Annotated in this window: 47 protein-coding genes and 1 pseudogene; 25 read left to right on the top strand and 23 right to left on the bottom strand. The window is 70.4% G+C overall.

Annotated elements, in window-relative coordinates:
• The first annotated feature begins 161 nt into the window (after positions 1–161).
• The 7 genes from ACIBEF_RS25575 to ACIBEF_RS25545 all read left to right on the top strand — a co-directional run bounded on the left by ACIBEF_RS25575 (position 162) and on the right by ACIBEF_RS25545 (position 8,406).
• Positions 162–1,400 carry a PspC domain-containing protein gene (locus ACIBEF_RS25575; protein ID WP_396795665.1) on the top strand — a complete coding sequence of 413 codons (1,239 nt, stop codon included), beginning with the start codon at positions 162–164 and terminating at the stop codon, positions 1,398–1,400.
• Between the two features lie 2 nt (positions 1,401–1,402).
• Positions 1,403–2,089, top strand: a complete 687-nt coding sequence (locus ACIBEF_RS25570) for a response regulator transcription factor (protein WP_030337843.1) — start codon at positions 1,403–1,405, stop codon at positions 2,087–2,089.
• Positions 2,090–2,669: 580 nt separating this feature from the next.
• Positions 2,670–4,310, top strand: a complete 1,641-nt coding sequence (locus tag ACIBEF_RS25565) for an ABC transporter substrate-binding protein (RefSeq protein WP_396795664.1) — start codon at positions 2,670–2,672, stop codon at positions 4,308–4,310.
• A 148-nt stretch (positions 4,311–4,458) separates the two neighbouring features.
• Complete coding sequence (locus tag ACIBEF_RS25560) at positions 4,459–5,385, top strand: ABC transporter permease (protein ID WP_112638660.1); 927 nt, start codon at positions 4,459–4,461, stop codon at positions 5,383–5,385.
• On the top strand, positions 5,378–6,346 hold the full coding sequence (locus ACIBEF_RS25555) for an ABC transporter permease (RefSeq protein ID WP_124860279.1): 969 nt from the start codon (positions 5,378–5,380) through the stop codon (positions 6,344–6,346). Before ACIBEF_RS25560 ends, ACIBEF_RS25555 begins: the two co-directional genes overlap by 8 nt.
• Before the next feature lie 25 nt (positions 6,347–6,371).
• Positions 6,372–7,400, top strand: coding sequence for an ABC transporter ATP-binding protein (locus ACIBEF_RS25550; RefSeq protein WP_396795679.1), 1,029 nt, complete (start codon positions 6,372–6,374; stop codon positions 7,398–7,400).
• Positions 7,393–8,406: an ABC transporter ATP-binding protein gene (locus tag ACIBEF_RS25545; RefSeq protein ID WP_396795663.1), complete on the top strand. Its 1,014-nt coding sequence runs from the start codon at positions 7,393–7,395 to the stop codon at positions 8,404–8,406. The genes ACIBEF_RS25550 and ACIBEF_RS25545 overlap by 8 nt, the downstream gene beginning before the upstream one ends.
• Before the next feature lie 166 nt (positions 8,407–8,572).
• Here ACIBEF_RS25545 and ACIBEF_RS25540 read toward each other — a convergent pair whose 3' ends face one another.
• Positions 8,573–8,962: a chorismate mutase gene (locus ACIBEF_RS25540; RefSeq protein ID WP_396795662.1), complete on the bottom strand. Its 390-nt coding sequence runs from the start codon at positions 8,960–8,962 to the stop codon at positions 8,573–8,575.
• Between the two features lie 551 nt (positions 8,963–9,513).
• Positions 9,514–9,861: a hypothetical protein gene (locus ACIBEF_RS25535; RefSeq protein ID WP_396795661.1), complete on the bottom strand. Its 348-nt coding sequence runs from the start codon at positions 9,859–9,861 to the stop codon at positions 9,514–9,516.
• Between the two features lie 311 nt (positions 9,862–10,172).
• Here ACIBEF_RS25535 and pcrA point away from each other — a divergent pair, with 311 nt between their 5' ends.
• Positions 10,173–12,578, top strand: a complete 2,406-nt coding sequence (gene pcrA / locus ACIBEF_RS25530; RefSeq protein WP_396795660.1) for a DNA helicase PcrA — start codon at positions 10,173–10,175, stop codon at positions 12,576–12,578.
• A gap of 99 nt (positions 12,579–12,677) precedes the next feature.
• On the opposite strand, the gene ACIBEF_RS25525 is transcribed toward pcrA, so the two are convergent.
• Both ACIBEF_RS25525 and ACIBEF_RS25520 read right to left on the bottom strand, forming a co-directional pair.
• Positions 12,678–13,460 carry a M23 family metallopeptidase gene (locus tag ACIBEF_RS25525; protein WP_396795659.1) on the bottom strand — a complete coding sequence of 261 codons (783 nt, stop codon included), beginning with the start codon at positions 13,458–13,460 and terminating at the stop codon, positions 12,678–12,680.
• Between the two features lie 273 nt (positions 13,461–13,733).
• On the bottom strand, positions 13,734–14,441 hold the full coding sequence (locus ACIBEF_RS25520; RefSeq protein WP_396795658.1) for a M23 family metallopeptidase: 708 nt from the start codon (positions 14,439–14,441) through the stop codon (positions 13,734–13,736).
• 484 nt (positions 14,442–14,925) lie between these two features.
• Here ACIBEF_RS25520 and ACIBEF_RS25515 point away from each other — a divergent pair, with 484 nt between their 5' ends.
• From ACIBEF_RS25515 to sucD, 3 genes are all read left to right on the top strand, one after another.
• Positions 14,926–15,330, top strand: a complete 405-nt coding sequence (locus ACIBEF_RS25515; RefSeq protein WP_088987674.1) for a cobalamin B12-binding domain-containing protein — start codon at positions 14,926–14,928, stop codon at positions 15,328–15,330.
• Between the two features lie 430 nt (positions 15,331–15,760).
• The gene (gene sucC / locus ACIBEF_RS25510; RefSeq protein WP_091406357.1) at positions 15,761–16,939 is read left to right on the top strand and encodes an ADP-forming succinate--CoA ligase subunit beta; all 1,179 of its coding nucleotides are present in this window, start codon (positions 15,761–15,763) and stop codon (positions 16,937–16,939) included.
• 2 nt (positions 16,940–16,941) lie between these two features.
• Positions 16,942–17,829, top strand: a complete 888-nt coding sequence (gene sucD / locus ACIBEF_RS25505) for a succinate--CoA ligase subunit alpha (RefSeq protein ID WP_396795657.1) — start codon at positions 16,942–16,944, stop codon at positions 17,827–17,829.
• Between the two features lie 60 nt (positions 17,830–17,889).
• Here the strand turns inward: sucD and ACIBEF_RS25500 are convergent, their stop codons facing one another.
• Positions 17,890–18,156 carry a DUF4190 domain-containing protein gene (locus tag ACIBEF_RS25500; RefSeq protein WP_124822700.1) on the bottom strand — a complete coding sequence of 89 codons (267 nt, stop codon included), beginning with the start codon at positions 18,154–18,156 and terminating at the stop codon, positions 17,890–17,892.
• A 200-nt stretch (positions 18,157–18,356) separates the two neighbouring features.
• Here ACIBEF_RS25500 and ACIBEF_RS25495 point away from each other — a divergent pair, with 200 nt between their 5' ends.
• The gene (locus ACIBEF_RS25495; RefSeq protein WP_396795656.1) at positions 18,357–19,646 is read left to right on the top strand and encodes a DUF6350 family protein; all 1,290 of its coding nucleotides are present in this window, start codon (positions 18,357–18,359) and stop codon (positions 19,644–19,646) included.
• A gap of 54 nt (positions 19,647–19,700) precedes the next feature.
• On the opposite strand, the gene ACIBEF_RS25490 is transcribed toward ACIBEF_RS25495, so the two are convergent.
• A complete protein-coding gene (locus tag ACIBEF_RS25490; RefSeq protein ID WP_396795655.1) occupies positions 19,701–20,249 on the bottom strand; it encodes a DUF4190 domain-containing protein in 549 nt (182 codons plus the stop codon).
• Positions 20,250–20,538: 289 nt separating this feature from the next.
• Here ACIBEF_RS25490 and purN point away from each other — a divergent pair, with 289 nt between their 5' ends.
• Together purN and purH are read left to right on the top strand one after the other, a co-directional pair.
• A complete protein-coding gene (gene purN, locus ACIBEF_RS25485) occupies positions 20,539–21,159 on the top strand; it encodes a phosphoribosylglycinamide formyltransferase (protein ID WP_091406347.1) in 621 nt (206 codons plus the stop codon).
• The gene (gene purH, locus ACIBEF_RS25480) at positions 21,156–22,727 is read left to right on the top strand and encodes a bifunctional phosphoribosylaminoimidazolecarboxamide formyltransferase/IMP cyclohydrolase (RefSeq protein WP_396795654.1); all 1,572 of its coding nucleotides are present in this window, start codon (positions 21,156–21,158) and stop codon (positions 22,725–22,727) included. Before purN ends, purH begins: the two co-directional genes overlap by 4 nt.
• A 98-nt stretch (positions 22,728–22,825) precedes the next feature.
• On the opposite strand, the gene ACIBEF_RS25475 is transcribed toward purH, so the two are convergent.
• The 5 genes and pseudogenes from ACIBEF_RS25475 to ACIBEF_RS25455 all read right to left on the bottom strand — a co-directional run bounded on the left by ACIBEF_RS25475 (position 22,826) and on the right by ACIBEF_RS25455 (position 28,578).
• Entirely contained in the window at positions 22,826–23,863 is a 1,038-nt protein-coding gene (locus tag ACIBEF_RS25475; protein WP_396795652.1) for an ABC transporter ATP-binding protein, read from the bottom strand.
• The gene (locus ACIBEF_RS25470) at positions 23,844–24,875 is read right to left on the bottom strand and encodes an ABC transporter ATP-binding protein (RefSeq protein ID WP_210783389.1); all 1,032 of its coding nucleotides are present in this window, start codon (positions 24,873–24,875) and stop codon (positions 23,844–23,846) included. Before ACIBEF_RS25470 ends, ACIBEF_RS25475 begins: the two co-directional genes overlap by 20 nt.
• Positions 24,876–24,882: 7 nt before the next feature.
• On the bottom strand, positions 24,883–25,839 hold the full coding sequence (locus tag ACIBEF_RS25465; protein WP_396795650.1) for an ABC transporter permease: 957 nt from the start codon (positions 25,837–25,839) through the stop codon (positions 24,883–24,885).
• A 6-nt stretch (positions 25,840–25,845) separates the two neighbouring features.
• On the bottom strand, positions 25,846–26,784 hold the full coding sequence (locus ACIBEF_RS25460; RefSeq protein ID WP_396795649.1) for an ABC transporter permease: 939 nt from the start codon (positions 26,782–26,784) through the stop codon (positions 25,846–25,848).
• A gap of 197 nt (positions 26,785–26,981) precedes the next feature.
• A pseudogene (locus ACIBEF_RS25455) lies at positions 26,982–28,578 on the bottom strand (ABC transporter substrate-binding protein).
• Between the two features lie 462 nt (positions 28,579–29,040).
• On the opposite strand from ACIBEF_RS25455, the gene ACIBEF_RS25450 reads away from it, so the two are divergent.
• Positions 29,041–29,901: a bifunctional methylenetetrahydrofolate dehydrogenase/methenyltetrahydrofolate cyclohydrolase gene (locus ACIBEF_RS25450; RefSeq protein WP_088950132.1), complete on the top strand. Its 861-nt coding sequence runs from the start codon at positions 29,041–29,043 to the stop codon at positions 29,899–29,901.
• 126 nt (positions 29,902–30,027) lie between these two features.
• Positions 30,028–30,978: a malate dehydrogenase gene (locus tag ACIBEF_RS25445; protein ID WP_112583765.1), complete on the top strand. Its 951-nt coding sequence runs from the start codon at positions 30,028–30,030 to the stop codon at positions 30,976–30,978.
• A gap of 137 nt (positions 30,979–31,115) precedes the next feature.
• Here ACIBEF_RS25445 and ACIBEF_RS25440 read toward each other — a convergent pair whose 3' ends face one another.
• Positions 31,116–31,961 (bottom strand): MBL fold metallo-hydrolase, encoded by an 846-nt coding sequence (locus ACIBEF_RS25440; RefSeq protein WP_396795648.1) that lies wholly within the window; start codon positions 31,959–31,961, stop codon positions 31,116–31,118.
• A 137-nt stretch (positions 31,962–32,098) separates the two neighbouring features.
• Here ACIBEF_RS25440 and ACIBEF_RS25435 point away from each other — a divergent pair, with 137 nt between their 5' ends.
• A complete protein-coding gene (locus tag ACIBEF_RS25435; protein ID WP_124822264.1) occupies positions 32,099–33,316 on the top strand; it encodes an NADP-dependent isocitrate dehydrogenase in 1,218 nt (405 codons plus the stop codon).
• Between the two features lie 622 nt (positions 33,317–33,938).
• Here the strand turns inward: ACIBEF_RS25435 and galT are convergent.
• The 4 genes from galT to ACIBEF_RS25415 all read right to left on the bottom strand — a co-directional run bounded on the left by galT (position 33,939) and on the right by ACIBEF_RS25415 (position 39,079).
• Positions 33,939–35,015 carry a galactose-1-phosphate uridylyltransferase gene (galT, locus tag ACIBEF_RS25430; protein ID WP_396795647.1) on the bottom strand — a complete coding sequence of 359 codons (1,077 nt, stop codon included), beginning with the start codon at positions 35,013–35,015 and terminating at the stop codon, positions 33,939–33,941.
• Entirely contained in the window at positions 35,012–35,836 is an 825-nt protein-coding gene (locus ACIBEF_RS25425) for a DeoR/GlpR family DNA-binding transcription regulator (protein WP_396795678.1), read from the bottom strand. Before ACIBEF_RS25425 ends, galT begins: the two co-directional genes overlap by 4 nt.
• A gap of 110 nt (positions 35,837–35,946) precedes the next feature.
• Positions 35,947–37,476 (bottom strand): adenylyl-sulfate kinase, encoded by a 1,530-nt coding sequence (gene cysC / locus ACIBEF_RS25420; RefSeq protein ID WP_396795646.1) that lies wholly within the window; start codon positions 37,474–37,476, stop codon positions 35,947–35,949.
• Positions 37,477–37,564: 88 nt separating this feature from the next.
• Positions 37,565–39,079 carry a glycosyltransferase family 2 protein gene (locus tag ACIBEF_RS25415; protein ID WP_396795645.1) on the bottom strand — a complete coding sequence of 505 codons (1,515 nt, stop codon included), beginning with the start codon at positions 39,077–39,079 and terminating at the stop codon, positions 37,565–37,567.
• A 238-nt stretch (positions 39,080–39,317) separates the two neighbouring features.
• Here ACIBEF_RS25415 and ACIBEF_RS25410 point away from each other — a divergent pair, with 238 nt between their 5' ends.
• The 5 genes from ACIBEF_RS25410 (at position 39,318) to ACIBEF_RS25390 (ending at position 43,491) form a co-directional block, all read left to right on the top strand.
• Positions 39,318–40,232, top strand: coding sequence for an ABC transporter ATP-binding protein (locus ACIBEF_RS25410; protein WP_238681676.1), 915 nt, complete (start codon positions 39,318–39,320; stop codon positions 40,230–40,232).
• Positions 40,225–41,130, top strand: coding sequence for an ABC transporter permease (locus ACIBEF_RS25405; protein WP_396795644.1), 906 nt, complete (start codon positions 40,225–40,227; stop codon positions 41,128–41,130). Before ACIBEF_RS25410 ends, ACIBEF_RS25405 begins: the two co-directional genes overlap by 8 nt.
• A complete protein-coding gene (locus ACIBEF_RS25400) occupies positions 41,130–42,041 on the top strand; it encodes an ABC transporter ATP-binding protein (RefSeq protein WP_355010178.1) in 912 nt (303 codons plus the stop codon). Before ACIBEF_RS25405 ends, ACIBEF_RS25400 begins: the two co-directional genes overlap by 1 nt.
• A gap of 1 nt (position 42,042) precedes the next feature.
• Positions 42,043–42,753: an ABC transporter permease subunit gene (locus tag ACIBEF_RS25395; protein WP_396795643.1), complete on the top strand. Its 711-nt coding sequence runs from the start codon at positions 42,043–42,045 to the stop codon at positions 42,751–42,753.
• A 93-nt stretch (positions 42,754–42,846) separates the two neighbouring features.
• Complete coding sequence (locus tag ACIBEF_RS25390; protein WP_396795642.1) at positions 42,847–43,491, top strand: hypothetical protein; 645 nt, start codon at positions 42,847–42,849, stop codon at positions 43,489–43,491.
• A 46-nt stretch (positions 43,492–43,537) separates the two neighbouring features.
• Here ACIBEF_RS25390 and valS read toward each other — a convergent pair whose 3' ends face one another.
• The 6 genes from valS to ACIBEF_RS25360 all read right to left on the bottom strand — a co-directional run bounded on the left by valS (position 43,538) and on the right by ACIBEF_RS25360 (position 53,512).
• Entirely contained in the window at positions 43,538–46,102 is a 2,565-nt protein-coding gene (gene valS, locus ACIBEF_RS25385) for a valine--tRNA ligase (protein ID WP_396795641.1), read from the bottom strand.
• A gap of 91 nt (positions 46,103–46,193) precedes the next feature.
• A complete protein-coding gene (locus tag ACIBEF_RS25380; RefSeq protein WP_396795639.1) occupies positions 46,194–48,074 on the bottom strand; it encodes an ABC transporter ATP-binding protein in 1,881 nt (626 codons plus the stop codon).
• Positions 48,071–49,927, bottom strand: coding sequence for an ABC transporter ATP-binding protein (locus tag ACIBEF_RS25375; protein ID WP_396795638.1), 1,857 nt, complete (start codon positions 49,925–49,927; stop codon positions 48,071–48,073). The genes ACIBEF_RS25380 and ACIBEF_RS25375 overlap by 4 nt, the downstream gene beginning before the upstream one ends.
• Positions 49,928–49,964: 37 nt before the next feature.
• Entirely contained in the window at positions 49,965–50,474 is a 510-nt protein-coding gene (locus tag ACIBEF_RS25370; protein ID WP_355010172.1) for a methylated-DNA--[protein]-cysteine S-methyltransferase, read from the bottom strand.
• Positions 50,471–51,955: a DNA-3-methyladenine glycosylase 2 family protein gene (locus ACIBEF_RS25365; RefSeq protein WP_396795637.1), complete on the bottom strand. Its 1,485-nt coding sequence runs from the start codon at positions 51,953–51,955 to the stop codon at positions 50,471–50,473. The genes ACIBEF_RS25370 and ACIBEF_RS25365 overlap by 4 nt, the downstream gene beginning before the upstream one ends.
• Positions 51,956–52,033: 78 nt before the next feature.
• Positions 52,034–53,512: an FAD-binding protein gene (locus tag ACIBEF_RS25360; protein ID WP_396795635.1), complete on the bottom strand. Its 1,479-nt coding sequence runs from the start codon at positions 53,510–53,512 to the stop codon at positions 52,034–52,036.
• Positions 53,513–53,806: 294 nt separating this feature from the next.
• Here ACIBEF_RS25360 and ACIBEF_RS25355 point away from each other — a divergent pair, with 294 nt between their 5' ends.
• Positions 53,807–54,310, top strand: a complete 504-nt coding sequence (locus ACIBEF_RS25355; RefSeq protein WP_396795634.1) for a hypothetical protein — start codon at positions 53,807–53,809, stop codon at positions 54,308–54,310.
• Positions 54,311–54,415: 105 nt separating this feature from the next.
• Entirely contained in the window at positions 54,416–55,150 is a 735-nt protein-coding gene (locus ACIBEF_RS25350) for a Type 1 glutamine amidotransferase-like domain-containing protein (protein WP_396795633.1), read from the top strand.
• 3 nt (positions 55,151–55,153) lie between these two features.
• On the opposite strand, the gene ACIBEF_RS25345 is transcribed toward ACIBEF_RS25350, so the two are convergent.
• Positions 55,154–55,723 (bottom strand): exonuclease, encoded by a 570-nt coding sequence (locus ACIBEF_RS25345; protein WP_396795632.1) that lies wholly within the window; start codon positions 55,721–55,723, stop codon positions 55,154–55,156.
• Between the two features lie 143 nt (positions 55,724–55,866).
• Between ACIBEF_RS25345 and ychF the strand changes: the two genes are divergently transcribed.
• Positions 55,867–56,952: a redox-regulated ATPase YchF gene (ychF, locus tag ACIBEF_RS25340; RefSeq protein WP_355010165.1), complete on the top strand. Its 1,086-nt coding sequence runs from the start codon at positions 55,867–55,869 to the stop codon at positions 56,950–56,952.
• Positions 56,953–57,088: the final 136 nt, after the last annotated feature.

Below are 57,088 nucleotides of genomic sequence, written 5' to 3'. Positions count from 1 at the left end.
CCACCCGAACGACCTCAGGACCCGACCCTGACCCCACCCTGAGATCCGGCGGCCGGAATGTCGGGGGCGTCCCCGTGGTCGCGGACGCCGCAGCGTGTGACGATCGAGTCACCGACCTCGACCTGTCCGCCACCGTGACCAGGGAGCCTCCGATCAGCACCATGACCTCGCCCCCGCGCCTGTACCGCGCCCCGGAGCACCGGATGGCCGCCGGCGTCGCCGCCGGTATCGCCGACCATCTCGGCATCTCGGTGCTGCGGGTGCGCGTCGCGTTCATGGTCCTGCTCGGGCTGAGCGGGCTCGGTCTGCTGCTCTACGCGGCCTTCTGGGCGGTGGTGCCGCTGCGTCCCGGTGACACCGCGGTGCCGCCCCGGCGGGACGTCGCCCAACTCCTGCCGTTCGTGGGGATCGGGCTCGGTGTCCTGTTGATCCAGGTGATGGTCTTCGACTCGGTCGGCGCGGCGGGCACCGCCGGTTGGTTGGTGGCCATCATCGCGGTCGGCGCCGGGGTCATCTGGCACCAGTCCGCGCCCGAGCGGCGGCGACAGTGGGGCGACGCGATGCCGGTGCCCTGGCTCGGCGCGGTCGTCGAGGAGAGCGACCGGCGGGCCTTCGTGCTGCGGTTCATCGGCGGCGGTGTCCTGGTCGCGGTCGGCATCATCGGCGTCGCGGCCGTCTACTCCCCGGCACAGAACTTCGACGCGGTGATCAATGGCGTCATCTTCGCGTTGGTCGGGTTGGCGGGCGTCGGCGTGGTCGCCGCGCCGGTGCTCTGGCGGACGTACAGCCAGCTCCGCTCGGAGCGCGAGGGGCGCATCCGCGAGCAGGAGCGGGCCGAGTTGGCCGCGATGGTGCACGACCAGGTGCTGCACACGTTGGCCCTGATCCAGCGCAACGCCGGCGACGTCAAGACGGTGCAGCGGCTGGCCCGAGGGCAGGAGCGTTCGCTGCGCAACTGGCTCTACAAGCCGACCGCTTCGCCGAGCGAGCGCTTCGCCGCCGCACTGGAGCAGGCCGCGGCCGAGGTGGAGGACACCTTCGCGATCAGCGTGGAGACGGTGGTGGTGGGGGACCGGGAGACCGACGAGAAGGTCGGGGCGCTGGTCGCGGCTGCGCGGGAGGCGTTGGTGAACGCCGCCCGGCACGCCGGTGTGCAGACCGTGTCGCTCTACGCGGAGGTGGAGCCGGATCAGGTAAGCGTCTTCGTCCGGGACCGTGGCAAGGGCTTCGACCCCGATACGGTGGAGGACCACCGGCACGGTGTCAGCGGCTCGATCATCGGGCGAATGAAGCGGCACGCCGGACGGGCCGAGATCCGGTCCGGCCCGGGGGAGGGGACCGAGGTCCGGTTGATCCTGCCGATCTCCCGGGACTCGTCCGCAGCGGAGAGGAACAGATGACCATGGCCGAGCAGTCGACCGAGCACCTCGACCCGGCGGATGCCCGCCCTGAGCGGCTGCGGGTGTTCCTGGTGGACGACCACGCCATGTTCCGTGCCGGGGTGCGCGCGGAGTTGGGCGCCCACGTCGAGGTGGTGGGCGAGGCGAGCACGGTGGCCGAGGCGGTCACCCGGATCGCCGCCGTCGGCCCGGACGTGGTGCTGCTCGACGTGCACATGCCCGACGGCGGCGGTCGCGCGGTGCTGGAGGCGATGCGGCGTACGCACCCGCAGGTCAAGTTCCTCGCGTTGAGCGTCTCCGACGCGGCGGAGGACGTGATCGGGCTGATCCGTGCCGGTGCCCGCGGGTACGTCACCAAGACCATCTCCCCGGACGAGCTGGCTGCCGCGATCCGGCGTGTGGCCGACGGGGATGCGGTGTTCAGCCCACGGCTGGCCGGGTTCGTGCTGGACGCCTTCGCGGCACGCCCGGACGCGCCGGTGGCCGACCCGGAGCTGGACCAGCTCACCAACCGTGAGCGGGAGGTGCTGCGGCTGCTGGCCCGGGGGTACGCGTACAAGGAGATCGCCAAGGAGCTGTTCATCTCCATCAAGACCGTGGAGACGCACGTGTCGAACGTGTTGCGCAAGCTTCAGATGTCGAATCGCTACGAGCTCTCCCGCTGGGCGGCGGACCGCCGGCTCGTGTGACGGCGCGTCGACACCGGCGAAGATCAGAGAAACCGCCGGCGCGCCCTCGTACGCCCAGCCGGTGATCGTGTCCGGGTAGCCCTACCGGCCCTCATCCGGACGGGTCGAAACATGAGTGGTGACGCACGTCCCATCGGGCTGGCTGGCCCTGCGCCGCGCGCACGGGCTGAGGCCGGGTTGCCGGGTGGGCGCAACGTATTTCCTGCTCAGTGCCGCCTGCGTCGACCGTTTTATGATCATTTTTCAAGTATCGGCAACGTGGCGGGCAACTAACGGCTTGATAACGGCACCTTCACGGAAGAGGCCAGTGGGTGTCACAGTGGCAGCACCTCACCATCGGTGTGTGGCACTCCGTACGCCCCACGACCACGATCTCGCCGATCTCGGCGGCCCGTGGCTGTGTCGATTGCGTCGTGTCACGCCTCGTTGGCGGGGGAGCCCGGCGGATCGGAACATCAGGGGTGTCCCCAACTTCCCTGTGGTCCCGGCGACCCGCGCCCCGGGGTGGTCGGGCGGTGTCACCCCCAAACGTGCGTGAAACCCACGACGGAACCTGGTTAGAAAGAGGAGGCCCCTCGGAATGAGAGTCTCGAAGCGGGCGACGAGCGCCATCGCGCTCAGCGCGGCTGCCGCGCTTGTCGCGAGCGGTTGCTCGAGCGGCGGCAGCGACGAAACTGCCGCCAGCGCGGATGGCTCGATCGTTGTTCACGGCGTCCAGCCGGAGAACCCGCTGGTCCCGTCGAACACCACGGAGACCGGTGGCGGCAAGATCATCGACTGGATGTGGACCGGCCTGGTCGAGTACCCGAACGACGGTGGGGCCCCGCGTAACGCGCTGGCGGAGTCCATCAACACCACGGACTCCAAGGTCTTCACGATCAAGATCAAGGCCGGTACCAAGTTCCACGACGGTACCGAGGTCAAGGCGAAGAACTTCGTCGACGCCTGGAACTGGGCCGCCTACTCGCCGAACGGCGCGCAGAACGGCACCTTCTTCGCGGACATCGCGGGCTTCGACCAGACCTACACCACGGACCCGGACGGTGCGGACGGCCCGAAGAAGGCCCCGACCCCGACGACCGACAAGCTGTCCGGCCTGAAGGTCATCGACGACCAGACCTTCGAGGTCACCCTGGCGGCGCCGACCGCGGTCTTCCCGACCAAGCTCGGCTACAGCGCCTTCATGCCGCTGCCGGACGTGTTCTTCACCATGAAGCCGGAAGAGTTCGGCAAGACCAAGCCGATCGGCAACGGCCCGGTGAAGTTCGTGTCCTGGGAGGACAACTCCCTCATCAAGCTGACGCGCTTCGACGACTACAACCTTCGCGACAAGATGAAGGTCAAGGACGTCGACGTCAAGCTGTACCAGGACGACAACGCCGCCTACGCCGATCTGCTGGCCAACAACCTCGACTTCATGGAGGTTGTCCCCACCTCGGCGCTCGCCGGTGACAAGTGGAAGACCGACCTCGGTGACCGGGGCCGCTCGACCGTCACGCCGTCGACCGCGTTCATCGCGTTCCCGATCTACGACAAGCGCTTCGCGAACCCGAAGCTGCGTCGTGCGGTGTCCCTCGCCGTCAACCGGCAGGAGATCTCGGACAAGATCTTCTTCGGCACCCGCAAGCCGGCCGACAGCTGGGCGAACCCGCTGACCCCGGGCGCCAAGCCGGGTAACTGCACCGCCTGCAAGTTCGACCCGGAGACGGCCAAGACGCTGCTCGCCGAGGCCGGTGGCTTCACCGGTGAGATGGTCTTCTACTACAACGCGGACTCCGCCCACAAGGACTGGATGGACGCCGTCGCGCAGCAGATCAAGACCAACCTCAACATCAACGCTCGGGCCGAGGGTGTGCCGACCTTCGCGGTGTTCCGCCAGAACATCAACGCCCACAAGATGACGGGCCCGTACCGCGCTGCCTGGCAGCAGGACTACCCGGACGTCGAGAACTGGGTCAACCCGCTCTTCGTCACCAACGGCTCCTCGAACGACGGCCTCTACAGCAACCCCGAGGTCGACGCCCTTGCCAAGCAGGCCAGCGGCGCTCCGAGCCTGGAGGCCTCGCACGAGGCGTTCGCCAAGGCGGTCGAGAAGGTCGACCAGGACGTTCCGAGCATCCCGGTCTACTTCTACGGTCAGCAGTCCGGCCACTCGGAGAAGATCAAGAAGCTCGAGCTGAACAACGTCGGCGAGATCGACATCACCTCGGTCGAGCTCTGATCCGAACGGTCTGACCCCGGGTCGGGCTCGCCACATCCGGTGAGCCCGACCCGGGGCCGTTCCGCGACTGGGTGTTACAACACTCCACTCGCACGTTGTCACCACCGTGTCGGCCGTCCGACGCGCCCCCTGTCTGGAGGACCACCCCATGGGCCGTTATCTGTTGAGACGGCTGCTCCAACTCGTGCCGGTCTTCATCGGTACGACGTTCCTGATCTACTGGCTCGTCTGGGCCGTTCCGGGCGATCCGTTCGCCGGTAAGTGCGGCGAGCGTCGCTGCCCGGACCAGTACATCGCCTTCATGACCGAGAAGTACCACCTCGACCAGAACGTCTTCGTGCAGTACGCGAACTACATGAAGAACCTGCTCCAGGGCGACTTCGGTCAGACGTTCTCGCAGCGCGAGATCAGCGACATCATCATGACTTCGTACCCGAACACCCTGAAGCTGGCCGTGGTGGCGCTCGCCATCGAGGCGATCATCGGCCTCGGTGCCGGCGTGCTGAGCGGTCTGCGGCGTAACGGCTTCCTGGACAACCTGGTCCTGGTCTCCACCCTGTTCCTGATCGCGCTGCCGGTCTTCGTGGTCGGCTTCGTGCTGCAGTGGCTGCTGGGTGTGCAGTGGGGCATCATCAAGCCGACCGTCTCCTCCGAGATGCGGTGGTCCGAGTTGATCGTGCCGGGCTTCGTGCTGGGCAGCGCGTCAGTGGCGTACATCGCCCGGGTCGCGAGAACGAGCATCGCGGAGAACCGTCGCGCGGACTACGTGCGTACCGCCATCGCCAAGGGCCTGCCCATGCGCCGGGTGGTCGGTGTGCACCTGCTGCGCAACTCGCTCATCCCGGTGGTGACCCTGCTCGGCACCGACCTCGGTGCCCTGATGGGTGGCGCGATCGTCACCGAGGGAATCTTCGGCATCAACGGAATCGGCCGTCAGGTCTTCCGAGCGATCATCACCAAGGAAAGCGCCACGGTGGTAGGCATCGTGGTCGTCCTGGTGCTGGTCTATCTCGTGATGAACCTGCTGGTTGACCTGCTCTACGCCGCCCTGGACCCGAGGATCCGTTATGAGTGACCCGAGTACCGCATCGATCGTCAGTACCCCTGGCGCACACCCCACCGACTCCGCCGCACCCGCCACCGCGGGCCAGCCGCAGAGCAACGAGAAGCCGCGTGGCCTGCTCGGCGACGCCTGGCGGGATCTGCGGCGCAAGCCGCTGTTCTGGATCTCGGCCACGCTGATCGTGATCTTCCTGTTGATGGCGGCCTTCCCGGCGCTGTTCGCACCGGGCGACGCGGTCAACGGCTCGCTGTCGCGCAGCCTCGACAAGCCGTCCGCCAATGGCTGGTTCGGCTACGACGTGCAGGGTCGCGACGTCTACGCCCGGGTCATCTACGGCGCACGGGCCTCCATCGTGGTCGCCGTGCTCTCCGTGCTGGGCACCCTGCTCATCGGCGGAACCATGGGCATCATTTCCGGTTACCGCGGTGGCTGGGTGGACGCGCTGCTCAGCCGGATCGCCGACGTCTTCTTCGGTCTGCCGTTCGTGCTCGGCGCGATCGTCATCCTGACCACCTTCAACGGATCGGGCGCCGGCAACAGCAAGGCCCAGATCATGGGCCTGGTGACCGCGTCACTGATCGTGCTGAGCTGGCCGGTCGTGATGCGGCTGATGCGTTCCTCGGTGCTCGCCACCAAGGAGGCCGACTACATCGTGGCGGCCCGCGCGCTGGGTGCCGGCACCGGCCGGATCATCCTCAAGCACCTGCTGCCGAACTGCCTGGCCCCGCTGCTGGTCTACGGCACGATCATGGTCGGCTCGTTCATCGGCGCCGAGGCCACCCTGTCGTTCCTGGGCGTCGGTCTGAAGTCGCCGGTGGTGTCCTGGGGCATCATGATCAGTGATGGGCAGAATTTTGTCCGGGTCGCGCCAGGGCTGGTGTTCTTCCCCGCCGCGTTCCTCGTCACCGCAGTGCTGAGCTTCGTGATGCTCGGTGAGTCGGTCCGCGAGGCCCTCGATCCGAAACTCCGCTAGGGGAGATCCAGTGTCCGACATTCTCGTGTCCGAGCAGTCAGCGCCGGGACCCGGCGGGTCCGGGCGTCCCTCCGGCCGGCTGCTCGAGGTCGACGACCTGCGGGTGGAATTCCGTACCCGGGACGGCGTCGCAAAGGTCATCAACGGAGTCACGTACCACGTCGACGCGGGGGAGACCCTCGCCGTGCTCGGCGAGTCCGGCTCCGGTAAGAGCGTCACCGCGCAGACCGTCATGGGCATTCTTGACACGCCGCCCGGCTTCGTCACCGGTGGGCAGGTCCGCTTCCACGGCAAGGACATGCTCCGCATGTCCGACGAGGAGCGCCGCCGCATCCGCGGCGAGGGCATCGCGATGATCTTCCAGGACGCGCTCTCCGCTCTGAACCCCGTCTTCACCGTCGGGTTCCAGATCGCCGAGCAGTTCCGGGTCCGGCGGGGCATGGGCCGCGCGGAGGCCAAGAAGCGCGCGATCGACATGCTCGACCAGGTCAAGATCCCGAACGCCAAGGGCCGGTTCAACAACTACCCGCACCAGTTCTCCGGTGGTATGCGGCAGCGCGCGATGATCGCGATGTCGCTGGCGCTCGACCCCGAGGTGCTGATCGCGGACGAGCCGACCACCGCCCTCGACGTGACAGTGCAGGCCCAGATCATGGACCTGCTGGCCGAGCTCCAGCGCGAGCGGCAGATGGGCATGATCCTGATCACCCACGACCTCGGCGTGGTCGCCGACGTCGCGGACCGGATCGCGGTCATGTACGCGGGCCGGATCGTCGAGGAAGCCGACGTGTACGAGCTGTACGCCAAGCCGGCGCACCCGTACACGCTGGGTCTGATCGACTCGATCCCGCGCCTCGACGAGAAGGGGCAGCAGCTCCGGACGATCAAGGGCCTCCCGCCGAACCTGATGAACATCCCGCCGGGCTGCCCGTTCAACCCGCGGTGCCCGATGGCTCAGCCGGTGTGTCGGGAGAAGGTCCCGCCGCTGCTGCAGGTCGGCCCCGCCCGGGCCAGCGCCTGCCACTTCGCCGAGGAGCTGGTGAACCGTGTCTGAGAACATCCTCGAGGTCAATGACCTGGTCAAGCACTACCCCGTCACGCAGGGTGTGGTGTTCAAGAAGACCGTCGGTCAGGTCAAGGCGGTCGACGGGGTCTCGTTCGGTCTGCGCGCCGGAGAGACGCTCGGTGTGGTCGGCGAGTCGGGCTGCGGCAAGTCGACGCTCGCCCGGGTGCTGATGAACCTGGAGAAGCCGACCGCGGGCAACGTGGTCTACAAGGGCCAGGACATCTCCAAGCTGTCCGGTGGGGCGCTGCGGCGTCTGCGCCGGCAGATCCAGCTGGTGATGCAGGACCCGTACACCTCGCTGAACCCGCGGATGACCGTCGGTGACCTGCTCGGTGAGCCGTTCGAGATCCACCCCGAGGTGGCGCCGAAGGGCAGCCGCCGGGCCAAGGTCCGCGAGCTGCTCGACCTGGTCGGGCTCAACCCGGAGCACATCAACCGGTACCCGCACCAGTTCTCCGGCGGTCAGCGTCAGCGCATCGGCATCGCCCGCGCGCTCGCGCTGCGGCCCGAGATCATCGTCTGTGACGAGCCGGTGTCGGCGCTGGACGTCTCCATTCAGGCCCAGGTCATGAACCTGCTGGAGCAGTTGCAGGGCGAGTTCGGCCTCTCGTACGTCTTCATCGCGCACGACCTGTCGGTGGTCCGCCACCTGTCGGACCGGGTCGCGGTGATGTACCTCGGCAAGATCGTCGAGATCGGCACCGAGGACGAGATCTACGAGCGACCGACCCACCCGTACACCCAGGCTCTGCTCTCCGCGGTGCCGGTGCCGGACCCGACCCAGCGGCACAACAAGACGATCATCCGGCTGTCGGGTGACGTGCCGTCGCCGATCAGCCCGCCCTCGGGCTGCCGGTTCCGGACCCGCTGCTGGAAGGCGCAGGACGTCTGCGCCGAGCAGGTCCCGCTGCTGGAGATCCGCCAGGGCTCGGACCACCCGAGCGCCTGCCACTTCGCGGAGAAGCGCGAGATCGTCGCCACCCACGAGGTGTGAGTCACCTAAACCGCCTGCCGCCGTCGCCACGACGACGGCAGGCGGTTTCGTCTGTTCATGACCGGGATCGGCCGCGCGGCGCTCGACAGCCCACGCGAGCGTCAGCGGCCCGTGCGTGGCTCATGGAGGGGTCCGACGGGGCCGCCTCAGCGCAGGTCGCGACGGCTCACAGAGGGCCGCGGCCCGCGCGCAGCAGCAGCAGAGCCAACTGGGTGCCGTCGGCACCGAGCGCGACCCGGAACCGCTCCAGGATCTCCCGTTCCCGGGAGAGCACCAGGCGGGTGCCACCGGACGCCATCCGGGTCACGCCGACCTCCTGGGACAACGCGGCCCGCTCCTGCCAGAGCGTGATCAACGCGTGGTCGATCTCGTCGATGCGTTCCCTGATCTGCACGATCCGCGCCGAGGCGGACGGCTCCTCGGTGCCGGTCTGCTGCTCGGCCGGCTCGGCGTCCGCACCTGCCGGTGGTGTGGCCACCGCCTGCTCGGCCTCCTGCGCGACGGGCTGCCCCGGTCGGATCGGGCTGCCGCTCTGCTCCATCACGTCTGCCATCATCGGGTACCTCTCGCACTGTGGTGCCCGGTGCCCGGAACCTGGGACGGAAAAAGCCCCGGACTCCAGGAGCCGGGGCTTTAGCAGGTCTGAATCGATCAGGCGCGACCTACGGCAGCCGGACTCCCGGTGCCATAGTAAAAGTAGAAGCGCGCAGCGATCACGCCGTCGAGTATGCCCGTGTGATCAGCCGCGGCGCAAGGATTCGCCGGTGACAAGCGCCCCTCCTGGGCCGGACACGTCACGAACCGGCTCTCCGCGCCTCAGCCGAGCGGGTATGCGGTCGGCGGGGTCGAGGGCCACCGGAGCGCAGGTACGCGAGCAGGGCGTCGAAGCCGGGCCGGCTCAGTGACCAGAGCGCCAGCGGTGACATGCGTCAGTGTCGACGGCGACGCATGGCGAGACTTCGCAGAGACAGCATTCAGCATTCACCGCCAGTCGAAGCGTGTGATCAGGTGGGAAATAGCCGCCTGAACGCTCGCACGTATTACTCCCCCAGCCGGACGATCAGGTCGGGCTGAGGGAGTAATTGTCGAACCGTGTATGCGTGCTCGCTACATATAGACTCTTGCGCCGTAGGAACCGCCGTTTTCCTTCAGGACAAAGCTCGCGATCTTTACGTCGGGAAAGCTTCGGCAGCCACCGCCATAATTCCAGTCGGTAACGCTGACGTCCTGGCCGTCCGTCCGCCGGAACAGGCCGATCACCGTCCGGCCATCGTCCTCGTTGTCGCAGACCTCGATGGTGGAGGAGTTGTTGTCGTTGTTGGTGGCGCACGCCCGGTCGTAGCCATCATAGGCACACTTGGTTGTAGCCGCCTGTGCCACGCCTGGCACCGCAGCGAGCACAAAGGCAATGCCAAGCACGGAAGCCCCGGCGGCGCGGCCCATCATTCTCTTCATTTGTCTCCCCGTGTGGTTGGAACGTGTCGAGATGACGAAATCATACGTACCTCAGTTCCGTCGGTCAATGTCTTGACAACTGCCTGCACCACTGATGCGCGGGCAATTGAAAGGCCTGCCTGAAATCAAATCTTCGGTCCTTGACGAACGGGTCCCAAGCGCCCGCAACCCACACGCATCGACCGCGGCTCACGGCCTGCCGGCCATCTGCCCGACGCCATCCACCGCCATGGTCGGCACCACCGCGCGCCGCCCTGGCCGGGTGTGCTTCCTCGGGAGGTGTCGGGCCGGAGGCATAGACTTGTCGGGCGATGCATCCTCTCTTCGACATCCCCGCGTCCCCGCCTGCGCCGGAGTCCGCGCCGGCCCGCCCGCACCGACCCGGGGCGGCCGCCGCGCGTCTCGATCCGCAGCAGCTGCTCGCCGGGCTGAACGGGCCGCAGCGCGACGCCGTCAGCCACGCCGGCTCGCCGCTGCTGATCGTGGCCGGCGCCGGGTCCGGCAAGACCCGGGTGCTCGCGCACCGGATCGCCTATCTGCTCGCCGCTCGGGACGTGCACCCCGGTGAGATCATCGCGATCACCTTCACCAACAAGGCCGCCGGCGAGATGAAGGAGCGCGTCGCCGCGCTGGTGGGCCCCCGGGCCCGCCTGATGTGGGTGTCGACGTTCCACTCGGCCTGCGTGCGGATCCTGCGCGCCGAGCACGAGCACGCCGGCCTCAAGTCGACGTTCTCGATCTACGACGCGGACGACTCCCGCCGGTTGATGCAGCTGGTCACCCGTGAGCTGGATCTCGACCCGAAGCGCTACCCGGCGCGTGGTCTGGCCGCCCAGGTCTCCAACCTGAAGAACGAGCTGGTCGACCCGGAGCAGTTCGCGGCGCGGGCCACCGGCCCCAACGAGCGGGCGCTGGCCGAGGCGTACACGCTCTACCAGCGGCGGCTGCGTGAGGCACACGCACTGGACTTCGACGACCTGATCATGACCACGGTGCACCTGCTCCAGTCCCACCCGCACGTCGCGGAGAGCTACCGCCGGCGGTTCCGGCACGTGCTGGTGGACGAGTACCAGGACACCAACCACGCCCAGTACGTCCTGATCAAGGAGCTGGTCTCCGGCACCGACGGGCTGGAGCCCGCCGAGCTGTGCGTGGTCGGCGACGCCGACCAGTCGATCTACGCGTTCCGGGGCGCGACGATCCGCAACATCCTGGAGTTCGAACGGGACTTCACCGACGCGCGGACGATCCTGCTGGAGCAGAATTACCGCTCCACCCAGACCATCCTCAACGCGGCCAACGCGGTGATCGACCGCAACACCTCCCGCAAACCCAAGCGACTCTGGAGCGAGGCCGGCGCCGGCGAGCAGATCGTCGGCTACGTCGCCGACACCGAGCACGCCGAGGCCGACTGGGTGGCCCGGGAGATCGACCGGCTGGTCGACGCCGACGAGACCCGCCCCGGCGATGTCGCCGTCTTCTACCGCACCAACGCGCAGTCCCGCGTCTTCGAGGAGGTGTTCATCCGGGTCGGCCTGCCCTACAAGGTGGTCGGCGGGGTGCGCTTCTACGAGCGCAAGGAGGTCCGCGACGCCCTGGCGTACCTGCGTTCGGTGGTCAACGACGACGACACGGTGAGCCTGCGGCGAGTGCTGAACACCCCCCGCCGGGGCATCGGCGACCGTGCCGAGGCGTGTGTCGAGGCGCTCTCCGGCCGCGACCGGATCTCCTTCGGCGCGGCGCTGCGCCGGGCCCGGGAGGCGCCGGGCATCTCCAGCCGGGCGGCCAACGGCATCGCGGACTTCGTGGCGCTACTCGACGACGCCCGCGAGCTGGCCGAGACCGGCACCACGGAGGAGGTGCTGGAGGCGCTGCTGACCCGTTCCGGCTACCTCACCGAGCTGGAGGAGAGCCTGGACCCGCAGGACGCCGGCCGGGTGGACAACCTCCAGGAGCTGGTGAGCGTCGCCCGCGAGTACACCGAGCGGATCGAGGCGCTGGGCGAGGAGGGGGAGCGGGCCACCCTGGCCGGCTTCCTGGAGCAGGTGGCGCTGGTCGCCGACGCTGACCAGATCCCCTCCGACGACCCCGACCACCAGGGCGTGGTCACCCTGATGACGCTGCACACCGCCAAGGGGTTGGAATTCCCGGTGGTCTTCCTGACCGGGCTGGAGGACGGCGTCTTCCCGCACCTGCGTTCGCTGGGCGACACCCGCGAGTTGGAGGAGGAGCGCCGACTGGCGTACGTCGGCATCACCCGTGCCCGACAGCGGCTCTACCTGTCCCGGGCGGTGACCCGCTCGGCCTGGGGGCAGCCGTCCTACAACCCGCCGTCGCGCTTCCTGGAGGAGCTGCCCACCGAGTTGGTGCACTGGGAGCGCACCGAGGGGTCGTACACCTCGTGGGCTGGCGGGGGCGGCGGCGTCGGTGGCCGCGCGGACCGCGCGCCCGGCGCGCGTGGCAACTTCACGGGGGGTACGCCGAAGGCGGCGCAGCTGGCCCAGCGGCTCGGCGTGGACGCCAGCCGGCTGACCACTGCCAGCGAGCTGCCACAGGGGCCGAAGGTGTCCGCGGGCGACCGGGTCAACCATCAGCGGTACGGGTTGGGGCGGGTGCTCGCCGTCGAGGGGCACGGCCCGGGTGCCCGCGCGCAGATCGACTTCGGCGACCAGACCATGTGGCTGGTGCTCCGGCACGCACCGGTCGACAAGCTCTGACCCCGTAGCGCCCCCAAGGATCGTGCTGGATCAAGGAAAGAGTGGCCTCACGTACCGCTGAGGCCACTCTTTCCCTTTGTCCCGCGCAGGGGGGTCGTATCAGCAGCCCAGGTCGACGCCGTGCGCCCGCATGAAGGGAGCTGGGTCGATCTGGTTCCACATGCCCTGGTGCACTTCGAAATGCAGGTGCGGGCCGGTGGCGTCGCCGGTTGCGCCCTCGTAGCCGATGACCTGGCCGGCTTTGACCGCCTGGCCGACGGTGACCGCGATGCGGCTCTGGTGGGCGTAGTGGGTCAGGTAGCCGTTGCCGTGGTCGATGAAGACGGAGTTGCCGTACCCGTCGGAGGCGTCGCCGGCCTGGGTCACGGTGCCGGCGGCCGCTGCGTGGATCGGCGTACCGGAGGGCAGCGCCAGGTCGATACCGGCGTGCAGGGTGCCCCAGCGCTGCCCGTAGCAGGACGTGACGGCTGCGCCCGGCATCGGGTCGACCCAGGCGGGGGTGGGCCTGGTGGTCTTCTTCGGCTTCGGCTTCGGCTTCGGCGTGGCCTTCGCTGCGGCCGTCTTCGTGGGGGTCGGGCTGGCGCTGACCGTCGACGGGCTGGGCGTCGGGCTGAGCGAGGGGTCGACCGGGGTGCTCGATTCACGGACCGAGCGGTCGGCCCGGCTCGCGGCCTCGGCCCGGGCCTGGGCGTCGAGGGAGACGGCGGCGGGTGCCGGGTGGTCGGTGCCGCTGGTGGCGACGGCGACACCTCCGAGGCCGAGGGCTACCAGGGCGGCGGCCGCGAGCACGATGAGGCGGTTGCGTCGGCCGGTGCGCTGGGACGGCGCGGTCTGGCTGGTGTCGGGGGTGTTCTCGTTCTGGACGGGGCTGTCTTCCTGCACGGCGGACCTTCACAGTCGAGGGGCACTTGACCTCGAAATACTGGTGTCGGGCCGAGGTGGGGCAGGCGGGGGGACCGGACCGTCGGACGGGGAGCGGATGGTCGGCTGCCCGGATATGACCCGCTGTGCGGCGCTACATCCGGAAAAGTGATCATGCGGGAGGGTGCCGTCGGTCACATCCAGCAGTGTGACCCGGGATACATCCGCCAGCATCGCGTGACAAAAAACCGCCCGGATCGACAGATCCGGGCGGTCAACGGTCGTTACGCGCCGTCAGGAGCCGGCTACCTCGCTGTAGATTGCCTCGATTTGCAGCTTGATGTCCACTCCGCGCGCCTGGAGGAACGGCACCGGGTCTTCCGGCTGCCCCTTGACATGGATCTCCAGGTGCAGGTGCGTGCCGTACGCGTGGCCGGTCTGGCCCACCAGGCCGAGCTGGTCGCCCGCCTTGACCTGCTGGCCTTCCTTGACGCTGACCGCGGAGGAGTGGCCGTAGATGGCCTCGCTGCCGTCGGCGTGCTGGACGATCACGGCGTTGCCGTAGCCACCGAACCAGCCGGCCTTGGTGACCAGCCCGTCATGGATCGCCACGTAGGGCGTGCCCTCAGGGGCGACCAGGTCCACGCCGGTGTGCATCTTGCCCCAGCGGACGCCGTACGGGGAGTTGAAGTCGTAGCCCTGCAGCGGCAGCAGCCAGACCTCTTTCTCGGCGCTGTCCTCGCTGCGGCTGTCCCGGGAGGCGCGCTCGGCGTTGTCCGCACGGGCCGCGGCGTCCTGGCTGGTGACCGACGCCTGCTTGAGCTCGTCGAGGACCGTCGGGCTGACGTCCTTGGCGTCCGGCAGGGCGCTCGCGCCGAGGGCCACGATGCCGGCACCGACGAACGCGGTGGTGACGACAGCGGCGTAACGGCTGCGGGGTGGGGTGGGTACGCGGCGGCGACCGCGATATCGATCGGGCTCAGACGACAGGCGCTGGCGCACGCACACCCTCCGTTGTCGGGGTTCCGAAGCGGCCGGTGGCGTCCCCTGAGACTCCAGTGGGACCTCCGCTGACCGCGTCGTCACCCGTCCATGGACCTGATGACAACCGTGGACACGTTAGCCAACCGCCAGGCGAGTCACAAGCTAGACCGAAAAATTGGCGTGTCGATCTGTCCGTTTGCGTCCGTGATTGTCATGCATCGCGCCGCTGAACGGTGCCCCTGTCGCTGCCCGTTCGTCGCCGAGCGTGACCGTTCCGGCGGAGTCGTCCGGCTTGACTCCGGACGGTGCCGGGATGGTGTCCCGGCCCTGCCAGCGGCGTGGCTCCGGCAAAGCCGGGACGGCGCCGGGCCGGACACCTCCGGGTTGCGCGGTGGATGCGTCGGGTAACGGCCGGTGACGGAGCCCGGATTTCCCGGGCCGGGCCCGCCGGGTTACCGTTCGTTAAGGTGAAGGCGGTCAAGCCGGTGAAAGGTGTGCGCTGATGAGCTCTCGGATTCGGGTCGTCGTCGCGAAGCCTGGCCTGGACGGCCATGATCGGGGCGCGAAGGTCGTCGCGCGCGCCCTGCGGGACGCCGGGATGGAGGTCGTCTACACCGGCCTGCACCAGACTCCCGAGCAGATCGTGGAGACCGCCATCCAGGAGGACGCCGACGCGGTCGGCCTGTCCGTGCTCTCCGGCGCGCACATGACGCTCTTCCGACGGGTGCTGGAACTGCTCGGTGAGCGGGACGCACGCGACATCGTCGTGTTCGGTGGCGGCATCATTCCAAACGGCGACATTCCCGAGTTGGAGAAGCTGGGCGTCGCGAAGATCTTCACACCGGGCGCCACCACCCAGGCGATTGTCGAGTGGGTCCGAGAGAACGTGGCCCAGCCCGTTTCCTGAGCACCGCCGAACTGCTGCCCGACCGATTTTGGGCACGGGGGAGGGGCCGGACGCACCCCTCACACGTCCGGCCCCTCTATGCACGATGCCCCGCCGCCACCCCTCGACCGACAGGGCATCGGCCGTATCCCGTCTTTGCGCTGTTCAGCGCTCCGACATCTGACTCAACGACGCCCCCACGGCAGGGTTACGCAAGCCGGACAACATCGCCCGGACGGTGGATGCCACCGGAGTCTTGGCCGGAACCGGCCACAACTGATGTCCGGTTGTGCATTACCGCACACCGTGCACCCGCTCGGTTGCCGGTGGTGCCGACCTCGCTAGGCTGCGGCCAATGGCCTGTTTCAACTGATGACAGGCGTCAAACTGTTTTCTGAACGCTGGTGGCGGCGCGACGGCGCGCCGCGGAGACGGGACGGGACGCGCAATCGTGGACCTGTACGAGTACCAGGGGCGGGACCTGTTCGAGCGGCACGGCTTGCCCGTGCTGGCTGGCGGCGTCGCCACTACCCCGGAAGAGGCCCGCGCGATCGCCGAACGCCTTGGCGGCCGTGTGGTCGTCAAGGCGCAGGTAAAGGTCGGCGGCCGAGGTAAGGCCGGCGGCGTCAAGCTGGCCGAGGGCCCGGATGAGGCGGTGGCCCGGGCCACCGACATCCTCGGCATGGACATCAAGGGTCACACCGTCCACAAGGTCATGATCACGGTGACCGCGGACGTGGCCGAGGAGTACTACTTCTCGTACCTGCTCGACCGGGCGAACCGCACCTTCCTCTGCATCGCCAGCGTCGCCGGCGGCATGGACATCGAGCAGGTCGCCGCCGAGACCCCCGACAAGGTCGTGAAGGCCCCGATCGACGCCGTCAAGGGCGTGGACGAGGCCAAGGCCCGTGAGATCGTGACCGCCGCCGGCTTCCCGGCCGAGGTCGCCGACCAGGTGGTCGAGATCGCCGTCGGCCTGTGGCAGGCGTTCGTCGCCGAGGACGCCACCCTGGTCGAGGTCAACCCGCTCGCCAAGAACGGCGACGGCCGGATGCTGCTGCTCGACGCCAAGATCAGCCTGGACGAGAACGCGGCGTTCCGGCACCCGGACCACGAGGCGCTCGTCGACCAGGCCGCTGTGGACCCGCTGGAGCAGGCCGCCAAGGCCAAGGACCTCAACTACGTCAAGCTCGACGGCGAGGTCGGCATCATCGGCAACGGCGCGGGTCTGGTCATGTCGACCCTCGACGTGGTCGCGTACGCCGGTGAGCGGCACGGCAACGTCAAGCCCGCCAACTTCCTCGACATCGGCGGCGGCGCGAGCGCCGCGGTGATGGCGAACGGGCTGGAGATCGTGCTCTCCGACCCGGCCGTGAAGAGCGTCTTCGTCAACGTCTTCGGCGGCATCACCGCCTGCGACGAGGTCGCCAACGGCATCATCCAGGCGCTGGCCCTGCTGGAGCAGCGCGGCGAGCAGGTCACCAAGCCGCTCGTCGTCCGTCTCGACGGCAACAACGCCGAGGCTGGCCGGGCGATCCTGGACAGCGCGAACAACCCGCTCGTGCAGCGGGTGGACACCATGGACGGTGCGGCCGAGCGGGCCGCCGAGCTGGCAGCTGCGGGGGTCTGATCATGGCTATCTGGCTGACCAAGGACTCGAAGGTCATCGTCCAGGGGATGACCGGTTCCGAGGGTTCCAAGCACACCCGGCGGATGCTGGCCGCCGGCACCAACGTCGTCGGTGGCGTCAACCCGCGCAAGGCGGGCCAGACTGTCGACTTCGACGGCACCGAGCTGCCGGTCTTCGCGTCCGTCGCGGACGCGATGGCGCAGACCGGGGCCGACGTCACTGTCATCTTCGTGCCGCCGCAGTTCACCAAGGCCGCCGTGGTCGAGGCGATCGACGCCGCGATCGAGCTGGCCGTGGTGATCACCGAGGGCGTCCCGGTGCACGACACCGCGTCGTTCTGGGCGTACAACGTCTCGCAGGGCGAGCGGACCCGGATCATCGGGCCGAACTGCCCGGGCATCGCCTCGCCGGGCGCGTCCAACGCCGGCATCATCCCGGCCGACATCACCGGCTCCGGCCGGATCGGCCTGGTCAGCAAGAGCGGCACGCTGACCTACCAGATGATGTACGAGCTGCGCGACATCGGGTTCTCCACCTGCGTCGGCATCGGCGGTGACCCGATCATCGGGACCACCCACATCGACGCCCTCGCGGCGTTCGAGGCCGACCCGGAGACCGACGCGATCGTCATGATCGGTGAGATCGGTGGCGACGCGGAGGAGCGGGCCGCCGAGTTCATCAAGGCGAACGTCACCAAGCCGGTGGTCGGCTACATTGCCGGCTTCACCGCTCCGCCCGGCAAGACCATGGGTCACGCCGGGGCGATCATCTCTGGCTCCGCCGGCACCGCCGAGGCCAAGCAGGCGGCGCTGGAGGCCGTCGGCGTCAAGGTCGGCAAGACGCCGACCGAGACCGCGAAGCTGATGCGGGAGATCATGTCCGGCAACTGAGCCGGTCAGGCAGCATGGAGGGGGTCGACCGGTCACGGTCGACCCCCTCCGTCGTACGCGTCAGTCGTTGTTCCAGAACGGGTAGTTGCCCGTCGCGCGCAGGATCGCCCCGCCGATGATGTTGATCACGCCGAACGCGATGGCGAGGTAACCGAGCAGCGGCGACTGCCCGTACCGCCGGGCGTCGCGGATGGACAGGTAGCCGAAGACGATGCCGAAGATGCCGCAGCAGATCAGCCCCAGCACGATGCCCAGCACGCCCCAGAGGGTGGTTCGGTCGCGTCCCTGGGCCGGTGGTGGTGGGGGAGGCGGGTATGGCGTCGTCACAGCGTCCTCCGAGCGGTCATGGGCGACGTGCCGGCCCGGACCGCGGCCGGTGGGCCCGTCCCGGGTGGCGGCAACTCGCGCCCCCTCAAGGCCGAGGCTAGACCGGCTCGGGTGGGCAGGACGTCGGTTCGGTGAACTCGCCGACCTTAGGAGGGGTTAACGGACTGCCACCGCCCGCGCGACGTGCCAGAGTAGAGCGGATGTCCCCCGTCACCCCTGACCGTCCCAGCCGTCCCGGCGGTGTGAGCGCCGACGACCGGCCGGTCGACCGTGCCGCACCGGCCCGGCGGGTGCCCGCGCCTCGCGCGGGTGGGTCGCCGCGCGGGCGGGCGCCACTGCCCGTCGCCGCCGGGGTGGCCGCCTGCTGGGCCGCCGTCACCTCGTACCTGCCGGTCGCCATCGTGCTCGGCCTGGTGCAGCTCGGCGCGGATGGCACCACAGTGACCGGCACCCTGCGCACCGCGCTGGCCGGCTGGCTGCTCGGGCACGGCGTGCCGTTGCACACCGAGACCGGGCCGCTCGGGCTCGCCCCGCTGGCGCTGACAGTGCTCGCGCTCTGGCGGCTGAGCCGCGCCGGCGTGCACGTCAGCCGCGCGATCGGTGCTCGCGACACCCGCTCACCGCGCCGGGCACTGCTCGCCGCGGTCGCGGTCGGTATTGCGTACGCGCTGCTCGGCGCGCTCGCGGCGGTGCTAGTCGGCACCGGCGGGCCGAGTGTGTCGCTGATCCGGGCGGGCGCCACGTTCGCGGCGGTCGGCACACTCGCCGCGCTGGTCGGCGCGGTCCGGATCACCGCCGTGACCCGGCTGCTCGTCTCCCGGCTCCCGAGCCCGGTGCGCGACGGCGTTCGCACCGGCCTGGTGGCCGGGCTGCTGCTGCTCGGCGCGGGCGCGGGAGCGGCCGGCCTGGCGGTGGCCACCGGTGGCGGCGATGCGGCCGACATGATCGGGGCGTACCGGACCGGAGTCGCCGGGCAGGCCGGCATCACCCTGGTCAGCGTCGCGTACGCACCCAACGCGGCGGTCTGGTCGACCAGTTACCTGCTCGGGCCGGGGTTCGCGGTCGGCGCTGACACCGCGGTCCGTACCAGCGAGGTGTCGGTCGGCGCGCTGCCGGCCGTGCCGCTGCTCGCCGGCCTGCCGCGCGGCCCGGTGGACGGCTTCGGTGCCCTGCTGCTCGCGGTGCCGGTGCTGGCCGGGATGGTCGCCGGTTGGCTGCTCGCCCGGCGGGTGGCTCGACTCGCCGGGCCGGAGCGGGCTGCGCAGCGCTGGGCCGTGTTGCTGGCGCCGGCGGTGCTGGCCGGGCCGGTGGCTGGTGTGGTGCTCGGTGCGGCCGCGGCGGTCTCCGGTGGGCCGCTCGGCGCCGGCCGGCTGTCCCAGGTCGGCCCGGTGGGTTGGCAGGTCGGGGCGGTGGCGGCCGGTGTCATAGCGGTCGGCGCGCTGGTCGGTGCCGCCGCCACCCGGGCGCTGACCCGCGGGCCCGCGCGGTAGACGAGCGCGGGGCGCCCCGAGTGAACCCGGAGCGCCCCGTCGAATCCGAACCCGTCAGGGCTGGGTGGGCAGGTTGACCTGCGCCACCACGCTCAGGATGAGCAGCAGGATGCCCAGCCCGACGCCGACCGCGCCGCAGATCAGACCGGCCTTGGCCTGGCCGGCGTTGTTGGCCTGACCCTGGGCCACCTTCTGCTTGGCGAGGTAGCCGGTCACGACGCCCGCGATGCCGACCGGGATGCCCAGGTACAGGCAGCAGACCAGCGGGATCGACGCGATACCGAGGATCATCGACACCAGGCCGAGGGTGTTGTTCTGCCCCTGCGCCTGCGGGTACCCGGCGTTCGGGTAGGTCGGGCCGGCGCCGTACGGGGGCTGCTGCTGCGCGTACGGGTCGTTCGGCTGCTGACCGTACGGCTGGCCCGAGGTGGGCTGCTGGCCGTACGGGGCCTGCGGCGCGGCGTACGGGTCGTTCGGCTGCTGGCCGTACGGCTGGCCGGAGGTGGGCTGCTGGCCGTACGGGGCGGCCGGCGGCTGGGGAGCGGTCGGGTCCTGGTTGGGCTGCTGGCCGTACGGGTCCTGACCGGGGTTACCGGGCTGCATTCGAGAAGCTCCTTGGACTGGTTCCGTCAGTTGGTGCTCTTATTTCCATCCATGATCGCGGTCAGTCCTCCCAAAGCCCAGTGCAGCAGCAGGACGACATGTCTCCCAAAGCAGGCAAAATTCTCCTAGTCGACCGCTTCGCGTGCCGGATCAGGGGCGGTGTGTGGGCCGGTGCGGCGTTCGGCCCGAGCGAGCGGCAGCGTACCGGGTCGACGCACGTCGGCACTGTCGAAGATCGGCGTGCCGCCCAGTCGAAGGGCGTCCCTGACCTGCCCGATAGGGTGGCCCGGTGACCGAGCCCGCGCCTGTCGCCCGCATCGTCGTCCTCATCTCCGGCTCCGGGAGCAACCTTCAGTCGCTGCTGGATGCCGCCGCCGACCCCGCGTACGGCGCACAGGTTGTCGCGGTCGGCGCGGACCGCGACGGCATCGCGGGCCTGGACCGGGCCGACGCGGCGGGGGTGCCCACCTTCGTCGAGCGGGTCCGCGACCACGACACCCGGGAGGACTGGGACCGCGCGCTCACCGCGCACGTCGCGAAGCACCAACCCGACCTGGTCATCTCCGCCGGTTTCCTCAAGCTGGTCGGCCCGCACTTCCTCGCCGCCTTCGGCGACCGCTACCTGAACACCCACAACACGCTGCTGCCGGCGTTTCCCGGCATCCACGGCCCGCGTGACGCTCTCGCCTACGGCGTGAAGCTCACCGGAGCCACCCTCTTCTTCGTCGACGCCGGCATGGACACCGGGCCGATCGTCGCGCAGGTCGCGGTGCCGGTGCTGGACGACGACGACGTCGACACGCTCACCGAGCGCATCAAGGAAGCCGAGCGACGCCAGCTCGTCGAGCAGGTCGGTCGGCTGGTCCGCGAAGGCTGGACCATCACCGGAAGGAAGGTCACGGTTCCGTGAGTCCCACTCAGGACGGGCGCCGCCCGATCAGGCGGGCGCTGGTCAGCGTCTACGACAAGACCGGGCTGGCCGAGCTGGCTCAGGCCCTGCACGCGGCCGGTGTGGAGATCGTGTCCACCGGCAGCACGGCGGGCACCATCGCCGCCGCCGGGGTGCCGGTGACGCCGGTGGAGACGGTGACCGGGTTCCCCGAGGTGCTCGACGGCCGGGTGAAGACCCTGCACCCGAAGGTGCACGCGGGTCTCCTCGCGGACCTGCGGAAGGACACCCACGTGGCGCAGCTCGACGAGCTGGGCGTGGCGGCGTTCGACCTGCTGGTCTCCAACCTGTACCCGTTCCAGGCGACCGTCGCCTCCGGCGCCGACGTCGAGGAGTGCGTGGAGCAGATCGACATCGGCGGTCCGGCCATGGTGCGCGCCGCCGCCAAGAACCACGCCTCAATCGCCGTGCTCACCGACCCGGCCGCCTACCCGGCGCTGCTCGGCGCGCTCGCCGAGGGTGGCTTCACAGTGGCCCAGCGCCGCGCGCTGGCCGCCCGGGCGTTCGCCGACATCGCCGAGTACGACGTGGCGGTGGCCCAATGGTTCGCGCAGGAGCTGGCACCCGCCGACGACTCGTGGCCGCAGTTCGCGGGGCTGGCGCTGCGCAAGTCGACAGCGCTGCGCTACGGCGAGAACCCGCACCAGCCCGCCGCGCTCTACACCGACCCGGACGCCCCGGCCGGGCTGGCCCAGGCCGAGCAGCTGCACGGCAAGGAGATGTCGTACAACAACTACGTCGACGCCGACGCCGCCTGGCGGGCCGCGAACGACTTCGCCGAACAGCCGGCGGTGGCGATCATCAAGCACGCGAACCCGTGCGGCATCGCGATCGGCGCGGACGTCGCCGAGGCGCACCGCAGGGCGCACGCCTGCGACCCGGTGTCGGCGTTCGGTGGTGTCATCGCGGTCAACCGGCCGGTCTCGGTCGAGATGGCCCGGCAGGTCGCCGAGATCTTCACCGAGGTGGTGGTCGCCCCCGGCTTCGACGAGGGCGCGGTCGAGGTGCTGCAGGGCAAGAAGAACATCCGGCTGCTGCGGGCACCGGCCTGGACGCCGGCGCGGGTGGAGTTGCGGCCGGTGACCGGCGGCGTGCTGGCCCAGGTCGCCGACCGGGTGGACGCCCCCGGCGACGACCCGGCCAACTGGCAGTTGGCGACCGGCGAGGCCGCCGACGAGGAGCTGCTGCGGGACCTCGCGTTCGCCTGGCGGGCGGTCCGCGCGGTGAAGAGCAACGCGATCCTGCTCGCCAGGGACGGCGCCACCGTCGGCGTCGGCATGGGTCAGGTCAACCGGGTCGACTCGGCGCAGCTCGCTGTCACCCGCGCCGGCGCCGACCGGGCCCGCGGCTCGGTCGCCGCCTCGGACGCGTTCTTCCCGTTCGCCGACGGCCCGCAGATCCTCATCGACGCCGGCATCCGCGCCATCTTGCAGCCCGGCGGCTCCATCCGCGACGAGGAAGTCATCGAAGCGGCCAAGAAGGCAAACGTCACGATGTACCTGACCGGAACCCGCCACTTCTTCCACTGACGCTTCGACCCGCCGCAGAGGCGGGTTGATCATGGGGTTGACGGGCGACAACCCGGACGAAATGGCCCGTCAACCCCATGATCACCGTGGTCAGCGGGTCAGGCTGTGGTGGTGGGGCGCAGTTCGGCGAAGTGGCAGGCGGACGGGTGGGGGTCCGCTGCCCTCGGCACCGTCGCCGGGTCCTGGGTGGCGCAGATGTCCTGGGCCTTCCAGCAGCGCGTCCGGAAGTGGCACCCGCTGGGCGGGTCGGCCGGGCTGGGCACGTCGCCGACCAGCCGGATCATGTTGCGCTGGTCGCGGGCCTCCGGGTCCGGCACCGGCACCGCGGAGAGCAGAGCCTGGGTGTACGGATGGGTGGCCCGCTCGTAGATCTCGTCCTCGGTGCCGATCTCGACGATCCGACCGAGGTACATCACCGCGACGCGGTCGGCGATGTGCCGCACCACCGACAGGTCGTGCGCGATGAAGATGTACGAGAGCCCCAGCTCGCCCTGCAACTGCTTGAGCAGGTTGATCACCTGGGCCTGGATGGAGACGTCGAGCGCCGACACCGGTTCGTCGCAGACGATCACCTCGGGCTTCAGCGCGAGGGCGCGGGCGATGCCGATGCGCTGACGCTGACCGCCGGAGAACTGGTGCGGGTACCTGTTGATGTGCTCCGGGTTGAGCCCGACCAGGTCCAGCAGTTCCTGGACCCGCTTGGCCTTGCTGCCCTTCGGCGCGGCATCCGGGTGGATCTCGAACGGCTCGCCGATGATGTCACCGACGGTCATCCGCGGGTTCAGCGAGGTGTACGGGTCCTGCATCACCATCTGCATGTTGCGGCGCAGCCGGCGCAGCTCACCCCCGGAAGCCTTGAACAGGTCCTTGCCCTCCAGGGTCGCGCGCCCGGAGGTGGGCGTCTCCAAGCGCATCAGCAGCCGGGCGAGGGTGGACTTGCCGCAGCCGGACTCGCCGACGACGCCGAGCGTCTCGCCCCGACGCAGCTCGAAGCTCACCCCGTCGACGGCCTTCACCGCCCCGATCTGCCGCTGGAACAGCACGCCCTGGGTGATCGGGAAGTGCTTCACCAGGTTGTCGACGGAGAGAATGGTCTCGCCGCGGACCTTTGCGGGGCTAGCGGGCGACGCTGTCATCACGGACCTCCTGCGCGAAGTGGCAAGCGCTGGTCCTGCCGTCGCCGAGGACCAGGTCGTGCGGCACCTCGTCCACGCAGACCTGCTGGACGTACGGGCACCGGGGGTGGAACGGGCAGCCGGACGGGATGCGCATCAGGTTCGGGGGCAACCCCTTGATCGTCGACAGTTCCTGGCCGCGAACGTCCAGGCGCGGGATCGACTCCAACAAACCCTTTGTGTACGGGTGGGCGGGCGCCTTGTAGAGCGAGCGGACGTCGGCGTGTTCGACGATCCGGCCGGCGTACATGACCGCGATCCGGTCCGCGACACCGGCGACCACACCCAGGTCGTGGGTGATCAGGATCATCGCCATGTTGAGTTCCCGGCGCAGGTCGGCCAGCAGGTCCATGATCTGGGCCTGCACTGTCACGTCGAGGGCCGTGGTGGGCTCGTCGGCGATCAGCACCTTCGGGTCCAGCGCCAACGCCATGGCGATCATGACGCGCTGCCGCATACCGCCGGAGAACTGGTGCGGGTAGTCGCCGATCCGCTTGGCGGCGCCCGGGATCTTGACCAGATCCATCAGCTCGACGGCACGCCGTCGAGCGTCGGCTCGGGACATGCCGGCGCGCTGGCGCAGCGTCTCACCGATCTGCCAGCCGACCGGGAAGACCGGGTTGAGGGCGGAGAGCGCGTCCTGGAAGATCATCGCGATCTCCTTGCCGCGTACCTGCCGGCGCTGCTCCTCGGAGCGGGTGAGCAGGTCCTCACCCCGGTAGAGGATCTGGCCGGAGCGGACGAACGCGGGCGGGGTGTCCAGGATGCCCATGATCGCCTGGGCGGTGACCGACTTGCCCGAGCCGGATTCGCCGAGCACGGCAAGGGTCTCGCCGGCGTCCAGGTGGTACGACACCCCGTTGATCACCCGGGCGACACCTTCGTTGGTGCGGAACTCGACGTGCAGGTCCCGCAACTCCAGCAGGTGACCGCCCTCGGGAGTGGCGGAGGCGGGAGTTGGATTGACGGTCATGATGTTCTCACCGCAGCTTCGGGTCGAAGGCGTCACGGATCGCGTCGCCGAGCATGATGAACGCCAGCACGGTCAGTGCCAGGAAGGCAGACGGGACGATCAACGGGGTGGCCGCCTCCCGCATGTGGATCCGGCCGGTGTCGATGTCCTGCCCCCACGAGATGGTGGGCGCCTTCAGGCCGATGCCGAGAAAGGAGAGCGTCGCCTCGGCCGCGATGAACGAGCCGAGCGCGATGGTCAGCACGACGATCGCCGGGGCCAGCGAGTTCGGCAGGATGTGCCGCCACATGATCCGGCTGTTGCCGGCACCGAGCATCCGGGCCGCCGCGACGTAGTCCTGCTCCTTCGCGGTGATCACCGAGGATCGGACCACGCGGGCGGCGGTGGTCCAGCCGAGGAGGGCCAGCACGAAGACGACAGCGCCGATCCGGGCCGTCTGGCTGTCACTGGAGACCCGCTTGAGCAGCACGATCGCGGCCAGCAGCAGCGGGATGCCGAGCACCACGTCGATCACCCGGGAGAGCACAGCGTCGACCCAGCGGCCGAAGTAACCGGCCAGCATGCCGACCACCAGCGCGATGATGCCGGTGCCGAGTGCGGCGAGCGCGCCGACCAGCAGCGACGCCCGGGTGCCGTAGACCGCCCGGGAGTACGTGTCGCAGCCCTGGAAGTCGTACCCGAAGATGGCCCCGCCGGACGGCCCGGCGTGCTGCCGGGACAGCAGGCAGTCGTTCGGGTTGTTGGCCGTGAAGACCCCGGGGAGCAGCGCCATCAGGGTGAAGATGACAACCAACGCCAGCGAGATCCAGAAGATCGGGTTGCGGCGCAGGTCGCGCCAGGCGTCCCCGGCCAGGCTGCGGGGCTTGTTCGCGGCGCCGACCTGGTTGGGCGTGCCCGGCTCCCCCGAGGGGCCACGTCGCGCGGCCTGGTTCTCGGTGGCCGCCACAGTTTCGAAGTCACTCATGCCAGCTCACTCATAGCGGATCCTCGGGTCGAGTACGGCGTACAGGACGTCCACCACCAGGTTCGAGACCAGGTAGACCACGACGAGCACGCTGACGATGCCCACCACCAGGGGGCCGTCCTCGGTGCGGATGCCGCGGAAGAGGTTGAAGCCCACGCCGGGGATGTTGAAGACGCCCTCGGTGATGATCGCGCCGCTCATCAGGTTGCCCAGTTCCACACCGAGGAAGGTGACCACCGGGATCAGCGAGTTGCGCAGCACGTGGACGACGACGATGCGCCGCTTGACCAGGCCCTTGGACCGGGCGGTCCGGACGTAGTCGGCGCGCAGGTTCTCCGCCACCGAGGCCCGCGTGAGTCGTAGGGCGGTGGCCAGCGACAGCGAGCCGAGCACGATGCCCGGCAGCAGCAGCGCGTAGAACGTCGGGTCGGAGCCGGCAGTCGGTGGGAAGAGTTGCCACTTGACACCCAGGAAGTACTGCGCCAGCGGCGCCAGCACGATCGTCGGGATGCCCAGCACCAGCAGGGTCAGCACCAGGGTCGAGTTGTCGAAGATGCTGGCCCGGCGGATGCCGGCGAGGACCCCGGCGGTGACGCCGAAGATGATCGCCACAGCGAGCGCGATGAGGGCGAGCCGCACGGTGACCGGCCAGGCCTGCTGGAGGATGTCACCGATGTTCCGACCGGTGAGCGATTCGCCCAGGTCGCCCTGGAGCAGGTTCTTCACGTAGTCGAAGTAGCGGTAGAAGAAGCCGCCGACGCCGGTGGCGTCCAGGTGGTACTTCTCGGTCAGGTAGGCCCGTTGGGCTGGCGTCACCGGCCGTTCGCCGGCGAGCGCCTGGATCGGGTCGCCCTGCCCGGCGAATGTCAGCGCGTAGACGATCAGGGTGGTCCCGAAGAACGCCAGGACCATCTGCAGTAGGCGCCGCAGGATGTAGCGGAACATGCTTAGCAGTCTCTCCGGAAATGTGCGAAAGGGTCGCAGGACGGCATCTCTGGTCGTACCCGAAATATCCGAGACGCGCCGTCCGGCCCGGGGGAGCCGGCACCGCCGACGCCGGGTCCGCTGCTGCGGCCCGGCCCCGGTGGTGCGGTAGGGGCCACCCGGGCTTCGTCGCCCGGGTGGCCCGCACCATGCTCAGCTCAGCTGGCTGCTTCGATCTTGACGAGGTCGACCCGCTGGAACAGGTCCATCTCGACGTTCTTGACCTTGGACGAGTGGCCGAACACGTTCTCGCCGAAGCGGAGCGGGATCACCGGCATGTCCTTGGCCAGGATGTCCTCCGCCTGCTGGTACTTGGCGATCGCCTCGTCCTGCGTCTTGGCGGCGGAACCCTCCTTGACCAGCTTGTCGAACTCCGGGTTGCTGTAGCCGTAGTAGTTCGACGAGCCGTTCGTGCTGTACAGCGGGCCGAGGTAGTCCTCCATGGTCGGGTAGTCCATGACCCAACCCATCCGGAACGCACCCACCGGCGTCTTCTTCTCGACCTTGGTGAGCAGGTCGGCGAACTTCGGCTCGGCCGAACCGACGGCGTCGACACCCAGGTTGGTCTTGAGCTGGTTGACAGTGGCGTCGACCCAGTCCTTGTGACCGCCGTCGCCGTTGTACGAGATGACGATCTTCGCGGGACCACCGGCGGCCTGGTAGAGCTTCTTGGCCTCGGTCGGGTTGAACTCGCCGGCCTTGCCCGCGGTGTCCTCCCGGTAGCCCGGCAGTACCGGCGAGACGAAGGAGCGAGCCGGCGTCTGCGAGCCCTTGAAGACCGACTTGGTCGTCACGGTCGATCGCCATCGAGATGGCCTTGCGCACGTCCGGGTTGCTGTAGTCCTTGTCGAACGTCGGGAACGCGAGGAACTGGAACGACGACATCGGGCTGGTCTTGTACCGGTCGCCCAGGTCACTCGGCGCGGTGCTCAGGCTCTCGGTCGGGATCGTGGGCAGCACGTCCAGGTTGTCCGCGAGGACGTCCGCGTAGGCCGCGGTGAGCTGCTGGTAGATCCGGAACTCGATGTCCTTGACCTTGGGCTTCTCGCCCGGGTACGCGTCGTAGCGCTCGATGTCGATCTTGCTGTCGTGCTGCCAGGTGCCCTTCATCTTGAAGGGGCCCTGCCCGATCGGCGCCTGCTCGTAGGAGTCCTTGAGCACGCCCGGAGCCGAGAACGCGGCGTCCGGCATCGGGTAGAACGCGTTGTAGCCGAGCGTTGTCCTGAAGTCGATGTACGGCTCGGACAGCGTCGCGGTGAAGGTGAGGTCGTCGACCTTCTTCAGACCCGACATCTCCTTGGCCTTCGGCGCCTTGCCCTGGAGGTCGTCGTAGCCAGCGATCTTCTCGAAGAAGTAGTTGCTGTCCTGACCATTCGGGGCGTACGCGCCGTAGTTCCAGGCGTTGATGTAGTTCTGGGACGTGACCTTCTCACCGTTGTGGAAGGTGAAGCCGTCCTTGAGCTTGATCGTCCAGACCTTGTTGTCGGACGAGGTGATCGACTGGGCGGCGACCTCGTACGGCTTGTTCTGGGCGTCGTAGTCGACGAGCGGGCTGAACAGGCCGGCGATCACCTGCGAGCCGGACGTCTCGGTGGTGTTTGTGGGAACCAGGTGCTTCGGCTCACCGATCTGAATGCTGACCGGCGAACTGTCGCTGCCACCGGATCCACCGTCTCCGCCGCTGCCGCAGGCCGCGAGGCCCAGCGTCACCGCGAGCGGGAGGGCGGTCCAGGCGGCGAGTCTACGAACTCGCATTGAGCCTCCTCATCTCCTCACGCTGCGCAGTCAGGCCCGACGCTGGGTTTACGCTGCGCAACAAGCGGTAACGGTAGGTCGGTGACGGGCCTTCGACAACGACGCGGTTGCGGGTGGGTAACGGTCCGGGGTTGATTCAGTTGTCGAAGGCGGGTGAATCTGCTACCCCAAACCGGACTCATCGACGTTGGCCTGCTGAAATCCCGACGTTTCACGTTGCGTTCGAACCCTTCTGGTCATGTCGACGCCGCCTGGGGTGGCCGTCCCTTCTCCGTGGGCCAGGCCCGGCCTGTCTGGTTCGACAGTGACCGAATCCATAGACAGTCACTGAAAGTGACTAGCAACACCTCACGCAGGGTTACTCCAGTGGCCCGTCCGATGGCCGCCCCACCGCAGTGGCCGGCGGACGGCCCGGAGCGAGGTCGTCTGATCCGCGGGCGGTGGCCGTGAGACGATCTGGTCGTGACGGCGACGCTTCTGGACGGCAAGGCAACCGCAGCGGAGATCAAGGACGAGCTGCGCATCCGGGTGAAGGCACTGGCGGAACGCGGCATCACCCCCGGGCTGGGCACGGTCCTGGTCGGGGCGGATCCGGGCAGCCAGGCGTACGTCAACGGCAAGCACCGCGACTGCGCCGAGGTGGGCATCGCCTCGATCCGCCGCGAACTGCCAGCCGACGCCACCCAACAGCAGGTCGACGACGTACTGGCCGAGCTGAACGCCGACCCGGCGTGCCACGGCTACATCGTCCAGCTGCCGCTGCCGGCCCACCTCGACACCCAGCGGGTGCTGGAGCTGATCGACCCGGACAAGGACGCCGACGGGCTGCACCCGGTCAACCTGGGTCGGCTCGTGCTCGGCTACGACGGTCCGCTGCCGTGCACGCCGCGCGGCATCGTCGAGCTGCTCCGCCGGCACGACGTGGCGCTGCGCGGGGCCACCGTCGCGGTGGTCGGTCGCGGCAACACGGTCGGCCGCCCGCTCGGCCTGCTGCTCACCAGGCGCAGCGAGAACGCCACTGTCACCCTCTGCCACACCGGCACCCTCGACCTCGCCTCGCACACGCGCGCCGCCGACATCGTCATCGTCGCGGCCGGCGTACCGGGTCTGCTCACCGCCGACATGATCAACCCCGGCGCGGTGGTGGTGGACGTCGGCATCACCCGCGTCATCGGAGCGGACGGCAAGGGCCGCTACACCGGCGACGTGGACCCGGAGGTGGCCGAGACGGCCGGCGCGCTGGTCCCCATGCCCGGCGGCGTGGGCCCGATGACCCGGGCCATGCTGCTCACCAACGTCGTCGAGCGCGCCGAGCGCGGCTGAAACGGACGCCGGCGACGCCGGTGACGTTCGCCCCATCCCGGCGACGGCCGCCGCCCCTGGCCTGTTCGGTGCCAGGATGACTGATACGGTCCGGAAAACCGACTGGTATCAGGGAGTGGGACGACCATGGGTAAGAAGGTCACTGTCGTCGGGGCTGGCTTCTACGGCTCCACCACCGCACAGCGCCTGGCCGAGTACGACGTCTTCGACACCGTAGTGATCACCGACATCGTGGAGGGCAAGCCCGCGGGCCTCGCGCTCGACCTCAACCAGTCCCGGGCCATCGAGGGCTTCGAGACCAAGGTGGTCGGCGTGACCACCGGCCCCAACGGTGAGGGCTACGAGAGCATCGAGGGCTCCGACGTCGTCGTGATCACCGCTGGTCTGCCGCGCAAGCCCGGCATGAGCCGGATGGACCTGCTGGAGACCAACGCCAAGATCGTCCGCCAGGTCGCCGAGAACGTCGCCAAGTACGCCCCGAACGCCGTCGTCATCGTGGTCTCCAACCCGCTGGACGAGATGACCGCGCTGGCCCAGCTCGCCACCCAGTTCCCGAAGAACCGGGTGCTCGGCCAGGCCGGCATGCTCGACACCGCCCGGTTCAGCAACTTCGTCGCCGAGGCGCTGAACGTGCCGGTGGCCTCGGTACGCACCCTGACCCTGGGCTCGCACGGCGACACCATGGTCCCGGTACCGTCGAAGAGCACGGTCAACGGCAAGCCGCTGCGCGACGCCATGCCGGCCGAGCAGATCGAGGAGCTGGTCGTCAAGACCCGCAACGGTGGCGCCGAGGTGGTCGCGCTGCTCAAGACCGGTTCGGCCTACTACGCCCCGTCCGCCGCCGCGGCGCGGATGGCGAAGGCCGTCGCGGAGGACTCCGGCGAGGTCATGCCGGTCTGCGCCTGGGTCGACGGCGAGTACGGCATCTCCGGCGTCTACCTGGGTGTCGAGGCCGAGATCGGCGCCGAGGGCGTCAAGCGGGTCGTCGAGACCGACCTGGACGCCGACGAGCGCGCCAGCCTCCTGGAGGCTGCCGAAGCCGTCCGCGCCAAGCAGGGCGACATCTCCAGCATGTAGTTCCCCGAACCACAGCATCAGCGAAGGGCGCGCCGGCGAAGCCGGCGCGCCCTTCGCCGTCCACCCCACCCACTATCCGCGATTGATCATGAGGTTGGCGGCAGTGATGGGGGTCGAAAAGCCCGTCAACCTCATGATCAACCGACTCGGGAGGTGGGGTGGTTGGGGTGGGGTGGGTTGAGGGCGGGGAGCGGGGTGAAGGGGGTGTTGAGGTGGGGGGTGGCCAGGATGGTGGGGGAGTGGGTGCGCAGGGCGGTTCGCCGGGAGGTGCGGGCTTGTTCCGGGTCTTCCTCGTGGGCGTACGCCAGGTCGGGGTCGACGAGTTGCACCATGTGCACCAGCAGGTCCCCGGTGAGCAGCATCCGCTCGTCGGCCGAGGTCAGGAGCACCGACTGGTGACCGGGCGTGTGGCCGGGGGTGGGCAGCAGGCGTACCGCTGGGGTGAGGGCGGTCTCGCCGTCGACCACCCGGAGCTGGCCGGCGGCGCGCAGGGGCGCGATGAGGCCGGCCGGCAGCCCGGGGTTGAGCGTCTCCGCCGCGTCGATCTCGGCGCGCTGGACCAGGTAGCTCGCGTTCGGGAAGTACGGCCGCCCCGGCATGCCGGTGACCGCCCAGCCGATGTGGTCGCTGTGTAGGTGGGTCAGGACGACAGTGTCGACGTCGGCGGGGTCGATGCCTGCCGCGGCCAACTCGGCGGGCATCCGCCCCGGCACTGGCGCCCAGCTCGCGGCGGGTGCGTCGGCTGGGCCGATCCCGGCGTCGACAAGCGTGACCGGCCCGTCTCCGGTGCGGATCGCGAAGCTGCGGAACGGCAGCCACCATTGCCCGTCGGCCGTCACCGAGCCGGGGTCGCGCCGGTCGGCCTCCGCCCAGTGCGCCGCTGTGGCCTGCGGAAACGCCTCCGCGCGGGGCTGGAAGAAGGCACCCTCACCGTCGGTGAGGGCGGTGACCGTGATAGACCCGAGGGTGCGGCTCAGTGGCATCGGACGATGATTCCAGGGCATTCCTGTTCCGCGCAGCCCGGTTTCGCCGGCCGGTCGAGGCCGGCTGGGGGCTGCCCGCCCAATTGCAGTACGCTCGTACTGCTTGAGCACGTGTCCCCCGAGAGGAGCGCCGGCCGATGGCGAAGATCAAGGTAAACAACCCGGTCGTAGAACTCGACGGCGACGAGATGACCCGGATCATCTGGAAGCAGATCCGGGAGCAGCTGATCCTGCCCTACCTCGACGTCGACCTGCACTACTACGACCTGTCGATCCAGCACCGCGACGAGACCGACGACCAGGTCACGATCGACGCCGCCAACGCCATCAAGGAGCACGGCGTCGGCGTCAAGTGCGCGACCATCACCCCGGACGAGGCCCGGGTCGAGGAGTTCGGCCTGAAGAAGATGTGGCGGTCGCCCAACGGCACCATCCGCAACATCCTCGGCGGCGTCGTCTTCCGTGAGCCGATCATCATGTCCAACGTGCCGCGGCTGGTCCCCGGCTGGACCAAGCCGATCATCATCGGCCGGCACGCCCACGGTGACCAGTACAAGGCCACCGACTTCGTCGTCCCCGGCCCGGGCACGGTGACCATCACCTACACCCCGGCCGACGGCGGCGCGCCGATGGAGATGGAGGTCGCCAACTTCCCCGGCGGCGGCATCGCCATGGGCATGTACAACTACGACGAGTCGATCCGGGACTTCGCCCGGGCGTCGTTCCGGTACGGACTGGACCGCAACTACCCGGTCTACCTGTCCACCAAGAACACCATTCTCAAGGCGTACGACGGTCGGTTCAAGGACATCTTCGCCGAGGTGTTCGAGGCCGAGTTCAAGGCCGAGTTCGCCGCCGCCGGCATCACCTACGAGCACCGGCTCATCGACGACATGGTCGCCGCCGCGCTCAAGTGGGAGGGCGGCTACGTCTGGGCCTGTAAGAACTACGACGGTGACGTGCAGTCCGACACCGTCGCGCAGGGCTTCGGCTCGCTGGGTCTGATGACCTCCGTCCTGCTCTCCCCGGACGGCCGGACCGTCGAGGCCGAGGCCGCGCACGGCACCGTCACCCGGCACTACCGGCAGTACCAGAAGGGCGAGAAGACCTCGACCAACCCCATCGCGTCGATCTACGCCTGGACCCGGGGCCTGGCCCACCGGGGCAAGCTGGACGGCACCCCGGCGGTCACCGAGTTCGCCAACACCCTGGAGCAGGTCATCGTCGACACCGTCGAAGGCGGCCAGATGACCAAGGACCTCTCGCTGCTCATCTCGCGGGACGCCCCGTGGCTGACCACCGACGAGTTCATGAACGCGCTCGACGAGAACCTGGCCCGCAAGATCGCTGCCTGATCCAGGCGTACCGCGTCATCGGAGCCCGCCGGCATCTCAGCCGGCGGGCTTCGGCGTGTCCGGCATCGCCGCGCCGGTCGGCGTCACTGCCCCCGGCGCGCCTCGTTGACCAGGATGGACGAGATGCCAGTCGCGTCCAGGAAGGTTGACCACGGTCGACCTGCGGCACCCGTGCGCCGATCAGCCAGCCTTCCCGGCTGTGCCGTGCACAGCCAGCCGTCCCTTCCCTGCGGGGGGCCCTGTCCCGGGCCCCCCGCGCCCTGTTTCCCACCAAGCTCAGGCCGCGCGCACAGCAGGGCTGATGCCGTCTTGGCCCTGCGCTACGCCGCCATGGCCCGTGTCCCTCGCGGCGGCCGAGCGGGGATTGGCCTCGACCGCCGAGACCGTTCCCCGAGGCCAGACCAGGTTGGTGCAGAGCACGACGGTGCCGGCCGGCGGGCACTCCAGAGAGCGTGATGTCTGTGAGTCATCACGATGACTCACAGACATCACGCTTCCTGACGTGTGGGGTGGGAGGTCGGGCCGCGCTCACGGCCGCGTCGGCGTGCACTTGTTGCCTGGCCGAATCGAGGCGGCCGATCAGGTCGTCGAGCTGGCGTACGAGGTTGGCGGCCAGGAGCGTTCAAGCGGCGCGCAGCAGGTCGGCGGCGCGTTCCGGAGCGATGTCGTTGATGAAGACGCCCATCCCGGATTCGGAGCCCGCCAGGTATTTCAGCTTGTCCGTGGCCCGCCGGATGCTGAACAGCTGCAGGTGCAGGTGGCCCAGCTCGCGGTCGACCCGTACGGGAGCCTGGTGCCAGGCCGCGATGTACGGCATCGGCATGTCGAACAGGCCGTCGAAGCGGCGCAGGAGATCCAGGTAGAGCGGCCCGAAGGCTTCCCGCTCGCTGTCGTTGAGCGCTGGGATGTCCGGCACCACGCGGTGCGGCGCGACGTGCACCTCGAACGGCCAGCGGGCGGCCGCCGGGACGAACGCCGTCCAGTGTTCGTTCTCGGTGACCACCCGGTCACCGGTGGCGCGCTCGGCGGCCAGCACGTCCGCGTACAGGTTGCCCCCGCCGGTGCGCTCGGCGTGCCTGCGTGCCGCGGTCAGCAGCGCGCGGGTGCGCGGCGTCACGAAGGGGTACGCGTAGATCTGGCCGTGCGGGTGGTGCAGCGTGACACCGATTTCAACGCCCCGGTTCTCGAAGCAGAAGATCTGCTCGACGCCGGGCAGTGCGCCGAGTACCTCGGTGCGGTCGGCGAGGGCGTCCAGCACGGTGCGGACCCGGCGCGGGGGCAGGCTGGCGAAGGAGGCGTTGTGGTCCGACGTGAAGCAGACCACCTCGCATCGGCCGAGGCCCGGCCGGACCGGTGTGAACGGGGTGATCTCGCCGGGTTCCTCGGCCACCCGACCGCTCAGCGACGGGAACCGGTTCTCGAAGACCACCACGTCGTAGTCGGGTGCGGGGATCTCGGTCAGCCGGTCGCCCACCGACGGGTCGAGAGGGCACTCGTTCGCCGGCGGGAGGAAGGTGCGGGTCTGCCGGTGCACGGCGACCGCCACCCACTCGTCGGTCAACGGGTCGTAGCGCAGCTGCGAAGCGGGGGGAGGCGGCGGCAGGTCCCGACGGTCCGGCTGGTCGCGGACCGCGTCGTCGCGCTCGTCGAAGTAGATCAGCTCCCGGCCGTCGGCCAGGTCGATCGCGGTGCGCTTCACGGCGCCGTCCCCTCAGTTGTCGGCGTGCGCGTCGCGCGGCCCGCCCCTGTCGCCTTGACCATGATCAGTTCGCCCACCTGTTCGCCGAGTACCCGTCGCGCGGGTGGAGGCAACCGGTCGTCGCTGACCAGTACGTGGGCCGCCGTCAACCCGACGATCGAGGAGATGCCGACGGTGCCCCACTTGGTGTGGTCGGCGAGCACCACCAGCCGGTCCGCCGCCGCCACGAGCGCCCGATCGGTCTCCGCCTCCATCAGGTTCGGTGTGGTGAACCCGGCCCGCTCGGTGATGCCGTGGACGCCCAGGAAGAGCAGATCCAGGTGCAGTGAGCGGACGGCCCCGACCGCGAGCGGACCGACCAGCGCGTCCGACGGTGTGCGTACGCCGCCGGTGAGCACCACCGTCTGGTCCGGGCGGCCACCGGCGTGCATGATCTCGGCCACCGGCAGCGAGTTGGTCACCACTGTCAGCTCGGGCACGTCCAGCAGCCGGCGGGCCAGTTCGGCGGTGGTGGTGCCGGCGGAGAGCGCGACCGCCGCTCCCGGCCGGACCAGTTGAGCCGCCCGGTCGGCGATGGCGGCCTTCTCCGGCAGTTGGCGGACCGACTTGGCGCGGAAGCCCGGCTCGTCGGTCGAGCTTGGCCCGGTCGTGGTGGCGCCGCCGTGCACCTTGGCCAGCAGGCCGCGCTCGTGCAGCGTGTCGAGGTCACGGCGGATGGTCATGTCGGAGACGCCGAACTCGCCTGCCAACTCGCTGACCCGGACGCCGCCGGTCGTGCGGACCCGCTCCAGGATGGCCGCCTGCCGCTGCTGAGCGAGCATCAGCCGTGCCTCCCCGAGCGTCCACGTCCTCACGCGGTCAAACGTGTTCCAACAAAGATGAACACTAGCGCGTGCCGCTCAGCGGTGAAAGAAACGGGTACGGCGATGCCTCAGGCGGTGGCGATCTTCAGCTCCACCCAGCCGGTCTCGGTCAGATGGTGCAGCACGGCCTGCACCGCGTCCGCCACGCTCAGGTCGGTGGTGTCGATCACCAGATCGGCGTCGGTCGGCTCCTCGTACGGGTCGTCGATGCCCGTCATCCCGGTGAGCAGGCCAGCTCGCGCCCGCGCGTACAGGCCCTTGCGGTCCCGTCGCTCGCACACCTCCAGCGGAGTGGCCACGTGCACCAGCACGAAACCCGATCCGGCGGCGAGAGCCATCTCCCGGGCGGTGGCCCGGGCTGCCGCGTACGGGGCGATCGGACAGCAGATGCCCACGCCACGGTGCCGGGCGATCTCGGCGGCCACCCAGCCGATCCGCCGGACGTTGAGATCCCGGTCGGTCTTGCTGAAGGTCAGACCGGCGGAGAGTTCCCGACGCACCACGTCCCCGTCGAGCAGGGTCACCGTGCGGTCGCCGCTCTCCCGTAACGCGTCCGCCAGCCCTCGGGCGATCGTCGACTTGCCGGAGCCGGAGAGACCGGTCAGGAAGACCACCAGCCCTCGCTGCCGGCGCGGCGGCCGGGCTCGGGCCAACTCCCGTGCCACGGCGGGCGGCGTGTGCCACTCCGGTAGCGGGAAGCCCCGGTCGAGCAGGTCGTCGATCTCCGGCTGGGTCAGCGCGAGCCGGCGGTTGCGCGGCGGGATGTCCTCCCGCCAACGCCACTGCCCGTCGCGGTTGTCGTAGGCGAGTTCGCGCGGCACCAGCACCCGCAGCCCGGCGCCGGAGAGCATCTCCCCGGTGGAGAGCAGGTGGGTGACCCCGTACGCGGCCGAGACCCGGGCGCGCAGCAACGCGTCGCTGATCTCCTCGCGTCGGTGTGACAGCGGCACCGCGATCAGGGTGGCGGGCGGCATCCGGTCCCGCGCGGCGAAGATCGAACGGACCAGCGCCTCCGGTGGGAGCCCGTCCGCGCCGCCCTCGCCAACCGGGATCATCACGAGCAGATGGGCGGCCAGGGTGCGGGCGGCGTGCGCGATCTGGGCGAGCTGTGGACGATGCAGCGGCCGATCGGCGATCACACCGAGCACCCGGCCCGGGGGCAGCAGCGCACGGACCTCCTCCGGGTTGCGCCGCAGTCGCTGGAACGGGCCGTGCCCACCGTCGCCCAGCCGCCGAACCTGGCCGCCCACTCCCGCCACGCCGTCGCGGACCGGCCAGACGTCGGCCACGTCCAGGGCGGCCGCGGGGGCGCCCTCCCCGTCGGTCAGCACGAGCGCCCGGCGGGCCGGGTCTCGCGGATCGAAGCTCTGCGCCAGGGCGGCCGGCACCTGGAGAACGACCGCGACCTGCCACGGTGTGCCGTCCGCCAGCCGGGCGCGTCGGCTGACCGAGACCAGGTCGGCGCGGGTCATGAAGCCGGTCAGCGGGGCGTACGCGCCGGTCAGCAGCAGCTCCAGATCCGCGAGCTCACCGGGACGTGGCGTGTACGCCGGTGCGTCACGCAGCACCTCGTCGGGCAGCACCCAGCCGTTGCTCATCCACACCCCCCACTCGCTGACCGGCACACAGTTTCGCAGCCGACCGCCCATCGGTCGAGGGCGCCACTCCAAGACCCACGCGGGCGGATCAGCGCTTGATCCGCCGGCCTACCGCCGACCGCAGCCGGTTCCACACCTTCCGCTGGTCGCGGATCCGGGGTCGCGAGCCGTCGGCCCGGCAGATGAACACCAGCGGCAGTCGGGCGTCCTCGGTCCAGCCCACGTTCGTGATCCGGGCCTTGAGCTGCCAGCTGCCTCTGGTCCGGCCCCCGTTGAGGGCGGCGAAGTCGATCGTGGCGGTGGCCCGGTGCACCAGGTGGACGGTGTCAACTCCGGTCGTACCGGTGATCCGCTCGGTCTCGAAGGTGTTCGGAAGGAAGATCTCGGCGCCGGTCTCCCGGTGGCGGGCCACCAGGTCCAGGCGGGCCTTGCGCACCTGCGCGGTGGCGTCGAGCACCTCGGGGGCGATCTCGTCCATTGGGAGCACCAGCACGTCGCGGCCGTCGTCGGTGCGGAAGCCGACCGGCTGGTTCTCCGAGCGCAACTCGGCGGCGAGGGTCACCGTGACGGCGTGGTCCGCGCGCCGGAGTTCGCCGATCGTGCCGTGCGCGGCGATGCCCGCCTCCCAGCGTGCCAGCTTGCGCAGGTCCGCGACGCGGCCCCGCTCCGCCAGGTATGCCACGGCCCGCAGAAGAGGCGGCAGCCCGGCGGCGACGCCAGGGGCGAAGCGGTCCTGGATGATTTTCTGCGTCTCCAGCGCGACCTGCTCCAGCCACGCCTCGTCGGCCTCCAGCAGCCGCTTGCCGCGCAGTCGGCTGATCATCTCGTTGCGCAGCCAGCGCCGGTGCAACCGGTCCCGCAGCGGACCGGGCTCGGTGTGCGCGTCGACGATGTCCAGCGCCTCCCGCACGGCCCGGTAGTAGCCTGACGGCTCGAACCGGCCCGCGGTGACGTTGCGCGCGTCGGTCCGGTGGACGTGGTGGTAGCAGATGTAGTCGGACAGCACCGAGGTGTGCCGGCTCAGGAAGTAGGCCCGCGCGACCATCGCGTGGTCCTCCAGCCGACGCTTTCCGCCCTCCGGAAACCGCAGATCGTGCTCGTTGAGGAAGGCGCGCCGGAACAGCTTGTGACAGGTCAGGCTGTCGATCAGGGGCGAGTTCGCCAGGGTGGCGTCGAAGCGGTTCTTACGAAACAGTTCCCGCGGCACCGGGCGCCCGTGCCCGGCCATCTTGCCCACCACGATGTCGGCGTCGTTGGCCTTCGCGCAGGCGTAGAGCCGCTCCAGGGCCTCGTCGGCGAACCAGTCGTCGTCGTCGGCGAAGAAGACGTACTCGCCGCGGGCGTGTTCGATGCCGAGGTTGCGCGGACGCGACGGCCAACCGGAGTTCTCGATGTGCAGCACCCTGATGTGTGGGTGCTCGGCGGCCAGCTGGTCCAGCCGCTGCGCGGTGTCGTCGGTCGAGCCGTCGTCGACGAAGACGGCTTCGAACTCGCTGGCGGGCAGTGACTGGCGCAGCAGCGAGGCAGCGAGCTTCTCGATGTGTCGGCCACTGTTGTACGCCGGCACCACGACGCTCACCTTGGGGACGCCCACCTCGGCCATCAGGATTCCTCCCGCGTCGTCGGTCGATCACCGGGCCGGTCGATGGCTGGTGAACGGGAGGTGAATGGTGTCACCCCGGACGGGTCTTTCCCAAGGCGGGGTCGGGTCGAAGGCGGGACCGGCGCAAACGTCGCGGGAGCCGCAGTGGGGACCTTAGGGGTCCGGCGCGAAAAGGATCAGGGGAGTGCCGGGGGCGTGCCGGTGTCTCTGCTGGGCATCGACTCCCTACGCTGGGCCCGTGACACTGATCGCGACCCAGTCGCTCACCAAGACGTACGGAGGTCGGGTCACCGCGTTGGCCGACCTCACCGTCGCCGTCGAGCCCGGGATCATCGGCCTGGTGGGCGCGAACGGCGCCGGAAAATCCACGTTGATCAAGATTCTGCTCGGCCTGATCGCACCAACCAGCGGTCAGGTCTCGGTGCTCGGCATCGACCCGACCGCAGACCCGGCGGCTGTCCGCAGCCGCGTCGGCTACATGCCGGAACACGACTGCCTCCCACCGGACCTGTCCGCCGCCGAGCTGGTCACCCACCTCGGCCGGATGAGCGGCCTTCCCCGCACCGCGGCTCGCGAGCGGGCCTCGGAGGCGCTGCGGCACGTCGGGCTCTACGAGGAGCGCTACCGCCCGGTCGGTGGCTACTCGACCGGCATGAAGCAGCGCGTCAAGCTGGCCCAGGCGCTGGTGCACGACCCCGACCTGCTGTTGCTGGACGAACCGACCAACGGCCTGGACCCGGCCGGCCGCGACGCCATGCTGGCCCTGGTGCACCGGATCGGCACCGAGTTCGGCATCTCCGTGCTGGTCTGTTCGCACCTGCTCGGGGAGGTGGAGCGGATCTGCGACACGCTGATCGCCATCGACGGCGGCCGGCTGCTGCGCGCTGACAACATCTCCGCGATGACCACGGCCACCGACGTGCTCGCCGTGGAGGTGAGCGAGGGCACCGAGGAGCTCGCCGCCCGACTCGCCGAGCTGAAACTGCCGGTCGCCCGGGACGGGCGACTGCTCCTCGTGCCGCTCGCCGACGACGGCACCTACGACCTGATCCTCGGTGCGGTCGCCGAACTGGACCTGCCACTGCACCGACTGGACCAGCGCCGGCACCGGGTGGCCGAACTCTTCGCCACGAGGGAGCTCACTCATGCCTGAGCCGTCCACCGCCGCCGTACGCTCCACGCCGACCGGCGTCATCCACGACATCGGTTACCAACGCTACGAGGGCCCGAGGCTCGGCCGCCGGCAGGTCTTCGGCGCTCTCTACGGGCACGGTCTGCGCACCGCGTTCGGTCTCGGCCGCAGCGCCAAGGCCAAGATCTTCCCGTGGCTGGTGGTCGGCATCGTCAGCCTGGTCGCGGTGGCCCTGGCCGCAATACGCAGCCAGATCGGCGAGCCGGTGGCCACGTACGCCCAGTTCGCCGACGCGATGAGCTGGCTGGTCATCTTCTTCGTCGCGGTCGTCGCCCCGGAGCTGGTCTCCCGGGACCTGCGCAGCGGCGTGCTGCCGCTGTACTTCTCCCGGCCGCTGCCGCGCACCGACTACGCGTTGGCCAAGTTGCTGGCGCTGGTCACCGCCCTCTGGCTGCTGCTCGGCGGGCCGCAGCTGCTGATGTTCCTGGGTGCCGCGTTCACCACCAAGCAGGGCATGCGCGGGGTGTGGAACGAGCTGCTCGACCTGCTCCCGGGGCTGCTCTACGCCGGGCTGTGGGCGGTGGTCTTCGCCTCGGTCGGCCTGCTGGTCGCGTCGATGACCGGTAAGCGCGCCTTCGCCGCCGGCGGCGTGGTCGCGGTCTTCCTGATGACCACCCCGATCGTGGGCGTGCTGAGCATCCTGCCGTCGCGTGCCGCCAACGAGCTGGCCGGGCTCGCCTCGCCCTCCACGCTGGTCCAGGGGGTGGGTATCTGGTCCCTGGGTGACCTGCTGGTCGAGGGCGATCCGGGCGAGATGATGATCGGCGGGTTCGGCCCGGTCTACGCCCTGGCCGCGGTGCTGCTGGTCGCCGGCGCGACCGCCCTCCTGCTGGCCCGCTACCGGAAGGTCGCCTCCTGATGAGCACGCTGAGCCTGACCGGGGTGTCCCGGTGGTACGGCAACGTGGTCGCCGTCAACGACATCAGCATGGCCCTCGGCCCGGGCGTGACCGGGCTGCTCGGCCCGAACGGCGCCGGCAAGACCACGCTGCTGCACATGATGGCCGGGTTCCTCTCGCCGTCGCGCGGCACCGTCACCCTCGACGACGAGCCGACCTGGCGCAACCCCGACGTCTACCGGCGGCTCGGCCTGGTCAGCGAGCGGGAGGCGGTGCAGGGTTTCCTCACCGCCTACGAGTTCGTGCTGGCCAGCGCGAAGCTGCACCGGCTGCCCGATCCGGCGGCCGCGGCCCGACGGGCGATCGATCTGGTGGAGCTGGAGTCGGCGCAGGACCGCCGCATCGGCACGTACTCCAAGGGCATGCGCCAGCGCGCCCGGGTGGCCGCCGCGCTGGTGCACGACCCGCAGGTGCTGCTGCTCGACGAGCCGTTCAACGGCATGGACCCGCGCCAGCGGCTGCACATGATGCAGCTGCTGCACACCCTGGGTGACGCTGGCCGGACGATCCTGTTCAGCTCGCACATCCTGGAGGAGGTCGAACAGGTCTCCGGGACGGTGCAGGTGATGGTGGCCGGCCGGTTGGCCGCCTCCGGCGACTTCCGGACCATCCGCCGGTTGATGACCAACCGCCCGCACGTCTTCGCGGTGCGCTCCACCGACGACCGGGCACTGGCCGTCGCGCTGATCGCCGAGGCGTCGGTGAGTGGGGTCGAGTTGGACCCGACCGGCCTGACCGTCCGGGCCGGTGACTACGGCGCGTTCACCCGGGCGCTGCCCCGGATCGCGCTGAACAAGGGCATCCGGGTACGCCAGCTGGTGCCGTCCGACGAGTCCCTGGAGAGCGTCTTCTCCTACCTGGTGGAGGCCTGACATGTCGACAGTTACCTGGATCACCGCGCGCGGGTTGTTCGGCCGCCGTCGGTTCCTGCTGCTGCTGCCGCTGCCGTTGGTGCTGCTCGGGTTGGCCGTGCTCTGCCGGTCGCTGGGGGTGGACCCGCGCCAGTGGGGGCCGCCCGTGCTGGTCGGTCTCGGGCTGGCCGTGGTGCTGCCGGTGGTCGCGCTGATCATCGGCACCGGCGTGCTGGGCGCCGAGATCGACGACGGCACCGTGGTGCACATCCTGACCAAGCCGCTGCCGCGTTGGCAGATCGTGCTGCCGAAGCTCGCGGTGGCCGCCGGGGTCACCGCGGTCACCGTGGCGGTGCCGCTCTACGTCGCGGGTGTGCTCGCCGATTCGGTACGCCTCGGACTGGCGCTGGCGGTCTCGGCGGCGCTCGGCGCGCTGGCGTACTCGGCGTTGTTCCTCGCGCTCAGCCTGGTCACCAGGCGGCCGGTGCTGCTCGGGCTGGTCTACGTGCTGATCTGGGAGGGGCTGCTGGGCAACTTCGTCAGCGGCACCAAGGTGCTCTCCATCCAGCAGTACGTGATCGCCCTCGCCGACCGGATCGCCCCCACCGGGCTGCTGGAGACCAGCGTGTCGGTGCCGGTGGCGTCGGTGATGACCGCGCTGGTCAGCGTCGGCTTCACAGTGCTCGCCATCGACCGCCTGCGCTCGTTCAGCGTGGCCGGCGAGACGAGCTGACAACGGTGCGAGCGGCTGTTCCGGCCAGCCCCCGCGCGGCGGTAGGGCTGGCCGGATGGACCGGTCGGGCCATCTCCGGCCAGGCTGGTGGGCGTGAGCGTCGAAGCGGAGCGGACGTCGTTGGCTGAGCCGTACTCCCGGAGCAGCCGGCCGTGGCTGACCAGCCTGGCCGTCGCCGGGCTCGCCTGTGCCACGGTCGCCACGGCGGCTCAGGGCACCGGCCAGTTCCACTGGTGGGCTGTCTTCATCCTGATCCCGGCCGCGTTGATCGCGGCCAGCGGCGGGCCGTTGCTGGTTCGCGGCGGCGGCCGGGCGTTCGCCGGGTACATGCTCGCCTGCGTCGGCACGATCGTCTTCGCGGTCGGCGCGCTGCTGATGTTCGGCGTGATGGGGCGAGGCTGGCCGCTCCTGGTGGTGCTGCCCTGCCTGGCGGTGGCCGGCACCTACTGGTGGCGGGCGGCCCACCCGCTCGTTCGCGGCCTGCACCGGGCGGTGGCACTGCTCGCGCTGACCGGCGCGCTGCTCGGCCTGACCCTGCAACTGATCCGGGTGGATCTGATCCATTTGAAGACCGGCTGGTGGGGCGCTTTCCTGATGTTGGCCGGGGCCATCGTGCTGGGCAACGCGGGGGAGCTGACCCGGCACCGGATGCCGTACCGCCTCCAGGCGATCACCCTGCTGGTGGGGCCGGCCGTGATCGCGTTCCTGCTCGGGCTGCGCTTTCTGCGCGGCTGGTGACGCACCGGTCCGCCGCAGCCCGAGCGGGCGGCGGCGGACCGGCAGGTCAGAAGGCGCAGGCGATGACCAACTCCGGGGTACGGTCCGGGAGCAGGTCGAGTTTGCCGATCCGGCCCGCCGCCCGTAGGTCGTCGGCGACCAGCGTGAGCTGCTCCAGCAGCGCCGCCGGGCCGAGCGCCTCCGCCAACGGCACCTCCGCCTTCATCGACAGCTTCCGCTCGGATTTGGCCCGTCGCACCTGGCTCAACGCGTCACCGGCGAGCCGCAGCAGCGCGGGCTCACCCGAGCCCTCGATCGTCCGGGCCACCTCGTAGGTGGTGGGCCACGGCGCCTGGTGCACCGAGCCGTACCGCCACCACGACCAGACCTCCTCGGTCACGTACGGCAGCACCGGGGCGAACAACCGCAGCTGCACCGACAGCGCCGAGGCCAGGGCCGCCCGTGCGGAGTCCGCCGCCGGGCCGGTGCCGTAGGCCCGCTCCTTGACCAGCTCGATGTAGTCGTCGCAGAACCGCCAGAAGAACGCCTCGGTGACCTGCAGGGCCGCCGTGTGGTCGTACGAGTCGAAGGCGGTGCCGGCGGCGGTGACCACGGTGGCCAGTTCGGCGAGCATGGCCCGGTCCAGTGGTGTCGTCGCCGGGGCGCGCAACGCGTCGGCGGCGCCCAGCCCGAGCGCGAACTTGGACGCGTTGAGCAGTTTGGTGGCCAGTCGCCGGCCGACCTTGATCTGCGCCGGGTCGAAGGCCAGGTCCATGCCGGGCTTGCCGCTGGCCGCCCAGTAGCGCACCGCGTCGGAGCCGTGCTGCTCCAGCAGCGCCAGCGGGGTGACCACGTTGCCCTTGGACTTGGCCATCTTCTTGTGGTCCGGGTCGAGGATCCAGCCCGAGAGCACGGTGTCCCGCCAGGGCAGCACCCCGTGCTCGAAGTGCGAGCGGACCACCGTGTCGAAGAGCCAGGTCCGGATGATCTCCTGCCCCTGCGGGCGGAGGTCCATCGGGAAGACCCGGGCGAACAGGTCCGGGTCGGTCTCCCAACCACCGATGATCTGCGGGGTCACCGAGGACGTGGCCCAGGTGTCCAGAACGTCCGGGTCGCCGATGAAGCCGCCCGGTCGGCCGCGTTGCGACTCGTCGTAACCGGGCGCCGGATCGCTGGACGGGTCGACCGGCAGCGCGGACTCGTCCGGCGTGAGAGGGTGGGACCAGTCCGGCTCGCCAGTGTCGTCGAGCCGGTACCACACCGGCACCGGCACACCGAAGAAGCGCTGACGGCTGACCAGCCAGTCCCCGTTGAGGCCGCCCACCCAGTTGTCGTAGCGGTGTTTCATGTGCGCCGGCACCCAGTGCAGCTGCTCGCCCCTGCCCAGCAGCGTGGCTCGCAGCGCCTCGTCCCGGCCGCCGTTGCGCAGATACCACTGTCGAGTCGACACGATCTCCAGTGGCCGGTCGCCGCGTTCGTAGAACTTGACCGGGTGGGTGATCGGACGCGGCTCGCCGATCAGGTCACCGGCGTCGGCCAGCATCCCGACGATCTCCCGACGGGCGGCGTTGACGGTCTGCCCGGCCAGCGCCGCGAACGGCTGGGCCGGCACCCCGTGCGGCGGCTCGGGGAGCAACCGACCGTCCCGGCCGATCACCACCCGGGTGTCCAGCCCCAGCTCACGCCACCAGGTCACGTCGGTCAGGTCACCGAACGTGCAGACCATCGCGACACCGGTGCCCTTGCCGGGTTCGGCGAGGGGATGGGCGTACACCGGCACTTCCACGTCGAACAGCGGACTGCGCACGGTGGTGCCCACCAGGTCGGCGTACCGCTCGTCGTCGGGGTGGCAGACCAGCGCCACGCAGGCCGGTAGCAGCTCCGGCCGGGTGGTGTCGATGAGCACCTCCCGCCCGTCGGCCGCGGTGAACCGCAGCCGGTGGTAGGCGCCGGGGCGCTCCCGGTCCTCCAGCTCCGCCTGGGCGACAGCGGTGGCGAAGCCGACATCCCACAGGGTCGGCGCCTCCGACTGGTACGCCTCGCCGCGGCGCAGGTTGCGGACGAACGCTCGTTGGCTGGTGGTCCGGGCGATCCGACCGATGGTCGTGTACGTCAGGGACCAGTCCACCGACAGCCCGAGCCGTCGCCACAGCGCCTCGAAGGCCTGCTCGTCGGTGACCGTCAACCGTTCGCACAGCTCGATGAAGTTGCGCCGGGAGATCGGGGTGGGGTCGCGGCGCGCCGTGTCGTCGACCGGAGCCGCCGGTGGCCGCCACACCGGGTCGTACGGCAGAGCCGGATCGCAGCGCACCCCGTAGACGTTCTGCGCCCGACGCTCGGTGGGCAGGCCGTTGTCGTCCCAGCCCATCGGGTAGAAGACGGCCTTGCCGCGCATCCGCTGGTACCGCGCGGTGGTGTCGGTGTGCGTGTACGAGAAGACGTGCCCCATGTGCAACTCGCCCGATACGGTCGGCGGTGGGGTGTCGATCGAGAACACGTCGCTCCGCTGCTTCGAGCGGTCGAACGCGTACGTGCCTTCCTCCTGCCAGCGGCGTGCCCAGCTCTCCTCGAGCCCGTCCAGGGTCGGACGCTCGGGAACGCCGGCGCGGGCCGTCCTCGCCGTATCGGTCATCCTGCGATCGTAGGCACCCACCGGCTGCGGGGCGACGGAGTTGCGACCGAACACACCGGCCGGCGGTCGTGGCCGCGGTGGGGCGACCCGGTCAGATCAGCGAGTCACGCCACTGGCGGTGCAGGGCGGCGTACCGGCCGTCGGCCTGGGCGAGCACGGCCGGTGGGCCGTCCTCGACGACCCTTCCGCCGTCGAGGACGAGCACCCGGTCGGCCGTTTCCACAGTGGACAGACGATGTGCGATCACCAGTGCGGTGCGGTCGCGCAGGATGGTGCCGAGTGCCCGCTGCACCAGACGTTCCGTCGGCACGTCCAGCGACGACGTCGCCTCGTCCAGGATCAGCACTGTCGGGTCGGCCAGGAACGCGCGGGCGAACGCGACCAGCTGCCGCTGGCCGGCGGAGAGCCGGCCGCCGCGCCGGTGCACCTGAGTGGCGTACCCCTCGGGTAGTGCGGCGATGAAGTCGTGCGCGCCGATCGCCCGCGCGGCGGCCTGGACGGCGGCGTCGTCGGCCCCCGGGCGACCGAACCTGATGTTCTCCGCGACGGTCCCGCTGAACAGGTGGTTCTCCTGCGTCACCAGCACCACCGCGCGGCGCAGGTCGGCGTCGCGTACGTCACGCAGGTCGACCCCGTCGAGCCGTACCGTGCCGGTGTCGGGGTCGTGGAACCGGGCGACCAGCTTGGCGATCGTCGACTTGCCCGCCCCGGTGGGGCCGATCAGCGCCACGGTCTGCCCGGCCGGCACTGTCAGCTCGAGCCGGCAGAGAATCGGGGTGTCGGCCCGGTAGCCGAAGCCGACCGAGCAGAAGATCAACTCACCGCGGCCGGGACCGGTCGGCAGCGGTGTGGGCCGGGCCGGTTCGGCGACGGCCGGTCGTTCGTCGAGCACCCCGGCCAGCTTCTCGAGTGCGGCGGTGGCCGACTGCAACGAGTTGTAGAACTGGCTCAGCTCCTGCATCGGCTCGAAGAAGCGGCGTAGGTAGAGCAGGAACGCGGCGAGCACACCGATCTCGGTCTGCCCGCCGAGCACCCGCCAACCGCCGTAGCAGAGCACCGCCGCCACTGTGACGTTGCCGATCAGCTTGATCGCGGGCGAGTACGTGGCGATCAGCCGGAACGCGTGCAGGCTGCTTTGCCGGTAGTCGTCGCCGAGCGCCACGAAGATCCGTTGGTTGCGAGGCTCCCGGCGGAACGCCTGCACCGCCCGGATGCCCCGCATCGACTCGACGAAGTGCACGATGACCAGCGCGACCGCGTCCCGGGTCCGTCGGTACGCGCTGGCCGACGACCGGGCGAACCAGCGGGAGAGCCAGAACAGGAAAGGGAAGGCGAGCAGCGTCACGGCCGCCAGCGGCAGATCCAGCCAGAGCAGGATGGCGGCCACCGACAGGATGGAGAGCCCGGCCAGCACCAGGCTGTCGATCCCACCGTCGACCAGCTCGGCGATCGAGTCCAGGTCACTGGTGAGCCGGGAGACCATCCGGCCGGACGTGTACCGCTCGTGGAAGCCCACCGACAGCCGCAGGAAGTGCCCGAACACCCGCTGCCGCAGGTCGAGCAGGACGGCCTGGCCGATCCGGGCGGAGAGGGTGAGGAAACCGCGGCGGGCCGCGTACTCGGTCACCGCGGCCACCGCGAACGCCCCGGCGACGGTGACCAGCGGGCCGGCGTCGCCGGCGCGCAACGGCGGGATGGCCCGGTCGATGCCGATCATGACCAGGTACGGGCCGGCCATCGCGGCGGCGTTCTGGGCCAGCAGCAGGGCGACCGCCGCGGCGAGACGCCGCCGATGCGGGCGGAGCAGGTCGCCCAGCAGGGTTCGGCTGAGCCGGCGTAGCCGGGCCACCGCCTCGGGGCTGGTGTCCTCAGCTCGGCTGCGGTCGGCCTCCGGGTCGGTGGCCGTTCCGCGCCAGCGGTTGAGCTCGGGCTCCTCCTCGGGAGGTGGGTCGGCCTGCTCCGGCGCCCTCACGAGCGCACCAGCCCCCACCCGTCCGACGGCGACGAACTCGGGCCGCTGGCACCGGCCGGAGGTGGGTGCCCGGCGGGCGGCTCGGCGGCGAGCAGCGCCCGGTACGCCGGGACGGTGGCCAGCAGGTCGGAGTGCCGGCCGGTCGCCGTGATCCGTCCGTCCTCCAGCAGGGCGACCCGGTCGGCCAGGGCGATCGTCGACGGCCGGTGCACCACCAGCAGCGCGGTGCTGTCGCGCAGGACCCGCCGCAGCGCCGCTTCGACCAGGGCCTCGGTGTGCACGTCGAGAGCGGAGAGCGGATCGTCCAACACCAGCACCGCCGGGTGTCCGAGCACGGCCCGTGCCAACGCGAGCCGTTGCCGTTGCCCGCCGGAGAGGGACAACCCCTGCTCGCCCACCCGGGTCGCCAACCCCCAGGGCAGGTCGTACGCGAAGTCGGCCTGGGCCAGCGCGAGGGCCGCACGGATCTCGTCGTCGTCGGCGTCCGGGCGACCCAGGGTGAGGTTCTCCCGCACCGACATGGAGAAGAGCGTCGGCTCCTCGAACGCCACCCCGACCAGCCGACGCAGCGAGGCCAGCCGCAGCTCGCGCAGGTCGTGCCCGTCCAGGGTGATCCGGCCGGTGGTCACGTCGTGCAGCCGGGGCACCAGGGCGAGCAGCGTGCTCTTGCCGGAGCCGGTGGCGCCGACCAGTGCCAGCGTCTCGCCCGGCTCGATGGTCAGGTCGATCTCGCGCAGCACCCCGGTGGTGGCACCCGGATAGCTGAACGCGACCCGTTCGAAGCGCAACCGACCGTGCACCGCGTTGCGCGGCAACGCGACAGCGCCGGCGGAATCCACTATCTCCGGTGGAGTGTCCAGCACCTCCTGGATGCGGTCGGCGGCGGTGGCCGCCTCCTGACCGTTGGCGATGATCCAACCCAGTGACTGCACCGGCCAGATGAGCATCAGTTGGAGGCTGACGAACGCGACCAGCTCGCCGATGGTGAGCGCGCCCTGCGCGGCGGCGGCCGCCCCGGCCGCCAGCACCACGCCCAGGGTCACGTTGGGCACCAGGTCGAGCAGCGCCGAGGTGTTCGCCAGCAGCCGCCCCTTGCCGACGCCCGTGTCGTGCAGCCGCCGGGCCGCACCGGCGAAGCGAGCGGCCAGCTCGGGCCCCCGCCCGTACGCCTTCATGGTGCGCAGGCCCTGCGCGGTCTCCTCGACCAGCGTCGCCACGTCGCCCTGCTGGTCCTGCATCCGGCGGGACGCGGCGTGGTAGTGCCGGCCGAACCGGCGACTGATCAGCAGCAGCGGCACCGCGCTGGCCGCGACCAGCACCCCGAGCGCCGCGTGCAGGTTGATCAGCAGCACCACCACGACCACGTACGTGGTCAGGTTGAGCACCAGGAAGAAGACGCCGAAGGAGAGGAACCGGCGGATCACCGACAGGTCGCTGGTGATCCGGGAGAGCAACTGGCCGGACTGCCAGCGGTCATGGAAGCTGGTTGGCAGCCGTTGCAGGTGGGCGTAGACGTCGGCGCGCAGCGCCGCCTCCATGCCCACCGCCGAGGACGACTGGACCCACCGGCGGATGAAGATGAGCACCGCCTCGACCACGCCGAGCAGCAGCGCCAGGCCGCCGAGCTGAAGCAGCCCGGCCGGTTCGTGTCGGGCCACCGGCCCGTCCACGACCCGCTGCACGACCAGCGGTACGGCGATCCCGGCCGCGGTGCCGGCGAGACCCGCGACGAGCAGCCAGGCGAACTCGGCGGCGTACGGGCGCAGGTAGGGGCGAAGCCGCCAGAGGTTGTGCACGGGGTGGGTGCCCGCGGCGGCCCGGGCGGCCGGGTCGCCGTCGCTCTCCACAGGCACTACCAGACGGTAGCGTCAATGAGTGTCGGTGCTCCTGTCAGCTTGTTGTCAAGCGTCGCTCATGACCGAGAAGCCACTTCTTCACGTCCAGCCCCCAGCGGTAGCCACCGAGCGTGCCGTCGGTGCGAAGAACCCGGTGGCAGGGCACGAAGAGGGCTGCCGCGTTCCGGGCGCAGGCAGCCGCCGCGGCTCGGACCGCCGGTGGTCGACCGGCCAGCGCGGCGTACCCGGTGTAGGTGACGGGGGTGCCCGGCGGGACCTCGCGCAGCACCTGCCAGGCGTGCGCCATGAACTCGCCACCGGTGCGTTGACGCACCGGCACCGTGTCGATGGCGGCGAGGTCACCGTCCAGGTAGGAGTGAACCGCCGCACTGACCGGGCCGAGGTCGGCCCGCTCCCGTAGCGGTGCCCGCAGGGCCGGGTGGACCAGGGGCAGCAGCACCGCCGGGTCCGGGGTGAAGCCGGCCGCCCGTACGTCACCGTCGGGGCCGGCGAGGATGCTCAGTGGGCCGGCCGGTGTGCTCAGGACGGTGCTGTCGATGTTCATGCCGCTCTCCAGAGTCTGATCGTGGCGTAGGACCGCCAGGGACGCCAACGCTCGGCGTACCTGTCGAGGGTTTGTGGGGTGTCGGGCAGGCCGAGCGCCGCGGCCCCGCGCCGGACCGCGAGGTCGGAGCTGAGGAGGACGTCCGGGTCGCCGAAGGCGCGCATGGCCAGGTAGTTGGCGGTCCACGGGCCGATGCCGGGCAGCGCGAGCAGCCGCCGAACGGCCTCCTCCCGATCCACCCCCGCGGCGAGGTCGACGGATCCGTCCACCACGGCCCGAGCCAACCCCCGCAGAGCCTCCCGCCGCCCCACCGGCATCCCGAACGCCGGGTCCGGCAGGGCCAACAGGTCCTCCGCGCTCAGGAACCCCCGCAGCTCACCGCGTTGATCATGAGGTTGACCTGGGATTCGATCTTCTTCGACCGCGCCAACCTCATGATCGACGCGAGGGTGGGCGGTGAGGAGGCGGGTGAGGGTTGTTCGTGCCGACGTCACCGAGACCTGTTGGCCGATGATGGCGCGGACGGCCTGCTCGAAGCCGTCGACAGCACGGGGGACGCGGATGCCGGGTTCGGCGTTGATCACCGGGGCCAACGCCGGGTCGGCGGCCAGCGTGGCGTCGATGGCCGCCGGGTCCGCGTCCAGGTCGAGCAACCGCCGGCAGCGGGCCACCGCCGGCGCCAGGTCGCGCAGGTCGGCCAGCCGCAACGTCGCCGCCACGTGCCCGTCCGTCGGGGTCAGCGCCACCTGGCCGGTGCCGTGCGGCAACCGCAGACCCCGGTGGTACGTCCCGTCGCGGACCGCCTCCACGCCGGGCAACGCCCGCACCGCGAGGAAATCCAGCAGCGCCCGGGCGTGCAACGGCGGGCGGTACGCCAGCCGGAGCGAGATGGTCCCCGCCCCGGCCGGCGCCTGTTGGCGGCCACGGGCCGTGCGTAGGTCCGACGGGGCGCTCGCGTACACCTCGCGAAGCGTGTCGTTGAACTGCCGCACGCTGCCGAAGCCGGCGGCGAACGCGATCTCGGCCATCGCCAGGTCGGTCGTCTCGATCAGGATCCGGGCGGTCTGGGCGCGTTGGGCCCGGGCCAGCGCGAGCGGCCCGGCACCCATCTCGGCGCGCAGCATCCGGTGCAGGTGCCGCTCGGTGTAGCCCAGCCGGGAGGCCAACCCCGGAACGCCGTCCCGGTCGACAACCCCGTCGGCGATCAGCCGCATCGCCCGACCGACCACGTCCGCGCGGACGTCCCAGAGCGGTGAGCCGGGTGCGGCGTCCGGCCGGCAGCGTCGGCACGCACGCAGCCCGGCGCCCTGCGCGGCGGCGGCGGACGGGAAGAACCGGACGTTCTGCCGCTTGGGCGTGATCGCCGGGCAGGACGGCCGGCAGTAGATCCCGGTGGACGTCACACCGGTGTAGAACCAGCCGTCGAACCGCTGGTCACGGCTGTCGACGGCCCGGTAACACCGCTCGAAGTCCATCTCCATGTCACCGATGATGCCCCGCTCGGCCGGTCGTCGGCTGGCGGGAATCGGACCTGGGTGTGCCGGTGCGCGGAAGACCGGTCAACGAGGGCGTCGACGCCGCCGGTGCGGCTGGCCCGATCGGCCCGCCTGGCCGGATGGGCTCGCCTGGCTCGGCTGTGCGGCTCGGCTCGCCTGGCTCGGCTGTGCGGCTCGACTCGCCTGGCTCGGCTGTGCGGCTCGGCTCGGCTGGGTGGCGCGGTGTGGCTGGCCGGCCAGCAGGGCCGAGCGGAACACGCCGTCCGGGTCGTACCGCTTCCACAGCCGCCGGACCCGGGCCCCGGTCTCGCCCGGGTAGATCCGGGCGAACGCGGCCGGGTCCGGCCGGCTCTCGAAGTTGACGTACGCGCCGTCGGCGCGCGCCCCGGCGGCCCGCCAGGCGGCGTTCAACGCGGCGTCGGCCTGCGGCGGAAACACCGAGGCCACGATCAGCGTGTCCTGGTGGCGATGCGGGTACGCGGTCGCGTCGGAGGCGACGTCGTTGACCGCGCCGCCCAACGAGCGGAGCTGGATCACCGCCCGCCCCGGCCCGGTCACCGCCCGCGTCACGGCCCGCGCCCCGGCGTCGTCCAGCGAGGTGAACAGACCGTTCGTGGTCGTGCCACGCTGCTGTCCGACGTTGGGGTTGAGGTGCGCGGTCGGTACCAGCGTCGGGTAGGGCAGCAGGTCGGTCCGGTGTTCGAGCACCTTGCCGATGGCGAGCAGCGGCTCCACCGCCGGCCGGGCCCGGCGCAGGCTCTCGGCGGCGACCACCGCGGTGATGGACATGAGGACCGATCGACCCTCGGCGAACACCACGGCGGCCGCCGACAGCTCCCGTGGCGCCTGGGCGAGGTAGCTCGTCCACTCCCGGACGGTGCGGCCGTCCGGATGCGCCTCGACGACCAGTTGGGCGACACCGACGTTGCGCTGCTCGACCGCCTCGATCTCGAAGGCCACCACGATGCCCGCGCCGGCCCCGGCGCCGCGGACCAACCAGAACAGCTCCGGCTCGTGGTCGGCGTCCGCGCGTACCAGCGTCCCGTCCGCCAGCACCACCTCGACGGCGCGGACCCGGTCGATGGTGAGACCGTGGGCGCGGACCAGCCAGCCGACCCCACCGCCGGTGGCCAGGCCGCCGACGCCGACGCCGCCGTAGTCACCGGAGCTGATCACCAGGCCGTACGGGGCCAGCGCCTTCGCCACGTTCGCCCAACGGGCACCGGCCTCGACCCGGACCAGCCCGGCCCGCTCGTCGATCACCTGAACCCGGTTGAGCATGGACAGGTCGATGACGACCCCACCGTTGTTGGACGAGGCTCCGGAGAGGCCGTGCCCGCCGCTGCGGACCGCGATGGGCAGCCGCTGCTCCCGCGCGTAGCGGAGCGCGTCGACGACCTGCGCGGTCGTCTTCGGCAGCAGGACGGCCGCCGGAGACGCCGACCTGGTGTACGTCGAGCGCAGTTGCGCGTACCGGCGGTCGCCGGGCGTGACGATCTGCCCCCGGAGGGAGTCGGGTACCCGGGCCATGGCGGTGCTCATCGTCGCCCCCGCAGTTGGCGCCTCGGGTGTCCGGGATCGGTCATGGCCCAAGGATGAGCGGGCCGGCCGGCCTCGACAAATCCGCCGCCGATCGGCGCGGCGGGGGACGCTCGCCGGAACGGGAAGCACCGAGTGACGGTGACCCGAATCATCTACCCACCACCCCCTTTCGTTGGCACAGATACAGACGGCCCAGGTCACCGTCGCTATCCACGATCGGTGGGGGTTTTCGGCCCGAAAGTGTCGGTCGTGCCGGGTAGCGTCCGGCCACCAACTGAAGAAGGGGTGCGGCGGATGACGAGCGTGGCGGGTTGGGCGGCGGCGTCGACACCGGGTGCGTTCCCCCCGCTGCCCCGCGCGGTGGCGCAGTCCTTCTACCGCCGGATGCGGGCCGTCGCGCCGGCCGCCGTGGGCGCCATCGAACGGGACCGGGCGGGCGACCCCGAGCAGAGCTTCCCCGACACTGCCTGCGGCCGGTTGGCCGGCTCACTCGACGACGCGGGCCTGCGGGCCCTCGGGATGTGGACGCACCACTGGTGCATGCGCTTCTACGACGACGACACGAGCGTTGGCCGGCGGTTGATCCGCGAGATCGCCGCGCGGCCTGGGCTGGGCTGGACGGCCGACGAGGTGCGTTGGATGCTGCGCGAGTCGGTCTCGGCCGGGCCGGCCGCCGCCGACCGGTTCACACTGCCCCGCGCCGCCGCCGGGCAACTGCCCCCGGCCGACCGTCGGGCCCTGGGTCACTGGCCCGAGGCCGAGGTGCCCCGTCAACGGCGACCCGACCAGTCTAGTTGATCATGGCGGGCCACCAGTGGCTGGCGGTCGGCCCCACACCGAGCGCACCGCAGACCGGCTACGGCAGGATGGACGCCGCACCGCCCCCGACGGAAGGACGCTCCGATGCCCGCCAGCGAACCGACCATCATCGCCACCAGCATGGGCTTTTTCCGGGGCGACCGCGGGCCGTACGACCTGCGCCCCAGCCCGGTCTTCGAGCTGGCGGCCGAGTTGGCCGAGGCCGGTCCGCAACCGCGGGTCTGCTACCTCGGGCAGGCCGTCGGCGACCAACCCACCTCGCTGACCGCCGTCTACAGCGCGTTCGCCCCCACCCGGTTCCGGCTGTCACACCTCGCCCTGTTCCCGATGCCGAACGTCGAGGACGTCCGCGCCCACCTGCTCGCCCAGGACGTGATCTGGGTCGGCGGTGGCAGCGTCGCCAACCTGGTCGCGGTGTGGCGGGTGCACGGGCTCGACGAGATCCTGCACGAGTGCTGGCAGGCCGGCGTGGTGCTGGCCGGCGTGTCCGCCGGCTCGATCTGCTGGCATGTCGGCGGTGCCACCGACAGCTTCGGCCCCCGGCTGCGCGGCTTCACCGAGGGCCTGGCCTGGCTGCCGTACGGCAACGGGGTGCACTACGACAGCGAAGGCCAGCGCCGCCCGCTCATGCACGAGCTGGTCGGTGACGGCACGCTCCCCACCAGCCACTGCACCGACGACGGCGTCGGCCTGGTCTACCGGGGCACCCGGCTGGCCGAGGCAATCGCGGACCGCGAGGGTGTTTCGGCGTACGAGGTCAGCCGCGGCGCGGACGGCAGCGTCCGGGAGGCGGTCATCGCCCCGCGCCGGCTCAACTGAGCGTCACGCCTCCTCGACCGGCTGTCGGCGGCGCAGCACCGCGTCGAAGACCTGGGCCAACTCGGCGGCGTCCTCCCCGGCGTGGTGCGTGTGCGGCATGTCGTGCAGGCCCAACTCGTGCTTGATCATGTCCTGGCGGGTCCGGGCCCAGTCGCTGCCGGTCAACCCCATCCAGTAGCTGCGGAGATCAACACCGGAGCCGGTCGCACCGAACGGGCTGTGCCCGACGAAGCGGACGAAGTACCAGTGCACGAACATGCCGTCCCAGACGGCCGGGGCGGCGAGGAAGACCGGACGACCGACCCGGCGCAGCCCGTCGACCCAGGCCGCCGCGGCGGACATCGCCTCCTGCGCGGTGGGTGCCTCCCGCAGCAGCCGGTCCCGGTCCAGGCTGGAGACGGCCAACGCCGCCGGGACGAACTCGTCGGAGATGGGACGCAGTTCGGTGTAGAAGGTGAGGTCCGGGCGGCCGGCCACGGCCATGCCCAGCGAGATCATGCTGTACGGCCCGGGGATCGGCCCGTCCGCCTCCACATCGACGGCAATGTATAGCTCGGGCAACGTCGAGGTCATCCCACCTCCAACAGCGGAGCGTCGAACCGCGAGATTAGCAACGCCTGACGGGGCGCGGTGGGAGCGACGATCGACCAGCGGCGGGGTGCCGAATCGGAGCCGCGTGGACCGGCCCGGCCGGGACCGGCGTAAGCTGGCCCGTCGTGAGTCTCACCATCGGCATCGTCGGCCTGCCCAACGTCGGCAAGAGCACGCTGTTCAACGCGTTGACCAAGAACGACGTGCTGGCGGCGAACTACCCGTTCGCCACCATCGAGCCCAACGTCGGCGTGGTCGGGCTGCCCGACGAGCGGCTGGGCAAGCTGGCCGAGATCTTCTCCTCGCAGAAGGTGCTGCCGGCGCCGGTGTCGTTCGTCGATATCGCCGGCCTGGTCCGCGGCGCGTCGAAGGGGCAGGGCCGGGGCAACGCCTTCCTGGCCAACATCCGGGACGCCTCGGCGATCTGCCAGGTCGTCCGGGCCTTCTCCGACCCGAACGTGGTGCACGTCGACGGCAAGGTCTCCCCGGCCGACGACATCGAGACGATCAACACCGAGCTGATCCTCGCCGACCTGCAGACCCTCGACAAGGCGCTGCCCCGGTTGGAGAAGGAGGCCAAGCTCCGCAAGGACCGGGCCGCCGCTGTCGCCGCCGCGAAGGCCGCGATCGAGGTGCTCGACGGTGGCACCACGCTCTACTCCGGGGCCGCCGCCGCCAAGATCGAGCTGGAGCACCTGCGCGAGCTGCACCTGCTCACCACCAAGCCGTTCCTGTACGTCTTCAACGTCGACGAGGCCGAGCTGGCCAACGAGACGTTCCTCGACGAGCTGCGCGCCCTGGTCGCCCCCGCCGAGGCCATCTTCATGGACGCCAAGATCGAATCTGAGCTGGTGGACCTGCCCGAGGACGAGGCCCGCGAGCTGCTGGAGTCGATCGGGCAGAACGAGCCCGGCCTCAACCAGCTCGTCCGGGTCGGCTTCCGCACCCTCGGCCTTCAGACGTACCTCACGGCCGGCCCCAAGGAAGCGCGCGCCTGGACCGTCCCGGTCGGCGCCACCGCGCCGGAGGCCGCGGGTGTGATCCACAGCGACTTCCAGCGCGGCTTCATCAAGGCCGAGGTGGTCTCCTACCACGACCTGGTCGAGCACGGTTCGATGGCGTCGGCCAAGGCGGCGGGCAAGGTCCGCATCGAGGGCAAGGAGTACGTCATGCAGGACGGCGACGTGGTGGAGTTCCGCTTCAACGTTTGAGTCCGAAACGTTCCAGCACTAGACGAGTAAGTCCTAACGATCCCGGGGTGTGGGCATAGACGAAGGGTGTTGAAGATCTGTTTGTGACGACAGACCTCAACACCCTTCTGACCGCACTGTACGTGAAGATCGACGA

Source organism: Micromonospora sp. NPDC050795, from assembly GCF_044456785.1.
Taxonomy (GTDB): Bacteria; Actinomycetota; Actinomycetes; order Mycobacteriales; family Micromonosporaceae; genus Micromonospora.
Note: the sequence above shows the minus strand (reverse complement) of the source record. Positions and strands in the feature narration are given on the sequence as shown.

Excerpts from the sequence above, each read along its gene's own strand:
- ACIBEF_RS25575 (WP_396795665.1), top strand. The coding sequence starts at position 162 with ATGACCTCGCCCCCGCGCCTGTACCGCGCCCCGGAGCACCGGATGGCC.
- ACIBEF_RS25570 (WP_030337843.1), top strand. The coding sequence starts at position 1,403 with ATGGCCGAGCAGTCGACCGAGCACCTCGACCCGGCGGATGCCCGCCCT.
- ACIBEF_RS25565 (WP_396795664.1), top strand. The coding sequence starts at position 2,670 with ATGAGAGTCTCGAAGCGGGCGACGAGCGCCATCGCGCTCAGCGCGGCT.
- ACIBEF_RS25560 (WP_112638660.1), top strand. The coding sequence starts at position 4,459 with ATGGGCCGTTATCTGTTGAGACGGCTGCTCCAACTCGTGCCGGTCTTC.
- ACIBEF_RS25555 (WP_124860279.1), top strand. The coding sequence starts at position 5,378 with ATGAGTGACCCGAGTACCGCATCGATCGTCAGTACCCCTGGCGCACAC.
- ACIBEF_RS25540 (WP_396795662.1), bottom strand. The coding sequence starts at position 8,962 with ATGATGGCAGACGTGATGGAGCAGAGCGGCAGCCCGATCCGACCGGGG.
- ACIBEF_RS25535 (WP_396795661.1), bottom strand. The coding sequence starts at position 9,861 with ATGAAGAGAATGATGGGCCGCGCCGCCGGGGCTTCCGTGCTTGGCATT.
- pcrA (WP_396795660.1), top strand. The coding sequence starts at position 10,173 with ATGCATCCTCTCTTCGACATCCCCGCGTCCCCGCCTGCGCCGGAGTCC.
- ACIBEF_RS25515 (WP_088987674.1), top strand. The coding sequence starts at position 14,926 with ATGAGCTCTCGGATTCGGGTCGTCGTCGCGAAGCCTGGCCTGGACGGC.
- sucD (WP_396795657.1), top strand. The coding sequence starts at position 16,942 with ATGGCTATCTGGCTGACCAAGGACTCGAAGGTCATCGTCCAGGGGATG.
- ACIBEF_RS25495 (WP_396795656.1), top strand. The coding sequence starts at position 18,357 with ATGTCCCCCGTCACCCCTGACCGTCCCAGCCGTCCCGGCGGTGTGAGC.
- ACIBEF_RS25490 (WP_396795655.1), bottom strand. The coding sequence starts at position 20,249 with ATGCAGCCCGGTAACCCCGGTCAGGACCCGTACGGCCAGCAGCCCAAC.
- ACIBEF_RS25475 (WP_396795652.1), bottom strand. The coding sequence starts at position 23,863 with ATGACAGCGTCGCCCGCTAGCCCCGCAAAGGTCCGCGGCGAGACCATT.
- ACIBEF_RS25470 (WP_210783389.1), bottom strand. The coding sequence starts at position 24,875 with ATGACCGTCAATCCAACTCCCGCCTCCGCCACTCCCGAGGGCGGTCAC.
- ACIBEF_RS25465 (WP_396795650.1), bottom strand. The coding sequence starts at position 25,839 with ATGAGTGACTTCGAAACTGTGGCGGCCACCGAGAACCAGGCCGCGCGA.
- ACIBEF_RS25460 (WP_396795649.1), bottom strand. The coding sequence starts at position 26,784 with ATGTTCCGCTACATCCTGCGGCGCCTACTGCAGATGGTCCTGGCGTTC.
- ACIBEF_RS25445 (WP_112583765.1), top strand. The coding sequence starts at position 30,028 with ATGGGTAAGAAGGTCACTGTCGTCGGGGCTGGCTTCTACGGCTCCACC.
- ACIBEF_RS25440 (WP_396795648.1), bottom strand. The coding sequence starts at position 31,961 with ATGCCACTGAGCCGCACCCTCGGGTCTATCACGGTCACCGCCCTCACC.
- ACIBEF_RS25435 (WP_124822264.1), top strand. The coding sequence starts at position 32,099 with ATGGCGAAGATCAAGGTAAACAACCCGGTCGTAGAACTCGACGGCGAC.
- ACIBEF_RS25425 (WP_396795678.1), bottom strand. The coding sequence starts at position 35,836 with ATGCTCGCTCAGCAGCGGCAGGCGGCCATCCTGGAGCGGGTCCGCACG.
- cysC (WP_396795646.1), bottom strand. The coding sequence starts at position 37,476 with ATGAGCAACGGCTGGGTGCTGCCCGACGAGGTGCTGCGTGACGCACCG.
- ACIBEF_RS25415 (WP_396795645.1), bottom strand. The coding sequence starts at position 39,079 with ATGGCCGAGGTGGGCGTCCCCAAGGTGAGCGTCGTGGTGCCGGCGTAC.
- ACIBEF_RS25405 (WP_396795644.1), top strand. The coding sequence starts at position 40,225 with ATGCCTGAGCCGTCCACCGCCGCCGTACGCTCCACGCCGACCGGCGTC.
- ACIBEF_RS25400 (WP_355010178.1), top strand. The coding sequence starts at position 41,130 with ATGAGCACGCTGAGCCTGACCGGGGTGTCCCGGTGGTACGGCAACGTG.
- ACIBEF_RS25395 (WP_396795643.1), top strand. The coding sequence starts at position 42,043 with ATGTCGACAGTTACCTGGATCACCGCGCGCGGGTTGTTCGGCCGCCGT.
- valS (WP_396795641.1), bottom strand. The coding sequence starts at position 46,102 with ATGACCGATACGGCGAGGACGGCCCGCGCCGGCGTTCCCGAGCGTCCG.
- ACIBEF_RS25370 (WP_355010172.1), bottom strand. The coding sequence starts at position 50,474 with ATGAACATCGACAGCACCGTCCTGAGCACACCGGCCGGCCCACTGAGC.
- ACIBEF_RS25365 (WP_396795637.1), bottom strand. The coding sequence starts at position 51,955 with ATGGAGATGGACTTCGAGCGGTGTTACCGGGCCGTCGACAGCCGTGAC.
- ACIBEF_RS25360 (WP_396795635.1), bottom strand. The coding sequence starts at position 53,512 with ATGAGCACCGCCATGGCCCGGGTACCCGACTCCCTCCGGGGGCAGATC.
- ACIBEF_RS25355 (WP_396795634.1), top strand. The coding sequence starts at position 53,807 with ATGACGAGCGTGGCGGGTTGGGCGGCGGCGTCGACACCGGGTGCGTTC.
- ACIBEF_RS25350 (WP_396795633.1), top strand. The coding sequence starts at position 54,416 with ATGCCCGCCAGCGAACCGACCATCATCGCCACCAGCATGGGCTTTTTC.
- ACIBEF_RS25345 (WP_396795632.1), bottom strand. The coding sequence starts at position 55,723 with ATGACCTCGACGTTGCCCGAGCTATACATTGCCGTCGATGTGGAGGCG.